Annotated in this window: 52 protein-coding genes (1 of these 52 running past the window's edge); 21 read left to right on the top strand and 31 right to left on the bottom strand. The window is 44.4% G+C overall.

The window, feature by feature from the left end; genetic code table 11:
* Window positions 1-80 carry the beginning of a GNAT family N-acetyltransferase gene (locus ACYVGZ_RS07910; protein WP_460753636.1) on the bottom strand. Its footprint begins 403 nt before the window's first position, so only the first 80 of its 483 coding nucleotides appear in the window; it begins with the start codon at window positions 78-80; its stop codon lies beyond the left edge, outside the window.
* A gap of 90 nt (window positions 81-170) precedes the next feature.
* Here ACYVGZ_RS07910 and ACYVGZ_RS07905 point away from each other — a divergent pair, with 90 nt between their 5' ends.
* Window positions 171-698, top strand: a complete 528-nt coding sequence (locus ACYVGZ_RS07905) for a DUF6882 domain-containing protein (protein ID WP_460753633.1) — start codon at window positions 171-173, stop codon at window positions 696-698.
* Window positions 699-748: 50 nt separating this feature from the next.
* Here ACYVGZ_RS07905 and ACYVGZ_RS07900 read toward each other — a convergent pair whose 3' ends face one another.
* Window positions 749-2,074, bottom strand: a complete 1,326-nt coding sequence (locus ACYVGZ_RS07900) for a DUF3422 family protein (RefSeq protein WP_460753629.1) — start codon at window positions 2,072-2,074, stop codon at window positions 749-751.
* A 155-nt stretch (window positions 2,075-2,229) separates the two neighbouring features.
* Here ACYVGZ_RS07900 and ACYVGZ_RS07895 point away from each other — a divergent pair, with 155 nt between their 5' ends.
* Entirely contained in the window at window positions 2,230-2,790 is a 561-nt protein-coding gene (locus ACYVGZ_RS07895; protein ID WP_460753626.1) for a hypothetical protein, read from the top strand.
* 13 nt (window positions 2,791-2,803) lie between these two features.
* Here the strand turns inward: ACYVGZ_RS07895 and ACYVGZ_RS07890 are convergent, their stop codons facing one another.
* Window positions 2,804-3,337, bottom strand: a complete 534-nt coding sequence (locus ACYVGZ_RS07890) for a lipocalin family protein (RefSeq protein WP_460753623.1) — start codon at window positions 3,335-3,337, stop codon at window positions 2,804-2,806.
* Window positions 3,338-3,466: 129 nt separating this feature from the next.
* Here ACYVGZ_RS07890 and ACYVGZ_RS07885 point away from each other — a divergent pair, with 129 nt between their 5' ends.
* On the top strand, window positions 3,467-4,942 hold the full coding sequence (locus ACYVGZ_RS07885) for a glycosyl hydrolase family 79 N-terminal domain-containing protein (RefSeq protein WP_460753621.1): 1,476 nt from the start codon (window positions 3,467-3,469) through the stop codon (window positions 4,940-4,942).
* Between the two features lie 2 nt (window positions 4,943-4,944).
* Here ACYVGZ_RS07885 and ACYVGZ_RS07880 read toward each other — a convergent pair whose 3' ends face one another.
* The 4 genes from ACYVGZ_RS07880 to katG all read right to left on the bottom strand — a co-directional run bounded on the left by ACYVGZ_RS07880 (window position 4,945) and on the right by katG (window position 9,090).
* Window positions 4,945-5,877 (bottom strand): DMT family transporter, encoded by a 933-nt coding sequence (locus ACYVGZ_RS07880; RefSeq protein WP_460753618.1) that lies wholly within the window; start codon window positions 5,875-5,877, stop codon window positions 4,945-4,947.
* 50 nt (window positions 5,878-5,927) lie between these two features.
* Entirely contained in the window at window positions 5,928-6,311 is a 384-nt protein-coding gene (locus tag ACYVGZ_RS07875) for an MAPEG family protein (RefSeq protein WP_460753615.1), read from the bottom strand.
* Window positions 6,312-6,379: 68 nt separating this feature from the next.
* Complete coding sequence (locus ACYVGZ_RS07870; protein ID WP_460753613.1) at window positions 6,380-6,715, bottom strand: cupin domain-containing protein; 336 nt, start codon at window positions 6,713-6,715, stop codon at window positions 6,380-6,382.
* A gap of 164 nt (window positions 6,716-6,879) precedes the next feature.
* On the bottom strand, window positions 6,880-9,090 hold the full coding sequence (katG, locus tag ACYVGZ_RS07865) for a catalase/peroxidase HPI (protein WP_460753610.1): 2,211 nt from the start codon (window positions 9,088-9,090) through the stop codon (window positions 6,880-6,882).
* Between the two features lie 372 nt (window positions 9,091-9,462).
* Between katG and codB the strand changes: the two genes are divergently transcribed.
* The 3 genes from codB to codA are packed head-to-tail and all read left to right on the top strand — an operon-like array spanning window position 9,463 to window position 13,218.
* Window positions 9,463-10,716 (top strand): cytosine permease, encoded by a 1,254-nt coding sequence (gene codB, locus ACYVGZ_RS07860; protein WP_460753608.1) that lies wholly within the window; start codon window positions 9,463-9,465, stop codon window positions 10,714-10,716.
* Entirely contained in the window at window positions 10,716-11,957 is a 1,242-nt protein-coding gene (locus tag ACYVGZ_RS07855; protein ID WP_460753605.1) for a PucR family transcriptional regulator, read from the top strand. The genes codB and ACYVGZ_RS07855 overlap by 1 nt, the downstream gene beginning before the upstream one ends.
* A 7-nt stretch (window positions 11,958-11,964) precedes the next feature.
* Window positions 11,965-13,218 (top strand): cytosine deaminase, encoded by a 1,254-nt coding sequence (gene codA / locus ACYVGZ_RS07850; protein ID WP_460753602.1) that lies wholly within the window; start codon window positions 11,965-11,967, stop codon window positions 13,216-13,218.
* Between the two features lie 86 nt (window positions 13,219-13,304).
* Here codA and fadA read toward each other — a convergent pair whose 3' ends face one another.
* The 13 genes from fadA to ACYVGZ_RS07785 all read right to left on the bottom strand — a co-directional run bounded on the left by fadA (window position 13,305) and on the right by ACYVGZ_RS07785 (window position 28,274).
* Window positions 13,305-14,480: an acetyl-CoA C-acyltransferase FadA gene (fadA, locus tag ACYVGZ_RS07845; RefSeq protein ID WP_460753599.1), complete on the bottom strand. Its 1,176-nt coding sequence runs from the start codon at window positions 14,478-14,480 to the stop codon at window positions 13,305-13,307.
* Window positions 14,481-14,504: 24 nt separating this feature from the next.
* The gene (gene fadB / locus ACYVGZ_RS07840) at window positions 14,505-16,655 is read right to left on the bottom strand and encodes a fatty acid oxidation complex subunit alpha FadB (protein WP_460753596.1); all 2,151 of its coding nucleotides are present in this window, start codon (window positions 16,653-16,655) and stop codon (window positions 14,505-14,507) included.
* A gap of 77 nt (window positions 16,656-16,732) precedes the next feature.
* Window positions 16,733-17,662, bottom strand: a complete 930-nt coding sequence (locus ACYVGZ_RS07835; protein WP_460753594.1) for an electron transfer flavoprotein subunit alpha/FixB family protein — start codon at window positions 17,660-17,662, stop codon at window positions 16,733-16,735.
* On the bottom strand, window positions 17,659-18,411 hold the full coding sequence (locus ACYVGZ_RS07830) for an electron transfer flavoprotein subunit beta/FixA family protein (RefSeq protein WP_460753591.1): 753 nt from the start codon (window positions 18,409-18,411) through the stop codon (window positions 17,659-17,661). The genes ACYVGZ_RS07835 and ACYVGZ_RS07830 overlap by 4 nt, the downstream gene beginning before the upstream one ends.
* Window positions 18,412-18,593: 182 nt before the next feature.
* Complete coding sequence (locus ACYVGZ_RS07825) at window positions 18,594-19,352, bottom strand: enoyl-CoA hydratase-related protein (RefSeq protein WP_460753589.1); 759 nt, start codon at window positions 19,350-19,352, stop codon at window positions 18,594-18,596.
* Complete coding sequence (locus tag ACYVGZ_RS07820; protein WP_460753587.1) at window positions 19,349-19,900, bottom strand: DUF2889 domain-containing protein; 552 nt, start codon at window positions 19,898-19,900, stop codon at window positions 19,349-19,351. The genes ACYVGZ_RS07825 and ACYVGZ_RS07820 overlap by 4 nt, the downstream gene beginning before the upstream one ends.
* Before the next feature lie 34 nt (window positions 19,901-19,934).
* Window positions 19,935-21,632, bottom strand: coding sequence for an AMP-binding protein (locus ACYVGZ_RS07815; protein ID WP_460753584.1), 1,698 nt, complete (start codon window positions 21,630-21,632; stop codon window positions 19,935-19,937).
* 108 nt (window positions 21,633-21,740) lie between these two features.
* Window positions 21,741-22,055, bottom strand: a complete 315-nt coding sequence (locus ACYVGZ_RS07810; protein WP_460753582.1) for an SCP2 sterol-binding domain-containing protein — start codon at window positions 22,053-22,055, stop codon at window positions 21,741-21,743.
* Between the two features lie 48 nt (window positions 22,056-22,103).
* Window positions 22,104-23,909 carry an acyl-CoA dehydrogenase C-terminal domain-containing protein gene (locus ACYVGZ_RS07805; protein ID WP_460753579.1) on the bottom strand — a complete coding sequence of 602 codons (1,806 nt, stop codon included), beginning with the start codon at window positions 23,907-23,909 and terminating at the stop codon, window positions 22,104-22,106.
* 180 nt (window positions 23,910-24,089) lie between these two features.
* Window positions 24,090-25,163 carry a CobW family GTP-binding protein gene (locus ACYVGZ_RS07800; protein WP_460753576.1) on the bottom strand — a complete coding sequence of 358 codons (1,074 nt, stop codon included), beginning with the start codon at window positions 25,161-25,163 and terminating at the stop codon, window positions 24,090-24,092.
* A 36-nt stretch (window positions 25,164-25,199) separates the two neighbouring features.
* Window positions 25,200-25,949 (bottom strand): DUF481 domain-containing protein, encoded by a 750-nt coding sequence (locus ACYVGZ_RS07795; protein WP_460753574.1) that lies wholly within the window; start codon window positions 25,947-25,949, stop codon window positions 25,200-25,202.
* 223 nt (window positions 25,950-26,172) lie between these two features.
* Window positions 26,173-27,573 carry an envelope stress sensor histidine kinase CpxA gene (gene cpxA, locus ACYVGZ_RS07790; protein WP_460753571.1) on the bottom strand — a complete coding sequence of 467 codons (1,401 nt, stop codon included), beginning with the start codon at window positions 27,571-27,573 and terminating at the stop codon, window positions 26,173-26,175.
* Window positions 27,570-28,274 carry a response regulator gene (locus ACYVGZ_RS07785; RefSeq protein WP_460753568.1) on the bottom strand — a complete coding sequence of 235 codons (705 nt, stop codon included), beginning with the start codon at window positions 28,272-28,274 and terminating at the stop codon, window positions 27,570-27,572. Before ACYVGZ_RS07785 ends, cpxA begins: the two co-directional genes overlap by 4 nt.
* 180 nt (window positions 28,275-28,454) lie before the next feature.
* Between ACYVGZ_RS07785 and ACYVGZ_RS07780 the strand changes: the two genes are divergently transcribed.
* Both ACYVGZ_RS07780 and ACYVGZ_RS07775 read left to right on the top strand, forming a co-directional pair.
* Complete coding sequence (locus ACYVGZ_RS07780) at window positions 28,455-28,961, top strand: CpxP family protein (RefSeq protein ID WP_460753566.1); 507 nt, start codon at window positions 28,455-28,457, stop codon at window positions 28,959-28,961.
* A 148-nt stretch (window positions 28,962-29,109) separates the two neighbouring features.
* Window positions 29,110-29,448 carry a DUF6404 family protein gene (locus ACYVGZ_RS07775; RefSeq protein WP_460753563.1) on the top strand — a complete coding sequence of 113 codons (339 nt, stop codon included), beginning with the start codon at window positions 29,110-29,112 and terminating at the stop codon, window positions 29,446-29,448.
* 65 nt (window positions 29,449-29,513) lie between these two features.
* Here the strand turns inward: ACYVGZ_RS07775 and ACYVGZ_RS07770 are convergent, their stop codons facing one another.
* From ACYVGZ_RS07770 to apbC, 5 genes are all read right to left on the bottom strand, one after another.
* A complete protein-coding gene (locus ACYVGZ_RS07770; RefSeq protein WP_460753561.1) occupies window positions 29,514-30,512 on the bottom strand; it encodes a branched-chain amino acid aminotransferase in 999 nt (332 codons plus the stop codon).
* A 255-nt stretch (window positions 30,513-30,767) separates the two neighbouring features.
* The gene (locus tag ACYVGZ_RS07765) at window positions 30,768-31,646 is read right to left on the bottom strand and encodes a diguanylate cyclase domain-containing protein (protein ID WP_460753557.1); all 879 of its coding nucleotides are present in this window, start codon (window positions 31,644-31,646) and stop codon (window positions 30,768-30,770) included.
* Window positions 31,647-31,705: 59 nt separating this feature from the next.
* Window positions 31,706-32,008, bottom strand: coding sequence for a DUF1294 domain-containing protein (locus ACYVGZ_RS07760; protein WP_460753554.1), 303 nt, complete (start codon window positions 32,006-32,008; stop codon window positions 31,706-31,708).
* A 29-nt stretch (window positions 32,009-32,037) separates the two neighbouring features.
* The gene (dcd, locus tag ACYVGZ_RS07755) at window positions 32,038-32,619 is read right to left on the bottom strand and encodes a dCTP deaminase (RefSeq protein ID WP_460753551.1); all 582 of its coding nucleotides are present in this window, start codon (window positions 32,617-32,619) and stop codon (window positions 32,038-32,040) included.
* Between the two features lie 9 nt (window positions 32,620-32,628).
* Window positions 32,629-33,699, bottom strand: coding sequence for an iron-sulfur cluster carrier protein ApbC (gene apbC / locus ACYVGZ_RS07750; protein ID WP_460753548.1), 1,071 nt, complete (start codon window positions 33,697-33,699; stop codon window positions 32,629-32,631).
* A gap of 241 nt (window positions 33,700-33,940) precedes the next feature.
* Between apbC and metG the strand changes: the two genes are divergently transcribed.
* From metG to ACYVGZ_RS07705, 9 genes are all read left to right on the top strand, one after another.
* On the top strand, window positions 33,941-35,986 hold the full coding sequence (metG, locus tag ACYVGZ_RS07745; protein WP_460753545.1) for a methionine--tRNA ligase: 2,046 nt from the start codon (window positions 33,941-33,943) through the stop codon (window positions 35,984-35,986).
* Between the two features lie 224 nt (window positions 35,987-36,210).
* On the top strand, window positions 36,211-36,792 hold the full coding sequence (rsxA, locus tag ACYVGZ_RS07740) for an electron transport complex subunit RsxA (protein WP_460753542.1): 582 nt from the start codon (window positions 36,211-36,213) through the stop codon (window positions 36,790-36,792).
* 8 nt (window positions 36,793-36,800) lie between these two features.
* Complete coding sequence (gene rsxB, locus ACYVGZ_RS07735; RefSeq protein WP_460753540.1) at window positions 36,801-37,397, top strand: electron transport complex subunit RsxB; 597 nt, start codon at window positions 36,801-36,803, stop codon at window positions 37,395-37,397.
* On the top strand, window positions 37,397-40,498 hold the full coding sequence (gene rsxC / locus ACYVGZ_RS07730; RefSeq protein WP_460753537.1) for an electron transport complex subunit RsxC: 3,102 nt from the start codon (window positions 37,397-37,399) through the stop codon (window positions 40,496-40,498). Before rsxB ends, rsxC begins: the two co-directional genes overlap by 1 nt.
* A gap of 3 nt (window positions 40,499-40,501) precedes the next feature.
* The gene (gene rsxD, locus ACYVGZ_RS07725) at window positions 40,502-41,557 is read left to right on the top strand and encodes an electron transport complex subunit RsxD (RefSeq protein ID WP_460753535.1); all 1,056 of its coding nucleotides are present in this window, start codon (window positions 40,502-40,504) and stop codon (window positions 41,555-41,557) included.
* A complete protein-coding gene (gene rsxG / locus ACYVGZ_RS07720; RefSeq protein ID WP_460753532.1) occupies window positions 41,558-42,175 on the top strand; it encodes an electron transport complex subunit RsxG in 618 nt (205 codons plus the stop codon).
* Between the two features lie 9 nt (window positions 42,176-42,184).
* Window positions 42,185-42,937 carry an electron transport complex subunit E gene (locus ACYVGZ_RS07715; protein WP_460753530.1) on the top strand — a complete coding sequence of 251 codons (753 nt, stop codon included), beginning with the start codon at window positions 42,185-42,187 and terminating at the stop codon, window positions 42,935-42,937.
* A gap of 36 nt (window positions 42,938-42,973) precedes the next feature.
* Entirely contained in the window at window positions 42,974-43,609 is a 636-nt protein-coding gene (gene nth / locus ACYVGZ_RS07710; RefSeq protein WP_460753527.1) for an endonuclease III, read from the top strand.
* A gap of 26 nt (window positions 43,610-43,635) precedes the next feature.
* A complete protein-coding gene (locus tag ACYVGZ_RS07705) occupies window positions 43,636-43,962 on the top strand; it encodes a hypothetical protein (protein WP_460753524.1) in 327 nt (108 codons plus the stop codon).
* Window positions 43,963-44,008: 46 nt separating this feature from the next.
* Here the strand turns inward: ACYVGZ_RS07705 and ACYVGZ_RS07700 are convergent, their stop codons facing one another.
* The 4 genes from ACYVGZ_RS07700 to ACYVGZ_RS07685 all read right to left on the bottom strand — a co-directional run bounded on the left by ACYVGZ_RS07700 (window position 44,009) and on the right by ACYVGZ_RS07685 (window position 48,325).
* Window positions 44,009-44,950, bottom strand: coding sequence for a nucleoside hydrolase (locus ACYVGZ_RS07700; protein ID WP_460753521.1), 942 nt, complete (start codon window positions 44,948-44,950; stop codon window positions 44,009-44,011).
* Window positions 44,951-44,968: 18 nt separating this feature from the next.
* Window positions 44,969-45,859, bottom strand: coding sequence for a ribokinase (locus tag ACYVGZ_RS07695; RefSeq protein WP_460753519.1), 891 nt, complete (start codon window positions 45,857-45,859; stop codon window positions 44,969-44,971).
* Window positions 45,860-46,047: 188 nt separating this feature from the next.
* The gene (locus ACYVGZ_RS07690; RefSeq protein WP_460753516.1) at window positions 46,048-47,280 is read right to left on the bottom strand and encodes an argininosuccinate synthase; all 1,233 of its coding nucleotides are present in this window, start codon (window positions 47,278-47,280) and stop codon (window positions 46,048-46,050) included.
* A 172-nt stretch (window positions 47,281-47,452) separates the two neighbouring features.
* The gene (locus ACYVGZ_RS07685; RefSeq protein ID WP_460753513.1) at window positions 47,453-48,325 is read right to left on the bottom strand and encodes a flagellar protein MotY; all 873 of its coding nucleotides are present in this window, start codon (window positions 48,323-48,325) and stop codon (window positions 47,453-47,455) included.
* 94 nt (window positions 48,326-48,419) lie between these two features.
* On the opposite strand from ACYVGZ_RS07685, the gene rnt reads away from it, so the two are divergent.
* From rnt to ACYVGZ_RS07665, 4 genes are all read left to right on the top strand, one after another.
* Window positions 48,420-49,091, top strand: a complete 672-nt coding sequence (gene rnt / locus ACYVGZ_RS07680) for a ribonuclease T (protein ID WP_460753511.1) — start codon at window positions 48,420-48,422, stop codon at window positions 49,089-49,091.
* 91 nt (window positions 49,092-49,182) lie between these two features.
* Window positions 49,183-49,575 carry a YbaN family protein gene (locus ACYVGZ_RS07675; RefSeq protein ID WP_460753508.1) on the top strand — a complete coding sequence of 131 codons (393 nt, stop codon included), beginning with the start codon at window positions 49,183-49,185 and terminating at the stop codon, window positions 49,573-49,575.
* A 39-nt stretch (window positions 49,576-49,614) separates the two neighbouring features.
* A complete protein-coding gene (locus tag ACYVGZ_RS07670) occupies window positions 49,615-53,073 on the top strand; it encodes a DUF748 domain-containing protein (protein WP_460753505.1) in 3,459 nt (1,152 codons plus the stop codon).
* 133 nt (window positions 53,074-53,206) lie between these two features.
* On the top strand, window positions 53,207-55,333 hold the full coding sequence (locus tag ACYVGZ_RS07665; protein WP_460753502.1) for a TonB-dependent siderophore receptor: 2,127 nt from the start codon (window positions 53,207-53,209) through the stop codon (window positions 55,331-55,333).
* Between the two features lie 53 nt (window positions 55,334-55,386).
* On the opposite strand, the gene ACYVGZ_RS07660 is transcribed toward ACYVGZ_RS07665, so the two are convergent.
* A complete protein-coding gene (locus ACYVGZ_RS07660) occupies window positions 55,387-55,890 on the bottom strand; it encodes a dihydrofolate reductase (RefSeq protein ID WP_460753500.1) in 504 nt (167 codons plus the stop codon).
* Between the two features lie 350 nt (window positions 55,891-56,240).
* Complete coding sequence (locus tag ACYVGZ_RS07655; RefSeq protein WP_460753498.1) at window positions 56,241-57,122, bottom strand: NAD(P)-dependent oxidoreductase; 882 nt, start codon at window positions 57,120-57,122, stop codon at window positions 56,241-56,243.
* Between the last annotated feature and the right edge of the window lie 549 nt (window positions 57,123-57,671).

The following is a 57,671-nucleotide window of genomic DNA, read 5'->3' as shown; positions in this document are numbered from 1 at the left end:
TGCTCTAACTCTAATAAGCAAGTTATGTCTGAAGTATCCGCTACCCTATACTTTATGTTCTGCAATTGTTTTATTTCCATTCGTAAGTAGTCACCTCATGGTTGGTAAACTTTGAAGCCGCCAGCACTCGACTAAACTTGTATCCTAAGAACCTTGCCGATAGAATTTGTATGACTAAAACAAAACTGGCTGACTCCATGAACAACTTATACTCTCTTCTCAAAAAAGCTTTCGGTTCTTCTAAAAACGCTCAGTGGAAGCAGTTTGTCGTACACTCACATGATTACCTTTCAAATAGACAGGATAAACTGATTAAAGAGTTTAACATTGGAGAATACCAACGTTATGACTGGGATCAAGAAAACGCTACTTTAACCTTCTCGGACGAACAAGAAACCAAAGTCATTGCGAAGGTGCAATTTGTGGGGGCACTATCAAGCCAGACCAAAACTTGGTTGTGGTCGTGGGCTAACGACACCATTCTGCAAAAAGCGAAAAGTAAAATGCATAAGGTCAAACTGTATGGTGAAGAGCACAACTTCAAGCCCTTAATAAAAAGCAAATGGTTCGGTAGCGAGCCCGATGGCTGGGATATGACCTCAGTGAGCGCTTTTATTTTGAAAGCAAAAGGGGCCTATAGAATACCCGCCGAGAACGGATTCACCTACCTAGTCATCACAGACATCAAATGGGCATAAAACCTGCTGCAAGCTCGCACTTTTAGCCATTAATGCTTATAGCGAACGAGTTAGTGGTCTTGCTTCTTTGCAAGTAACAAGAAGCGCTTATGAATCCGCCTTGTGGCAAACCATACACCAAACACTACAATTGGCACTGATACGCCAACAGCCAAGCTTTTATCGAACTCAAGGCCTTTGTCGTAAGCAGCTTCAATTAAAAACTTCAATAAGCCAACGCTGTAATAACTGATGGCCGCAACTGACAAGCCTTCTACTGTATGTTGCATTGCCAGTTGAATTTTTGAACGCCTATCCATTGATGCCAAAAGGTGCTGATTTTGTGACTGAATCCGCATTTCAATGCGAGTTCGCATCATATCGGACACTCTGTCTATTCTTCTAGATAGGTTCTCTAAATGCGCTTCAGTTGCATGACAGGTACTAATAGCAGGATCGAGTCGCCTTGTCATGAACTCGGTAATGGTTAAGTGCCCAGAGACTTCGTCTTCTTTTAACTCAATTAATCGCTTTAACACAAGTTCATGATAAGCTCTTGAGGCACTGAAACGATAAGTTGTCTTCGCTCTCGCTGCTTCAACCCAAGCAGCCATATTAATGAGTTCCTCAAGTAAGTCTGAGTCGTTATAGTCGTGGTCGTTATCCGCTAAACTATGGGTCGTATCCGCAAGCCTTTGATCCATTTCGAGCAGTTTACTACTGTATTTTCGTGCTAAAGGCAGAGCGAGCAAACTCATCAGTCGATACGTTTCTATCTCAATAATACGCAACACCATTCGCCCAAGCTGACTGTCACTCATGCGTTTGTTGTAAATAAGAAATCGACCGCAACCATCGCTATGTAATTGGAAACTGGTCCACACTTGTGCGCCACCATTTTGCGGGCGACTGCCCACCAAACGCATTTCTTCAAATTGGGCTTTTGCATGATTTAAATCGGGGTCGGGGGTATTTCTAGCATCTTCAACGGCCAAATGAAACGATGCGATAACTTGACCTGGCATTTTCTCAAGCCAATGAGAAGGAAGTCGAGATAAAGGTGTATTCTCAAATGGCGCAGCCTCCCCTATCTCACCAGAGAAAGTGACCATATAGGTGGTAAACTCAGAGTGTTTGTCACGACGCACTTTAACACCACCAAGTTCGGCTTCAATGCAAATAGCGTCTGCTTGTGGTACAGGCTCATCATAGTGTCGAAACAGCTCGCAGAAGTTATCAAAATCTTGGCGTTTTTGTTTTGGGTCCATCAAAACTGCAAGGTAACTAATTCGCGCGGGACTCGGAATAACCTGAAACGGACGAGAGTGAAGCTCTGCGTATAAATTATCCCTTTGTTGATGAACTTCTAACCCATAAGGCCTTTCTTTACAACTCACTGCCATTTTTCCTTGAATCGTGTATCTCGTTAAGGAGTAACGTTTGCTAGCGATTAATGCACTCTTTCCCTAACGTTTCTTTAGAAGGTAAACTTTGATGCTATTAAATTAACACAAATATGAAGCATTACCTACGCTCAGGAGAGAACATCGCCATGCTCATTATCACCAAAACACATCGCTTCATTTGGATAATTAGCTTTTGTGGTCTCTCTTTTTCCACTTACTTACAAGCCGATTTAATTCACTTTGGACATCAGTGCCTTGCAGATGAACGACAACTTACAAAGCAGCTTCAACAACTGGAAGAAAAAGAAGCGGTGCAAAGGCAAAAAGACCTTCAATTAGTAAACCAACAGCAAGATCTAAACACCATTAACACTGAAATTGAGGCTTTAGAAATAGATCTAGAAGATTGCCAGCAACAGGGTAATAACGCCCACTGTTACCAGATTAGAGCATCCATTAGCCGCCTCACAGCCCTATCACAAGAGTTAGAACGTGACATTCAGGCTGAGCAAAGCCTAGCCTACGACAGTACAGGAACACCCTTGGATGAATTAACCCGAGAAAAGTTTAACCGCACCATGCAACAGTTCGTGAGTCGGTGCAGAGAGTCAGACCAACACTACGCCTTACTAAATAGCCCCGAGGCGTATTTAGCAGTCTGTATTAATCAAAATGCTAAACAGACCATCACCTGTACCTTTCAATAGCCCAACACGGGCGTTAAGGGTTGGGCCCTAATTGGCTCACCTCTATTAATCGGTCCATTTCAAAGCCAAGCTCAAAAGCCTCATCTAAAATCCTTTTTTGCGCTTTAGTGGGCATGCTAGCGCTACGTGACAATAACCAAAAGAGCTCTTTGTGAGGTCCTGCCATGGTAGCGAATTGTTGATTTTTTTGATCAAGCTCGAACACTAAATAACTGCCGTAAAAAGGCCCCTCAAATTGAATTTTCAAATAACTCTGCCCGTATGACTGAAAAATAAAAGCTCGGCCAAACGCTTCACGCCACACCTGTTCTGCCAACGAATAACCTCTTTTCAGAACCTTAATCATGCCTTTGTCTGTAAGAGCGATTTCAGTAGTGACAGAAACCAGCCCTTCTTCAAACGCTTGATTCTGACGAACTATTTCGTACCAAGTCCCCACAAAAGGCTGCAGGTTAAACTCTATCTTTGGGTCAATTGAGCGGCTACCACAAGCAGATAAAAAAACACTAATAGAGACTATTAGGCATTTCACCACTGATGAATACATTCCTCACCTCTCCTAATGCCGGAAACATCATCCTAATACAAATTTAGGCTAATTGCTTTTTCTCTTTGTTGTTATCTGTCTGTCATATTCTTTTTGCATGCTATGACATATTTGACTGGAAGTTCTTTTGTGTATTTAAACTCATTGAGAAGCCGACTCTATCCAAACAATAGGCTAGTTAACCATAATAAAAAGGTTACCGTACAGCTACGCCATGTGAGCCCAGTTCAGCAAATAGACCGTCATTATTTATCCTTCTCAATCGATATTTCTGTGCTAGCAGGAGGTTATTGGTGGGAAGGCGGAAAAAGTAGTCAACGGGGATTAGGAACTGAACGAGTTGCCCCATTAGACGTCACACAACAAGCACTCAGAAATTATGCTCAAGCACTTTCCCCAGCATATTTACGAGTTGGGGGCTCAGAGGCCGACAAGATCCACTACTTTTTCGATGACGAACCTTCCTGTCATGATGGTACTCTGACCTTAACCCAAAACATGTGGGATGAATTACAACGCTTCTGCCATGACAATCAGCTCAAACTGATTTTTACGTTCAAATACGGTTTATTTCAACGCAGTCAGCAGGGTAAATGGCAAGCCGACCAAGTTCGTCACTTACTCGAATATTGCCTTCAACATAAACAACAAATCCATGTGTGTGAACTTGGCAACGAACTCAATGCATACTGGGCCTTTCATGGCCTAACCGCCCAGCCTTCCGCGCAAAAACTTGCCACTGATTTTGACACATTCATTCGTACGATTAGAGAGCACAGCCCCAACAGCTTAATTGCAGGTCCTGGCAGCGCTTTTTGGCCTAGAATTGGTGAAACCATAAAACCCATTAGTAATTTGTCGGCGCCTTTTCTTGCTAAGCTGAATGAAAAACTTGACCTTGTTACATGGCATTACTATCCATTTCAGAGTAGCCGCTCGCCCATTAGAACACGGTCAGCTAGTATGAAAAATCTATTAACCCCAGCCTCCTTTAAAGATTTTTCTAAATACTCACGTTATTTGGTTAAGCTTAAAGATCAATATCAACCCAAGGCTCAAGTTTGGACGGGAGAAACAGGCTCGGCTCAATGCGGCGGGCAAGAAAAACTCTCAGACCGTTTTGTCTCTTCTTTTTGGTGGGCTGACCAACTAGGACGAGGCGCCTTAACAGGACAAAAAGTCATGGTTAGGCAAAGCCTAGTAGGAGGAGATTATGGGCTAGTCAACCACGCCAGCATGAAACCTAACCCTGACTTTTGGGTCAGTTGGCTTTGGAAAAAGCTCATGGGAGAGCAAGTATACGATGTGAGCAGTAATGACCCTGGAGTACTGGTATATTGCCATAGCGCTAACAAAGAAGGCCGACAAACCCTCTTAATCATCAATATGACACCACAACCTAAACTCATGAACTGCTCACAGTTTGGCGCAAAAAAGCGCCGCTTTGAAATTACGGCAGATCAGCTCACTGCAAAGAAAGTACGTATCAACGGCATTCGGCCCAAGTTCAAAAAGGGCAAAGTAAAGCTCAAAGATTTTCCTAAACTGTCAAAACTAAACTTAGTCAGTCCTTATAGTATTAATTTTTGGTGCTTTAGCATGTGAACCTAAACCGCTTTTATTTTGATTCTAGTCACTAAATAGATGCCTAAGCAGACGAACAAGAGCGCTAATAGATTTTTCCACTCAAGGAAGGACTCACCTAAGAAAATACCAGACAAGACGCTACCGAAAACGGGGATCAGGAAACTAAAAATCGTCACCATGCCCACTGGGTTATGCTTCAAAAGCAAGCTCCAAAGCGTGAAAGCAATAGACGATAAAAGCGCTAGGTATATCAATAAAGGCACTGACGTGACCGTTAATTCGCCCATTTGACCACCTTGTATCGCCCCGTAAAGCCAAAGAATAATACCGCCAATCGTCAACTGCCAGGCGGTCATACACATGGGATCTAAGGTTTGTGACACCGCTTTGCCGTAGATAGAACCTACAGCCAGAATTAATGCGGCAAGGACAATGGCCCCTTCTCCTTTAATGGAAAAGTCTATGGCTAACAAGGAGTGGCTGAAATTCACCATTAAAACTCCAGTAAAACCAAGCAAGCAGCCCACTAATTTTCTTTGAGTCAATTTTTCAGTCTGGTAAAGAAAGTGGGCAATGAACACACTAAAAAAAGTACTTGTCGCACTCATAATAGAGGCTTTCACCCCAGTGGTATTGGCCACTCCAATATAAAAGAATAAATACTGAAGACTGGTCTGCGTTGCACCTAATAGGGTTAACTGCTTAAGATTGTTAACACTCATGGGGATACTTGGCCGTTTAGTCAGGTACACAAAGGCCAATAGAAACACACCTGCCAAGAAAAACCTGACACCTGCAAACACCATGAGTGAGGGAGTATCTTGACTGTCTAGGGATAAAGCCTCATATCCGGCTTTAATTGCAGGAAATGAACTTCCCCACAAGAAAGTGCATAAAATGGCGAGCAATACTAAAACGTATTTACGAGCAAAGAATTCCTGTTGCAATGACAATGAAAACATCCTTATTCAAAATAAAAATAAAAACTGGCTGCTTAACTTTCCTAGAAACTGATTAACAAATACGCCCAAATATTTGCAATAGCAGCCACCACTATCGCCAGCAAGGTCAACTGCATACCTGTTTTTCGAAATCTCAAACCTTCTGTTAAAATACCATGGGCATGGAGTATGCGCCCAACTAATAGCAAACATCCAAGAAGGTGAACCAACCAAATAGCCCCATCATTCCATTCTAGTGAAAACAGCAGTATCAAGCTGATTGGAATGGTTTCCACAGCATTCGAATGAGCACTCCGAGCAGCCAGCAGGTCTTTATGACCGCCATCTCCCAATAGCACTTGATTCTTTAAACGTGCCTTTACGACAACAATAACTAAATAACATAGCCACAAAGCTAATAACGAGGCATAAAGCGCTGAAACCATACCATCACCTTTTTTTTGTTTTAGATCCCTACAATTAAGCGTTCACCATTCTTTTAGAATAGCCTTAGTTAACATTTACCATGAGCTCCCTCACCTCCCTCTGGGCCATAAAAAATGACCCAAGTTGAAAAGTCCTCTGAAAAGTCCACAAACCTATGCACTTGCCCTGCAGGAACAAACAACACTTCTCCCTGTTCAACAGGGTGACACTCTTCCCCATTGACAAAGTGCCCTGTCCCCGAGGCTATTACATAGACTTCATCTCGGCTATGGGGTTTTTGAAGATCTTCTCCAATAGGTTTATACATCTCAATATTAAGTGAGCCATGGCTGAAAACTTCAACAAAAGGAACGGTATTTTCACCCAACTGATCAAGGGCATTCTTTATCGTTAATCTGGACATTTACCTTTCTCCCAGCCTACCTGCACACTAGCGCACCAATTTAATGCACGGCATTCTAAACAAACTTACGACATATAAACAGCCTAATAACAAAGTATCTTCTTACCAACAAAAAAAGGTGCCACCTCGCTACAGGCCGCACCTTTTATCAGAAAAATGGCTTTCTAGTTTAAATCAAAACGATCTAGATTCATGACCTTTGTCCACGCTTTCACAAAGTCTTCAACAAAGCGTTGCTGAGCGTCAGAGCTTGCATAAACCTCAGCAATCGCCCTCAGTTGTGAATTGGAGCCGAAAATCAGATCCGCACGTGTCGCCGTCCATTTCACATCGCCTGTCTTACGGTCTACTCCTTCAAACGCCATTTCCCTTGCGTCGATAGCGCGCCACTGAGTACTCATATCCAGAAGGTTCACAAAAAAGTCATTACTGAGAGTTTGAACCTGACCGGTAAAGACTCCCTGCTGTGAGTTTTCAGTGTTCACACCCAGCACTCTTAAACCACCTAATAAAGCTGTCATTTCTGGCGCTGTTAAAGTGAGTAGCTGAGCCTTATCAATCAATAACTCTTCCGTTGTTGTTGAAAACAAGCCTTTCTGGTAGTTACGAAAGCCATCTGCAATGGGTTCAAGTAGGTCAAAAGACTCAATATCTGTTTGTTCTTGAGTCGCATCACCACGGCCAGGAGTGAAAGGCACTTCGATATTAATCCCAGCAGCTTGAGCAGCTTTTTCAACACCTACCCCACCAGCTAAGACAATCAGATCAGCCATAGAAACCTGAGTTTCCCCCTGACTATTAAAACTGCTTTGAATCGCTTCAAGCGAATTTAACACACTGGCAAGTTGCTCTGGCTGGTTTACCTCCCAATCTTTTTGTGGTGCTAAACGAATGCGAGCACCATTGGCACCGCCACGCATATCCGAACCACGATACGTTGACGCTGATGCCCAAGCGGTTGAAACCAACTGGCTAACGGACAAACCTGAAGCTGCTAATGCCGCTTTAAGATCAGCAATATCAGCTTCTTGTAGTGATGGTCCTTGAGGACTAGGAATCGGGTCTTGCCATACTAATGTTTCTTGAGGCACTAACGGCCCTAAATAGCGAGACAATGGCCCCATGTCACGGTGCGTTAATTTGAACCAAGCACGAGCAAATGCATCAGCGAAGGCTTCTGGATTCTCATAAAACTGCTTCGAAATTGGCCCATAAATTGGATCATCGCGAAGAGCAAGGTCTGAGGTAAACATAATAGGAGCATGACGAATATTCTCATCGTGAGCATCTGGTACACTGTTACTACCTGCGGTTCCTTTCGGAGACCATTGCCAAGCCCCTGCAGGGCTCTTAGTTAATTCCCACTCATAGTCAAATAAGTTGTTAAAAAAGCCATTATCCCAAGCAATTGGGTTCTTAGTCCAAGCGCCTTCTAAGCCACTACTAATGGTATCTTTTCCATTGCCACTCCCTTGAGAGTTGCTCCACCCAAAACCTTGCTCAGTAATTCCAGCCGCTTCTGGGTCTGCTCCCACTTGACTGGCATCGCCCGCACCGTGTGCTTTACCAAAGGTGTGACCACCTGCAATCAAAGCAACGGTTTCTTCGTCGTTCATCCCCATGCGACCAAAGGTATCGCGGATATCACGGGCTGAAGCTAACGTGTCAGGTTTACCATCTGGACCTTCTGGGTTTACGTAGATCAACCCCATTTGTACGGCAGCTAGTGGATCTTCTAAGTCACGGTCGCCACTGTAACGGCTGTTTTCACCGCCACTTTCTTCTAGCCAAGTGCCTTCTTTACCCCAGTAAATATCGTTTTCTGGTTCCCAAACGTCCGCACGGCCACCAGCAAAACCAAACGTTTTAAAGCCCATAGATTCAAGAGCACAGTTGCCCGCAAGAATCATCAAATCCGCCCAAGAAATACTCTGACCGTATTTTTGTTTAATCGGCCATAATAAGCGGCGTGCTTTATCTAAATTCACATTATCAGGCCAGCTATTTAGCGGCGCAAAGCGTTGACTGCCAGACGTCGCCCCACCGCGGCCATCTGCAGAACGATAGGTTCCCGCACTGTGCCATGCCATTCGAATCATGAAGGGACCATAGTGTCCGTAATCGGCAGGCCACCATTCTTGTGAGTCAGTCATTAATTCCACTAAATCTTTTCTGACCGCCTCAAGGTCAAGACGATTAAAGGCTTCTTTATAGTCAAACGTCTTGCCAAGAGGATTTGATTTCTCTGAATGCTGGTGCAAAATGCTCAAATCTAACTGATTTGGCCACCAATCTTTGTTTGTTCTACCTCGGCCAGCTGACTGATTATTACCTGCACTGCCATGATTAAAAGGACACTTACTTTCGCTAGACATATCATTCTCCTGCTTATGTAACATTATTAAATTTGTATCCATAGTTATAACCTCTGAATATCAACACTTCTAATAAATTTATCCTAACAAGATGATAGTCAACTCGCCCCTCCACAGTGCAAAGCAAAACTATTACTCCTCCAGTTGCTCAGTTATCTCCTTATCATAGCCATTTCCAAAAACAAACATAGACGAGAGATTCACGGCTATTCACCTAGTGAAGCCATTACTTTGTATAGTTTGCATAAGGTTTTGCTGGAATGTTTGTACATCTGGCTACAAAGACTTTTGTTAGTCCACAAGACAAGGATTTGGTTCATTAGTTGCAAGAGGTTTAGGGTATCTTTTACCTAATCTGCGAAGGAAAAAATAATGAAGCCATCAGACTTTCCATTAAGTGAAGTTCCAAAAAGCGAGCGCCAAGGCTTACTGCCTATGGCGGTCATCCTATTAGGTTTTACCTTTTTTACCGCCACCATGTGGGCAGGTGGAACATTGGGCAAAGCCTTTTCGTTTAGCGAATTATTGATGGTGATCTTAGTCGGTAATTTACTATTAGGCGTCTACGCTGCAGCACTGGCCTACATTGCCTTTAAAAGTGGTTTAAACAGTGTTTTGATGGCGCGCTTTAGCTTTGGAGAGTTAGGCAGTAAGTTATCCGATTTTATTTTAGGCTTCACCCAAATTGGCTGGTATGCCTGGGGAACAGCCACTTTAGCCATTGTATTGGTTAAAGTCACTGGGATCAGTGAAGCTTGGCAGACGCCACTCATGATCTTATTTGGCTTCGCCTTTTGTATCAGTGCGGTAATTGGTGTGCGCGGTATCGATATTATTTCCCGAGTGGCCGTACCCAGTATGCTTATTTTCATTCTGATCAGCCTGTTTACAGGCTTGGTAGACATTGGCGGTATTGGAGAGCTACTTAATTTAGAGCCAAGTGAAAGCATGAGCTTTGCCAGTGCCATCACCATCATTATTGGTACTTTTGTTAGTGGCGCGACGCAAGCCACCAACTGGAGCCGTTTCGCCAGCAGTGGCAAGATTGCCGTATGGGCCACTATGGCGGCGTTTTTTATTGGTAACGGCTTAATGGTTCTCACTGGTGCCCTAGGCACTTTGATTTACCAACAAGCGGACATTGTTGATGTTATGCTCGCTCAAGGTTTTATGGTATTGGCGGTGTTAATGTTGTTCATGAACATCTGGACCACCCAAGACAACACCATTTACAACTTTTCAGCCGCAGGTTGTAACCTACTACGCACCGACAAACGCCGCTTGATTACACTTATCGGCGCGCTGATCGGTACCGTAATGGCCATCTTTGGCATGTATAATTTCTTGATCCCATTCTTAATCTTGCTGGGCACATTTATCCCGCCCATTGGTGGTGTGATCATGGCAGACTTTTGGGTCAAGCATAAAGGCCAATACCCAAGCTTGAGCACAGCACAAATTCCAGCCTTTAATTGGCTAGGACTAGCTTCCTACATATTAGCGTCAGGGGCGGCTTATTTCTCGCCTGTGATGCCGCCTATTGTCGGAGTCGTCGTCGCTTTTGCTTGCTACAGCCTGTTAACATCAAAATTCTCAACCAACACAAAAGCGGTGCTTAATAATTAATGACCATTTGTTGTGCAGATATACCTCGCCTACCCGGCTTGGAGAACATTACCTTTAGAGCCGGATTGCAAGGAGGTCAGCGTATTGTGCGCTGGCCTTACGTGGCAGAAAACGACACCATCCAACCTTGGGTGAGCGGTGGCGAGCTGGTGTTTGTCACCGGAATTAACCATAAAAGAAGTGAAGCAAACCTTTGCCAACTGGTCCGAGAAGCCATAGACAGCCATGTTGCTGGTCTGGTGATCCTTACCGGCCCTGAGTTCATTCGCAAGATTCCCAAACAAGTGATCACTCTGGCGAACCAACACAATTTGCCGATTTTAGAGCAACCTTATGATTTGAAAATGGTCTTGGTGACAGAGATCATCAGTAATGCCATTGTGCAAGATAACTTATTAGGTAAATCGGTACGCTTGTTCTTAACCAAGCTGATTAATGGCCAAGCCCAAGCGCCAGAGCTCATTCATTTACGGGCAGGAGAGCTTGGTATTCGTGACTCCCGCGCCTTTTCTACTTTAGCCATTCGTTTACGCGACACACCTACCGCAGACAGTGACCCGCAAGCTCTATTGAAGGCACGACAGGCCCTTGAGCAACAAATCAGTGAATTGCTGAAACGCCGAGGCATTGATTGGCCCGTATTGAATTATCAGCAAGATTTCCTTGCTATTTGGCCCGTTGAGGATGATCAAACCACGGACCTTTACCATGAAGTTGAACGCGTGCTGGGCCTTCTGCAAAAAAGTTTTAGCCATGTAGATGTTTGTATGGGCGTCAGTGATTTACAGCATGATTTAAACACCCTATCTGTTGCCACCGACCAAGCTCGGCAGGCTTTGCAATTTGCGGTAAAGCATCAACACAAAACCTTGTTTTTCTATGAGCAACTGGGTATTGCTAAACTCTTTGCCGCGGTGCCTCAAAGAAACCTACTCGCAGATTTTTGTAAGCAATACCTAGGAAAGTTATGTTTTGAAAAAGACCCAGCCACCTTGGAAATGAAAGCTACACTGAACCATTACTTTAACCATTTTGGTCATCAGCAGCAGACCGCCGATGCCATGGGCATTCACCGTAATACGTTAAGTTACCGCCTTAATAAAATTGAACAACGGCTTGGTTATTCTCTACAAGACCCTTTTTTACGTCTAAACCTACAGAACGCTCTATTAATAGAACAAGTCCTTTTCCATCACCATAGTATTGATGAGCAGAGCCTAGCGACCGATTATTCTAAGTGAGATTTTTATGCAAATTATTAACGCCCGTTTACGCCACTCCAATGATCTTCACACCCTAACCATTAAAGAGGGAAAGTTTCATAGTATTGAACCTCAAGCCGAAGCGCTGCCAGAACAAAACGACCAAATCAATGCTCACGGCAATTTAGCCTGCGCCCCTTTTGTGGAGCCCCATATTCACCTTGATGCTGCACTGACCGCTGGTGAGCCTGAGTGGAACCAGAGTGGCACCTTGTTTGAAGGTATAGAAAGATGGCGTCAACGTAAGCCTATGCTTAACGAAGCAGACATTCGTAAACGCGCCCTCTCCACCATAGAGCTGTTGGTACAAAACGGCGTACAAGCCATTCGAACTCATGCCGACACGACCGACCCGTCATTGATTGGCATTCGTACCTTATGTGCCCTACGAGACGAGCTTAAAGATAAGATCGATCTGCAAGTAGTGGCTTTCCCGCAAGATGGTATGCTCTCTTACCCAAATGGCTTGGCACTGATGGAAGAGTCCTTGCAAATAGGCGCCGATGTAGTCGGCGGTATCCCACACTTTGAATACACCCGCGAGCTGGGGGAAAAGTCGGTAAAAACCTTGTTAGAGCTGGCTAGAAAATACGATTGTTTGGTAGATGTGCATTGTGATGAGATCGATGATCCGAATTCGCGTTTTTTAGAGTTTCTCGCGTGTGAGGCGCTGTTTCACGATATGGGGCCAAGAGTCACCGCCAGCCATACCACCGCCATGCACTCTTACGACAATGCCTATTGTTCTAAACTGTTTCGCCTGTTGAAGAACTCTAAAATTAACTTTATTTCCTGCCCAACGGAAAGCATTCACTTGCAAGGCCGTTTTGATACATACCCGAAACGCCGCGGTGTTACCCGAGTAAAAGAGCTGCGCGAAGCCAACATTAATGTCTGTTTGGGGCAAGACTCTATTTTTGACCCTTGGTACTCCTTGGGCAATGGCAAGCTGTTGCGCACCTTAGATTACGCGATGCACATCTGCCAGATGATGGGTTACCAAGACTATGCTCGTGCTCTGGATATGATCACAGATAACAGCGCCAAAACCATGTGTTTAGAAGGCTATGGGATTGAGGTGGGTAACCCTGCCAACTTTATTATTTTAGAAGGCTTTGATGACTACAGTGTGTTACGAAAGCAAGGGGAAGTCTTGCTGTCGGTTCGCAAGGGGGAAATCATTGTTGAGCGCCTGCCAGCTAAAATTCTTAGCCAGCCTTGGGTGAGCAACAGCCTCTAAACATGATAAAGCTCATAAAAAACCCCATGTTCAACTTCTGTGAACATGGGGTTTTGTTGTTATACCAGCGGGTTATCACTTACTCATTAGATACGCTCAAACACGGTAGCGATACCTTGTCCCATACCAATACACATGGTAGCAAGACCCAAGGTTGCATCTTTCTCACGCATTACATTAAGCAAGGTGGTGGAAATACGCGTACCAGAACAGCCTAATGGATGACCAAGGGCAATGGCGCCACCGTTTAGGTTGACCTTTTGATCCACCACATCTAATAAGCCAAGGTCTTTCAGAACCGGAATGGATTGGGCGGCAAAGGCTTCGTTTAACTCGGCAATTTCAATATCGGCAATGGTCAAACCAGCACGTTTCAGTGCTTTTTTCGATGCTGGCACTGGGCCGTAACCCATAATCGCAGGGTCACAACCGGCCACGCCCATACTGCGCACTCGAGCGATTGGCGTTAAGCCAAGATCCTGCGCTTTTTGAGCCGACATCATCAACATGGCCGATGCACCGTCCGACAAAGCAGAAGAGGTGCCCGCGGTTACTGTACCTACTTTTGGCATAAACACTGGTTTAAGCCCAGCTAGAGACTCCATAGACGTTTCTGGTCGAATCACTTCGTCCACTTCCACTAAGACTTTGTTGCCCTCGGCATCATGGCCTTCTAGGGATACGATTTCATTAGCGAAACGGCCTTCTACTGTGGCTTCGTGAGCTAATCTGTGAGAACGTACGGCAAATTCATCTTGAGCTTCACGACTGATACCGTGCATCTTGCCAAGCATTTCAGCGGTGACTCCCATCATCATAGAAGCCTTTGCCATGTGTTTAGACAACGCTGGGTTCACGTCTACCCCGTGCATCATGCTCACATGGCCCATGTGCTCCACACCACCGACGACGAATACATCTCCTTGGCCGGTCATAATCGCCTGAGCCGCGGTATGCAAGGCCGACATAGAAGAACCACATAGGCGGTTAACCGTTTGTGCCGCACTGGTGATCGGTAAGCCACCTAATAACGCTACCGCACGAGCCATGTTAAAGCCCTGTTCAAGGGTTTGGTTGACACACCCCCAAATCAAGTCTTCTACATCATTTGGGTCAACATTTGGGTTACGCTTAAATAAAGCTTTGACCAGTTCAGCGGATAAATTTTCGGCCCGCACATTACGGAATACTCCGTTTTTAGTTTTCCCCATTGGGGAGCGTACTGCATCGATAATGACGACATCGTTTGGATTCAATTTCATGGGATTACTCCTCCTATGGGAAAGTTATACGCCGTAGTAAGTTTGGTTGTTCTCTGCCATTTCACGCATTTTTGCGGTTGGCTCATACAACTTACCAAGATGACTGTATTTATCTGCAAGATCACAAAAGGCTTGCAGTCCCATTTGATCTAGATAGTGCAAAGCACCGCCCAGGTATGGAGGGAAGCCGATACCATAGATGAGTCCCATGTCCGCTTCTGATGCCGATGCCACTATGTTCTCTTCTAAACAGCGAACCGTCTCGATGCACAGTGGAATCATCATACGAGCAATAATATCTTCTTCACTCAGCTCTGTTTGAGTTTTTACAACTGGCGCTAATAACTCATTGATTTCAGGATTAAAGATCTTCTTAGGTTTCCCTTTACGATCCGCCTCATAAGTATAGAAACCTTTGCTGTTTTTCTGGCCGTAACGCTCCAGTTCAAACAGTTTATCTACCGCATTAACACCTTCATGCTGCATACGATCAGGGAAACCTTCTGCCATCACTTGGTCCGCATGGTAGGCCGTATCAATCCCAACAACATCAAGCAGATAAGCAGGCCCCATAGGCCAGCCAAATTTCTCCATGGTTTTATCCACTTGTTGGAAATCGGCCCCTTCTTGCATTAATAGGGAGAAACCTGCGAAGTATGGGAATAACACTCGGTTTACCAAGAAGCCCGGACAGTCATTCACCACGACAGGTGTTTTACCCATAGCTTGAGCGTAAGCAACCGTTTTCGCAATGGCTGCATCGCTGGTTTTTTCACCACGAATCACTTCCACTAACGGCATACGATGCACAGGGTTAAAGAAGTGCATACCACAGAAGTTCTCTGGACGTTTAAGGTCTTTAGCAAGCTCAGTAATGGAGATAGTAGAAGTGTTTGACGTTAAAATAGCATCTTCACTAATTTGGCCTTCTACTTCTGCTAACACCGACTTTTTCACTTTTACGTTTTCTACAACGGCTTCAACCACTAGATCTACTGAACCAAACTCGCCATAAGTCAGTACTGGAGTAATGCCATTCATGGCTTTTAAGGCTTTTTCAGCCGTGCTTCGGCCTCGACTTATTTGTCCATTAAAGAGCTTATTGGCTTCACTTAAACCAAGATCAAGGGCTTCTTGGCGAATGTCTTTCATAATGATCGGCGTACCTTTCGATACTGACTGGTAAGCAACACCGCCTCCCATGATACCCGCACCCAGCACTGCTGCTTGTTTTACACTTGGTACACCTTTGGTGAGCTTACCCGCGGTTTTCTTAATCGCTTGATCACTCAGGAATAAGGTCACTAAGGATTTCGCTACTGGCCCTTTGGCTAGCTTTATAAAACCCTTAATTTCTGTTTGCGCGGCTTTTTCCATTGATTGGCCAATGCCTTTTTCAATGGTCTTGATGGCCGCCATTGGCGCTGGATAATGCTTACCCGCTTTCGCACCGACTACACCTCGAACAGATTCAAACACCATCATTTTTTCGATAGGAGAGAATTGCAACGGAGCGCGGTTCTCTTCGCGTCGAGCATGAAAATCTAATTTGCCATCCAACACTTGTTGAATAAGGTGACGGGCTGAATCATTGACTTTATCAACTGGGACAACTGCATCAACAGCCCCGTCTTTAAAGGCATCTGCACTGCGTTTTTGAGCGCCACCACAGATCCACTCACAAGCATTATCTGCACCAATCAGTCTTGGCAATCTGACCGTGCCCCCCCAACCTGGGTAAATACCCAATTGAGTTTCTGGCAGGCCTATCTTGGCGCTGTCAGCCATAACACGGTAATCACAAGCTAAACTCAGCTCCATACCACCACCAAGAGCAATGCCATTAATGGCTGCAACCGTTGGGTATGGAAGATTAGAAATGTCATCAAACAGTTTGTGCACAACGCCTAGCTTATCGGCTAGTTCTTGATCTTCTAACTTAAACCAAGAGATAAACTCAGTGATGTCTGCGCCAACGACAAAAACATCTTTTGCGCTTTGGAAAATCAACCCTTTTACATCATCAGTATGTTTTAACGCCTCAACGGCTTCCCCAAGTTCCGTAAGCGTTAAACTGTTGAATTTGTTTACCGACTCACCGACGAGATCAAGAGTAGCGGTTGCCACACCTACTTCATCAATTGTTACCTTAATGGCTTGCCCTTCAAAGATCATTCTGGCCTCCGCTTGTTTTTATTGTGATTGCGATGCCTAGCATCGCAAACCAGTTATCTGTTAATTTGCAATACTTGCTATAAAGAGTTTTCAAGTTCCGGCATGGCTTCAAAAAGATCCGCCACTAAACCGTAATCGGCTACCTGGAAGATAGGGGCTTCTTCATCTTTGTTGATGGCGACAATGACTTTCGAGCCTTTCATACCCGCTAAATGCTGGATCGCTCCAGAGATACCCACCGCAATATACAAATCAGGCGCGACCGTTTTACCCGTTTGCCCTACCTGTAAATCATTCGGCACATAACCCGCATCAACCGCAGCACGAGACGCACCAATCGCAGCGCCCAGCTTATCGGCTACGCCTTCAAGCACTTGGAAATTCTCCCCACTGCCCATTCCTCGACCACCAGAGACAATAACTTTTGCCGCCGTTAATTCAGGACGATCAGATTGCGCCAGCTGTTCGCTCACAAAGCGACTTTGCTCGGTCGTAATTACGTTTTCAAGGGCTTGTATTTCTGCGCTACCGCCGTCAGCAGGTGTGGCATCAAAACCAGTCGCTCGTACTGTTAACACTTTTACTTTGTCAGCACTTTGTACTTTAGCGATGGCATTACCAGCGTAAATAGGACGAACAAAGGTATCTTCTGACTCCACTTTAATAACATCTGACAGTTGGGCTACATCAAGAAGTGCCGCCACTCGTGGCAATAAGTTTTTACCGGTTGTCGTAGCGGATGCCAGTATATGGCCATAATCAGTAGCCAACTCGACGACCAACTTAGAAACGTTTTCTGCTAATTGAAATTCGTAGGCCCCGTTGTCTGCTACCAACACTTTATTCACGGCTGGTATCTTAGCGGCTTGCTCTGCAACACTTGCGCATGACGAGCCAACAATTAAAAGGTGAATATCTGCGCCGATCTGCTGCGCGGCAGTAACCGTATTAAGAGTTGCTGGCTTAAGTACCTGATTATCGTGTTCTGCTATGACTAAAATGCTCATGACACCACCTTCGCTTCATTTTTTAATTTTTCAACCAGTTCTGCGACAGAGCCAACCTTAATTCCACCGGCTCTTTCTTCAGGAGCAGAGACCGATAGAAGAGTAACATTTGAGCTCATCTCAACACCTAGATCAGCAGGCGTTTTCACATCTAAGGGCTTACGCTTGGCTTTCATAATGTTCGGCAAAGAAGCGAATCTTGGCTCATTCAAACGTAAATCTGTGGTCACTACCGCTGGTAATTTAACGGCAACCGTTTGCAAGCCACCATCAATTTCACGGGTCACCTGGGCTTCGCCGTTTTCAATGACCACTTCGGATGCAAAAGTAGCTTGCGGATAATCTAGTAACGCCGCCAACATTTGGCCCGTTTGATTATTGTCTGAATCGATGGATTGTTTACCGGTGATGATCAGATCAGCCGATTCTTCCTGAGCAACTTTAGCTAGTAACTTAGCAACAGCAAGAGAGTCTAGGTGATCCTCTGCTTCTACTTGAATGGCACGGTCTGCACCTAGAGCAAGGGCTGTGCGTAGCGTCTCTTGGCAGGCCTTAGAGCCAATGGAAACGGCAACGACTTCGGTAGCCACACCTTTTTCTTTTAATCGGATGGCTTCTTCAACAGCGATTTCACAGAATGGGTTCATAGACATTTTGACGTTAGTCAGGTCTACATTGGAATTATCAGCTTTAACACGCACTTTGACGTTGTAATCAATCACGCGCTTAACAGACACTAATATTTTCATATTATCCTCTTTCTTATTCTTAAATTAAGAAGGTTTCTATGTATCTAATACTAGGTCTTATGGATTTTTCATCAATAACAAAAAAACGCCAGTTAACTAACAAAAGCAATCAAGGAGAGGTGTCGATTTGGCATATATGATCGTTGCCTGCTTGCTTAAGCAGGCAACCTAGAAGGTAAGGCCTAACTATTTTTACTGCGAGATAGAAACGCCATAAAGGCTTCTCTTGCTTCTTGCGAACGCAAGCGGTCTTTGAAGATTCGAGCTTCCCGCATTAGCGCCATTTGCACATCATCTTGAGCCCTGTGTTTTAATAGGTCCTTGCTTAACATAACCGCTTCAGAGGGTAAGTTAGCAATTTTCTGAGCATAGACCAAAGCCATATCATAGGCTTCCCCAGCCTCACATAAATGATTAATTAACCCCATTTCATGGGCTTCATCAGCACTGACTTCTTGCCCAAGCGCCAAGATTTCAAAGGCTTTTTGGTAGCCAGTCAAATGGGGGAGCAAATAACTTGAAGCCGCTTCGGGCACTAAGCCTAGCTGTACAAAAGGAAATTGCAATCGGGCATGACGCGAGGAAAGCACCATATCACAATGCAGCAACATGGTTGCCCCGACTCCTACAGCACGCCCTTCCACCCCTGCGATAAGAGGTTTCTTATAACTGCTAATGGCTTGCAAAAAGGCCATGGTATGACACATTTTTTCCGGTGACTGAGCTATTTGAACAAATTCATTAATATCATTGCCTGACGAAAAATCCCCGCCAGCACCGTGTACCATGGTGACTTTTATCTGTTTATCTTGCTGCCCTCGTTGCAACGCATCTGCTAGCCCTTGATACATATCTAGGGTGATAGCATTTTTCTTCTCAGGACGATTCAAACACAGTATTTGAATACCAGATTCTATATTTTCTGTTATCAGCTCACTCATGATGCCCCCTTGACCGGCAATTGAATGACTTGCTCTTCAACAAGTTTGGTTACCATTGGGCCGGTGTGCGACCAACCTTGGCAAGAATTAACCAATTTATTCAAAGCAAACGGCACTTGCTTTGGGTACTTTTTTCCCAAAGGTTGCCACATAGTTTGAAACGCCGTTGTCGCAACAACTGGTAAAAGCTCCAAAATATGAGTACACCCCTGTATGCCAGCTAACTCTGCTTTGATCCATTTGTTCCAGCCACCGCCAATGCGAGTACCTACCAATTTAGTGTAGATGTCACTGGCTTTAAAACAATTCGGGAATGGAAAATCTTTCATAGAGACACTGACACCTTTAATTAAAAAGGTGTCATCAAGAGTCAATGTTAAAGACATGTTATGGAGCAGGCTGCCTGCGGGTCGAGTGGTGCCCTCGTATTCACGAGTTGTATCATGGGCTTTCAGGTCTGTCATACTCGCTTCAACTTCCCAAAGGCCATCTTCACGTAGATAGCCTTTGCTTTCGATGCGACGACTGTGCATTAGAGTACGCTTCATCTGCCACCTCTTTTCCATTTAATAGAAGCTCAATCTAGGAAGACTTTTCTTCTCGCAGAGCTCTTCGCAGCACTTTACCTACGTTAGTTTTAGGAAGCTCAGTGCGTACTTCTATCTGTTTAGGAATTTTATAGGCGGCCAGTTTCTCTTTGCAGTAATCACGTAGTTCACCCAAATCCAGACTGCCAGACGCGTCTTTAAGCACAATAAAGACTTTAACGGCTTCACCTGTCTTATCATCCTCGACACCAATGGCGGCAGATTCCAACACCGCAGGGTGTGAAGAAACACAGTCTTCGATTTCTGTAGGATAAACATTAAAACCTGAAACAATGATCATATCCTTAGCACGATCAACAATCTCAAGGTAACCATCAGGATGTTGCATGGCAATGTCACCCGTAATAAGGAAGCCGTCTTGAGTCATAACTTCTTGGGTTGCTGACTCACGTTGCCAGTACCCCTTCATCACCTGGGGACCTTTAACACATAACATACCCGCTTCACCTTGAGGTAAGCTTTCACCATCACGCCCTTGGATTTTGATATCTGTCATTGCAACTGGCACACCAATGGTGCCGATGCGCTCTTTACCAACAGGGTTAAAGGACACAACAGGGGACGTCTCAGTAAGGCCGTAACCTTCGATAACCGTACAACCTGTTACCTTTTGCCACTCTTCAGCAGCTGCATGGGTCAAGGGCATACCGCCTGAACAGGTAAGCTTCATACTTGAAAAGTCTAGCGCACGAAAGTCTTCACGATTACAAAGGCCGACAAACAAGGTATTTAACCCAACAAAGCCGGTAAATTTCCAGTTCTTTAGCTCTTTTACAAAACCAGGCAAGTCTCTCGGATTTGGGATGAGTACAGAGTGCGCGCCACGCTCTAGTAGGGTAAGCCCATGAATTAAGAATGCATATATATGATACAAGGGCAACGGAGCAATGTAGGTTTCTTTCCCTTCTTCTACAATTTCGGTCAGCCTTGATCCGAGCTGATACATATTTGAAATGATATTCGCATGGGTCAGCATAGCCCCCTTCGCCACCCCTGTGGTACCGCCTGTATATTGAAGAACAGCAATGTGCTCAGGTTTCGCTAATACTGGGCTAACTTTATGCTTCATTCCCATGGTAAGTGCCTGGTTCAAAGAAATTGCACCATTAATTTGAAATGGCGGCACCATTTTTTTCACATGCTTAACAACGGAGTTAATGAGCAGGCGCTTTAGAGGTGGGTGAAAGTCTGCAATTTGAGTGACTATCACTTGCTTAATGGACGTTTTCGCAAGAATTTTTTCGACATTGCTTGCCATATTAGCAAATACGACTAGAGCTTTTGCGCCTGAATCGTTGAATTGATGCTCTAGCTCTTTTGGCGTGTACAAAGGATTGGTGTTTACAACGATCAAACCCGCTTTCATGGCGCCAAATAAAACAACAGGGTATTGCACCACATTAGGTAACTGTACTGCGATACGATCACCTGGCATTAGGTCTGTATGATTTTGCAAGTACGCGGCAAACTGATCCGATTTTTCGTTAACTTCTCGATAATTTAACGTTCGGCCAACGCTAGTAAAAGCAGGTAGATCCGCAAATTTTTGCACTGCTCGTTCAAGAATTTGTGTGATCGATTGATATTGATAGGGGTTCAATGACTCAGGAATATAACTACCCGCTTCTTTCGCTTCATTACTGGCTTGGCTCAAAGAAGTGTCTGTGGTCATAGTAAGCTCCAATTGTTTTTGTTATTCGGAGAACAGCGCTAAGACAAAAGCCCAATAGTTTACACTATCGGGCACTTGCGCCTATTTTAAATGGACAAACATACTTTCCTACTGAGGGAAAAGCTGAGTCAATTTAGTCGCTAGCATGATGTCTCCATCTGCCGTAATCTTACCTTGCATAAAGGCCGCCATGCCATCTAATTCACCACTCATGACACTTTTTAACGTTTCTAAACTCATTTCCAATGTCACTGTAGGGTCATCATGCTCGCCATCACCAAGTTCACAAGCACCGTCTTCAATGGCTAGGTAATAACTTTCACCGTCTTCCACATCAAATTGAAATACGGCTTCCATATCATCCGCTTCATCTGCGTCAAAACGTCCTAACATTTCTTCAAAAACTGCTTTTGTTGCACTCATAATTTATACCTTTTATTCGATTAATCTCTAAACAGACTTAGTACGCGTTTAGGCGTTCAAAAATACAAAGTTGTCTTCATCCATTGCTAGAAGGTTGTCTGCGCCTGACAACATGGCCTCAACATGCCCTTTCGTTCTTGGCAATAGGCGTTCGTAGTAGAAAGTCGCCGTTTGAAGTTTGGCGGTATAGAAGCCAGTCTCGGAACTGCCTTGGTCAAGCTTCTGTTGGGCCGTAATCGCCATACGCGCCCAAAAATAAGCCAAAACGACGTAGCCTGAATACATTAGATAATCCACTGATGCTGCACCGACTTCTTCTTTGTTGCGCATGGCCTTCATACCAATTTTCAGGGTGATATCACCCCATTCACTGTTCAGTTTATCCAGTTTGCTAATATAAGCCTTGGCAGCTTTATTACCTTTGTGCTCTTTACAGAACTTATGGATAATTTTTGTAAAACGACGAAGGGTAGCACCTTGAGTCATCAATACTTTTCGACCCAACAGGTCTAAAGCCTGAATACCTGTGGTACCTTCGTACAACATGGAAATTCGACAATCACGAACATTCTGTTCCATACCCCATTCTGCAATGTAGCCATGCCCGCCAAAAACTTGTAAACCTTGGTTAGCCGCTTCATAGCCTGTTTCTGTTAGGAAAGCTTTAGCAATAGGAGTAAGAAGCGACATGAGCTCGTCAGCCTCAGCTTTTTCGTCAGCCGAACCTTTTTTGGTGGTATCTACCAAGGTAGAGCAATAGTGAATCAATGCGCGACCACCTTCGGCAAAGGCTTTTTGAGTCAACAGCATACGGCGCACATCGGGGTGAACAATAATAGCGTCAGCGGCTTTTTCAGGAGATTTAGCCCCAGATAAAGCACGCATTTGCAAACGGTCTTTGGCGTAAGCTACCGAGTTTTGTAACGCCCATTCAGAATGAGCGAGTCCCTGCATTGCTGTTCCTAATCGTGCCGTATTCATAAAGGTAAACATGCAGTTCAAACCACGGTTGGCTTCGCCAATTAAGAAGCCTTTAGCACCGTCAAAATTCATCACACAGGTTGCGTTCCCGTGAATGCCCATTTTATGTTCAATCGAGCCACACGACACTTGGTTGCGGTCTGCCACTTCCCCTGCATCACTGACATTAAATTTAGGAACGATGAATAGAGAAATACCTTTAGTTCCTGCAGGAGCATCAGGCAGTCGAGCCAATACGATATGAACAATATTATCTGCCATGTCATGCTCACCAGCAGAAATAAAGATTTTTGTACCACTGATGGCATAGCTACCGTCAGCTTGTGGTTCTGCTTTGGTTTTAAGCATTCCAAGATCAGTACCACAATGAGGTTCAGTCAGACACATGGTGCCGGTCCACTCGCCCGATACAAGTTTGGTCAGGTAAGTTTGTTTTTGCTCTGGGGTGCCATGCAACTCTAAAGTGTTCATTGCGCCATGACTTAAGCCTGGGTACATTCCCCAAGACCAGTTGGCAGTAGACACCATTTCAGTGACCATCATACCTAAGGATTCAGGCAAACCTTGGCCACCCATTTCTTCTGGATGAGAAAGTGACGGCCAGCCACCTTCCACATATTGTTGATAGGCTTCTTTAAAACCATCTGGCGTGGTAACGACACCGTCGTTAAAAGTACAACCTTGTTGATCACCAACACGGTTTAGAGGCGACAACACTTTCTCTGAGAATTTCGCCCCTTCTTCCAAAATAGCCGCCACCATGTCTGGGGTAGCCTCTTCAGCACCAGGAAGAGAAGTATAATGGCTATAAATATCCAGCACTTCCTCGGTGACAAATTTAATATCGCGCAGTGGCGCTTTATACTCAGGCATGACCTTTGACCTCTTTGTTGTTTTTATAGGAAACGACTTTCCAATAAGTCTGTTCTGTATCAACAAGATTCGGTCAAAAGCACATTTGTCTCAATAACAAAAGGCTCCAAGATTAATGACAAAATTCACCAAGTAAGTTAACACCTATTATTGAGCAAGGGATAATTTGGTCATTTTATGCTAGGTGCCCTCTCTATCGAGTCCTGTATACCAAGGGGCTTGTTCTGCTCCAATTACCTCTAAACGACTATTTTTCGACCATTGAGCCACATGGGCCCACTGATTGCTTGAGGAAAAATTCACAAAAAGGGCTTGTTTTTCATTTAACGCAAAAGCGCCTTTCACACGATAACAACCCGCTTGGTTTTGTAACGATTCCAGTCTTGTTTTCACACTTTCCTCGTCAAAATAATAGGAGTCTGGCCAGCTCCAACCTATTACTCGCATGCCGTCTTGACACTTCTGGTATTGGCTTAATAGTCTTTTAGGCTGGTCACTAACTGGATCATAGTACTTTATGACAGCTGTAGACTGATGGTCATGATGGTCATGATGGTCATGATGGTCATGATGGTCATGATGGTCATGATGGTCATGATGGTCATGATGGTCATGATGGTCATGATGGTCATGATGGTCATGATGCACAGCAAGCTGCTGGGTGTCGAACTGGTCAAGCTGCATTTCGCTCATGCTAGACACCAAACGCTTCTTGGACTCTTCAACTAAGGTTCGAATGACTTGCCAGTCTTGCGCTGTATACTTGTCCGTATGGCTTGCCACAATCACATCAGACACCTTAATTTGGTCCTGAAAAATCGGATGTTCTGTATAACGTATATCTCCTAGAGATCGAGCGTCCAACACGCAAATAGGGTCAGTAATGAACAATACCTGTTGATAATGCTTAGCCTGTAAGTTTTCTAAGATTTGCTTAGGGTGTCCTAACCCAGAAGGCTCAATGATGATTCGATCTGGGTTGTGCTGCCGTATCAGCTGATTCAAGCCCTGTTCAAAAGCCGCTGCAGTCACACAACAGACGCAACCACCAGCCACTTCTTTAATTAACACATCTTGCTGTGGCATGACTGCATTTAACAAAGCGCCATCCAAACCAATTTCACCAAACTCATTAACCAATACGGCCCACTTTTCATAAGCGGGCGCTTGGTTTAATAATTGACGAATTAACGTGGTTTTACCCGCCCCTAAAAAGCCGGTAACCATAGATAACTTAATACCCTGAAAGCGCATTCACCCCACCCAATTTCATAAAATCACATCAAATAACTAAAAAGTGTAGGCTAAAGTAACACTGGTTATAGCGTCCGTTTTTGCGTTGCCTTCACTCACCTTGGTGTTATGAGTCACACTGTAAGCAGCCTTCATACTCAAATCATCGCGAATATTAGCACTAATTGCCGTTTCAGACTTAAATTGGGTGTTTTTATCGCTCTCTAAAGCCGCTTCTGTACTAAAAAACTGACTGAATTTAGCTCGCCGACTTAAGTGATAAAGGTAATCTGTGGAAATATGTACAATGGCAGATTCATCTTTTTCACCCGTATCTGTTTTGCTAAAAGAATAACCGGGACCCACACTGTACTTGAGAAGGGATTTTTCGTCTTCATATGCCCTTGCCGAGTAACCCACAGACACGGTACTTTGATAGTCAAAGCCACTGAGCCTGTCGTCCGTATAGGACCCATAAACAAACAATGACGTATGTTCTTCACTTAATTTGTAGTCACTTTGGGCTGAGACAAACACTCTTTGGGCAGTATCCTCACTGACCCCGTTATACTCACTTTCTTTATATAGCGTATCGAGCTGATACTTATTACGCCAAGAGGCAAAGTCCTGATTGATGGTCGCCTTCGCCTTTAAAGCCGTACTGTCGGTATTGCCCGACGTGGCAATAATGCCAAGTTCAAGTTCAGTATGTAAGGGGTCTAGTTTTCCTGGCGGTCCTGCTGCGTGTAAGACAGGTACAGCACAAATTAGAATGCCGTAAGCCCATATTTTACCTAGTTTCATCATATCTCCCATTGAATTAATAGAAGACGATCTATGGTTATCCGCTAAGGCGGTGAATCGCCTTCCAGCCGTACATAAGCTGAAAGGTATTTTCACATTGATAAGAAAGGATCTCAGTCAACTTTCGGTTTGGGAACTGAAAACTATTTGACAGAAATAAGTAGACGCATGGTATGAAGAAAAAACAGGGCAGAACCAGGTTATGGCTCCACCCATAGTTTTTTATTTAATCAACCAGTACTGGTAAAGTTATTTTAACCAACAAGCCGCCCAACTGGCTCTTTTGCGCTTCAATTGTGCCGTTATGCTGCTTAATCGCACCCTCGGTGATAGACAAACCTAATCCTGTTCCACCCGAGTGCCGATCTCGAGCAGTAGAAACTCGGTAAAACGGTCGAAATATAGCTGACAATTCTTCTTGAGGAACACCTTCACCGTTATCCTCAACAATCACCTCAACCCTGTGTTTACTTTCATTGAAGCTGACCTTAATGCAATCTTTGCTGTAGCAAATAGCATTGCGGACAATATTTTCTAGCGCACTCATTAATAATTGTGGGTGACAGGCTATGCGCCGATTAGGGACAGACGAGTAAGTTAACGCCTTACCCATTTGTTCCGCCTCAAACTGGGAGTCATCTAATAGAGGTTCCCATAAGCTTACCAAAGGTTGTGTCTCAAACTGCTGATGGCTGTCCACCTGCATTCTAGAGAGCTCTAATAGCTTACCTATCATTTGCTCTAAGCGTTGGGCTTCAGTATCAATTCTAGTCAACTCTAGACTTTCACCTTGCTTTCTCGCAGCCAAGGACTGAGCCATACGCAGCCGTGTTAATGGTGAGCGCAGTTCATGTGAAATGTCTGATAATAACCTTTGCTGGCGAGAAATCATTTGATTAACGGCTTCCACCATCTGGTTAAAACTGGCACCCGCTTGACGAAATTCTGAGGAACCCTGTTCCAAGCTAGGGTCCATTTTAAACTCACCTCGGGAAACTCGCTGCGCAGCTTTTTCAAGGCGCCTTGCGGGTTGGCTTAGCGCCCATGCCAACCATAATAAAAGCGGCGTACTGATCAGCATCACCAGCAAAATCATTTGTATTGGCCTATCAAACAACTGACCAATTAAATAGAAAGTGCCACTATGCTTACGGCCTGCATAAAACAGCAACTCTTGCTCTGCTAGACGAATCGGAACAGGACCGGCCACTAAAAAACTACCGTATAAGCGCTGTTTAGGCTCTCGGTCTTGGTCAATCGTGGTGACGAAGTTCCTCATCACTTTATAGGCAAAGTCTTTATTTCGCTTAGCCAGTAGAATATCCCCGTCTAAATTCGTCAGAAAAAACTTGGGCTGCTCTTTTCTTCTCGGGTCGTCTTTTCGACGTTTAAAAGGCTCTTCGAACCATTGCAGGATGTGCGTAAAGTCTTGCTGATCTTCAAAACGGCGTTCTATATGATCACGAACACCTTCGATTTCACGCAGTTGCCCCTCAGAAATCGGTTTTGACTTTCTTGGATCTAAATGTGCTAGCAGCATAATTGCTAGCATTACCAATAGGATAGTCAGCCAAAAAATAGCAAAAATTCGACCGTACAAACTGGTAATTTTAGGTAACCCTATCATAGCCCTTCTACCATCATGTAGCCGCGCCCTCTCAAGGTTTTAATACGCGCTTTACCATCAGCCCAGTCAGGTAGTTTTTTCCGCAAATTGGAAACATGCATGTCTACTGCTCGATCAAATGCCGCCAAGCGTTTACCTAACACCTCTAAGCTCAAAGTTTCTTTCGTTATAACTTGGCCAACGTGACCAGTGAAGTGCAATAACATGGCAAATTCGGTACTGGTTAAGTCTAGTAGTTGACCGTTACAATAAGCTTCTAGCTTGCCCGGATACAAACGCAGGTCTAGGTATTCTACACAGTCGCCTTTTTCTTGTTCCCGTGTTGACGTCGCCTCTTGGGTAATCTGACTGCGGCGCAAGATTGCTCTGACTCTAGCCAGCAACTCTCTATCACTAAAAGGCTTAGGTAAATAATCATCCGCCCCCAGTTCAAGGCCAATCACTCGATCCACTTCTTCTCCTTTAGCCGTTAACATAAGCACAGGAGTCTGTCGGGTTTCTCGTAAGCGCTTCAAAGTATCAAAACCATTGAGTTTGGGCATCATGACATCAAGCAAAATCAAATCAATGTCATCAGTGACTAATGCCAAGCCTTCTTCACCATTTGCAGCCACTGAGACCTGATAGCCCTCGTACTCTAGGACTTCTTTCAATAACTCAGTTAACTCATTGTCATCGTCAACAATAAGAATCTTGGACATTCTATCTTCTCCGTTTTCATTATCTGTAGGTATTTTAACGGCAAATTACTTTGTTTGAGGTGACTTTACGTTACTTTACCCTGCCAAGACACCAGTTTACCTAACAAACGCTAAGATGTTTTCCATCGAGTGAGGCGTTCTCTCACTTAACTTAAAAAGTAAACCAAAGAGGAAAATCAAATGAACATTTCAAAGAAACTACTTTTAGCCGCTGTTGTATTACCTCTATCTTTAGGATCTGCCTCATCTTTCGCTTTTGGCGGAAAGGATCATGACAAAGGCCGTGACCGTGCTCCAATGCTGGTGGATATGCATTTACTTAAAAAACTGGATTTAACTGACGAACAAAAAGACGAATTAAAAGAGCTACGTGCTGAGAAGAAAGAGCAGCGTAAGGAAATGCGTCAAGAGCGTCGTCGCGGCAATCCAGAAGACATGAAACAACAACATCAAATGCTACAAGAACTTCTTTTTGCAGACAGCTTTGATGAAGCTAAAGCGCAAGAATTCGCCCTTAAAATGAGCCAAAAACATGCGGATCGTGAAGTTAAACGCCTGAAAGAGGCACACCGAATTCTTAGCATTTTAACACCTGAGCAAAAGCAGGAGCTGCAAGAGCTACAAAAAGAAAGAGCAGAAAAACGTGCTGAAAAAATGCGTGAGCGTATGGAAGAAAGAGACGCTTAAGCTCTTACTCTAGTTTAAGTTTGTTTAAAAGCACTGCCACTTAGGTAGTGCTTTTTTATTCCATTCAACTATAAAGCTCTATTTATCTTGAAAAGAATGACAAAGCCACGTATTAAATAAGACACATTTTTATCGATTGGTGATTCCATTGTCATTTCAAGCAAAACTACACGCAGCTCATCTTGAACTTGAGGCAAAAAACGTCTGGCGCTCTAACTATCAGCCTCCCATGTACAGTCTATTAAGACTCGTTGGTATTAAGGTCCCACCCCCTTATTACGTGGGCTTTCATATCAATGCTCTTGTCTCCTTTCTGTATCTCACAAGCATCATGCTAATCGTTTTTAGTTTAGGGCAAGATGCGAGCATCCAAGCTGCTTTTGATAAATCCCTAGTATGGGGATTTGCCTATGGCATCTTCATGGGTATTTTTTATAAAATTCGTAGCCACAAACTTCAGCTCACAGCTTGGGATAAACTAGCTTAAGCACTTATTTTAGTTATAAAAAAAGGCAAGATGACTTCATCTTGCCTTTTCTCTATTCGCCTGTTTTAGGCAATTTTAACCAACCAGTTGTGCTTATCTTCTGCACGTCCCCACTGGATATCATTTAACGCTTGACGAAGTTTGTCTGTAATAGGTCCTGGCTCACCATTACCTACTTGATACTCCTGCCCTTTATGAATAAAAGTACCTACAGAGGTTAATACCGCTGCCGTGCCTGACAGAGCCGCTTCCACGCCTGGTTTCGCTGCGCGCTCTAATAGTTCTTCAACAGTGATGTCACGCTCAGACACTGTCATGCCCAAATCTGCCGCCAAAGTCAAAATACTTGAACGAGTCACACCATGTAGGAAACTAGTATCAAGCCCTTTAGTAATGATTTCATTTCCGTCAATCAGCAAGAAGTTAGCAGCTCCCGTTTCTTGTACATCGCCGTTTGGACAAAATAACACTTGATCGGCTTGTACTTCGTTTCTCGCTTGACTAATTGGCCCTAGGGCACTGGCGTAATTACCACCACTTTTAATCATTCCCATGTGCGGTGCACAACGCATGCCTTCTTCATCAAGTAACAGGCGTAAGGCCTTTGCGCCACCTGTGAAGTAGTCACCAACAGGCGACAATAAAACGTACAAGAGTGAGTCCGTCGTTGGAGCTGCGGCTTTACCAATCGCCGCTTCTGTTCCAATGTGCGTAGGACGAATGTACATTGAGCCTGGTGGCGCTGGTACATCTGCTGCATATTCAAGCACTGCATCTTTGATCATTTGTGCAACTTGCTCTTCATTTACTTCTGGTAGCGACAACAAACGGCTGCTTTGAGCAAAGCGCTTAATATTTTGATCCATTCTGAAGACATGGACACTACCGTCTTCATGGCGAAAAGCTTTTAGCCCTTCAAAACAAGTACTAGAGTAATGCAACACGTGGGCACCTGGGTGCATCTGAATGCTATCAGAAGACACCATTTCAGCTTTGCTCCATTGGTTGTTTTCAAAACGTGTCAGTGCCATTTTAGGCATAAAAACGCTACCAAAAGCCGCCATTATTATTTCCTATTTTATTACTATGTTGATAAGCGGGAATCACTAAGCCTTCACTCCACAGTGGTGTGGCTGAATGTAAGGTACAGTTAAGTAGGCATTCAATGAATTCTCACCAGAAAATGGAAACTGCCTTTCTTAGTACTGTCTTGTTCTCCTTTATATGGGAGACAAATCAACAGTGCGGTTGAAGAAGCAATTTATTATTAAGATACTACCTGCAAGACAAGATACGCTCAATAACCAAACGTAAAAAACTCACCCCTCATGCAGTACAACTCTGTCTCCACCATTTCGTTTAGATAAGTACATGGCGTCATCGGCTAATTGAATCAACTGCTGGCAGTTATCACCGTGTAAAGGCGCTAGTGATATACCAATACTGACGCATACTTGTAACGTTAACCCTGCCACAAAAAACGGCTCAGACAACCCCTGACAAATTTTGTCTGCCACTAAAAGAGCATCATCCTCGTGGCTAAGTCGATTCAAAACGATCAGAAACTCATCTCCCCCTAACCGCCCTGCTGTGTCTGAACGCCTTACCAAAGCGATCAATCGTTCGCCTATAGCGCTAAGTAATTGATCCCCGATGGTGTGACCATGTAAATCATTAATGGTTTTAAAACCGTCCAGATCGATAAAGAGCACGCCACACAAGCTTCTTTCATGAACAGCATTGTGAACAGCGGTTTGCAATCGTTCCAGTAGCAAATTTCGATTGGGCAACCCGGTGAGAGTATCATGACCAGCCGCATGCAAAAGCGCCGCTTCCATTTGCTTTCTTTCAGTAATGTCATGGGCAACGGCAATGCGCATTTGATGTTTTTCTGACCATCTTACAGACCATAAAACATCAACTATTTTACCATCTTTACGCACCCAACGGTTTTCAAAACGTGGCACGGATTGCCCTGCCAATAACTTATCGACCACTTTTAACGTTTTTATTTCATCACTAGGGTAGATAAAACGTCGCATAGACGTGCCAATTACCTCATCCGCACGATAGCCAAACATATGTTCAAAAGCGGCGCTAACAAAAACAAATTTATCATGCTGGTCGACCACACACACAGCGTCTAACATGAGCTCTAATACGTCAGCAAGCTCGATATCTATACCCTTTTCGTTCATCCTTACGAAAACCCTAAAATGTATTTAAAATAAACGCTCGAAGCGGAACCGGCACGAGCCTACGAGTAAAAGAGTAAATAGGTTAACCAAGAGAGAAGTGCAGCGCTATGCAACAACAAAATGCGTCGCTGAGTTGTTTGAAATGTCGCTTTTCTCGTTTTATGTCGGAACCATCTTTGGGCTAGCATAGCGCCAAGCCATCCTCCGAGTAAAGACAAGAGATGCAATTTTGACTCTGGCAGTCGTTGCCAGCCACGTTGTGCTGCTACTTTATCGAAACCGTAACAACCAATACAAAATAGATTCAGGCACAGTAAGTAAATGAATACCAATCCTATACCTGTACCAAAGTAAAAAATCATGGTCACAACTAAATACGCACTAAAAAGGCTTAGTCACCAGAAATGCGGCTTCCCACTGCCGAGTTTTGGTCTTTATACTTTGCATTTTCACGTTTGTTATATGGGCGCTCGGCTGGCCCAGACAAGGTCTCAAAATTGATCGCCCCTATGGTCATCCCTGGGCTAAGCGCAATCGGCAACTTGCCGCCATTAAGGAATTCCAGAACGATGCCGCCACTCCAACCTGGGTCAATTCGATGAGCTGTTACATGCACCATCAAACCTAGTCTAGCCAATGAAGAGCGACCATCCAGCCAGCCTACCAAATCATCTGGCACAGTGACCGATTCTTTTGTCACCCCTAGTACTAACTCTCCAGGATGAATAAAAAAAGGATCCCCGTCTGGCACGAGTATTTCATCACTCATTACAGACTCAATGACCTTACTAAGATCATCTTTGGAGCTGCTTAAATCTAAGTAAGGAGCAGGGTGGCCTTGAAACACTCGAAATGAGTTTCCTAACCTTAAATCCACAGACACACCACTAATGACACTGTTATCTGGACGAGGCTCTATTTGGATTCGCCCTTCATTTAAAGCAGCAATGATGTCTCGGTCACACAAACGCATTTTTATTCCTTAATCGTCACTCATACCAATTGTTGGCATTACAAATTGCTTATCTTGCTGGTTGGCAAGAGTAGCACCAAGTTGACGAGCAATCGACTGATAAATGTTCGCCACATCACCACCCGCTTCACTGATCACAATGGGTAAACCTGCATCACTCTGTTCGCGAATTGCTAAACTAAGAGGCAACTTGCCAAGTACATTGACCTGGTACTCTTTGGCAAGGCTAGCGCCGCCAGCATCACCAAAAATAGCTTCTTGGTGACCGCAATTAGAACAAATGTGCGTTGACATATTTTCTACGACGCCTAACACAGGAATCTTTACCTTATTGAACATTTCAATGCCTCGGCGAGCGTCTAGTAAGGCGATATCTTGTGGCGTAGTAACAATCACAGCCCCCACTACCGGTACTTTTTGAGCAAGCGTGAGCTGAATATCTCCAGTTCCTGGCGGCATATCAATAAAGAGGTAATCCAAATCGTCCCAATCTGTTTGAGTGAGTATTTGCATCATAGCGCCTGTAACCATAGGTCCACGCCAAGCAACCGGAGTGTCCTTGGTTGTTAAGAAGGCCATGGACATCACCTGCACACCGTGAGCCATTGGCGGAATAAAGTGCTTTTCTTCACGCACTTGCGGTCGAGTGTCTTCCGCAAAGCCCATCATAATACCTTGGCTTGGCCCGTATATGTCTGCATCCAATATACCAACTTTAGCGCCTTCTTGAGCCATCGCTAGAGCCAGGTTTACGGTTGTGGTCGATTTACCGACACCACCTTTACCAGACGCCACCGCAATGATGTTCTTCACTCCTTTTAAGCCCGCAATACTGCCTTGGGTGGCGTATTGCACAACCGTGTGATGGATTTCCAACATTAATTCACGTGGATCGTTTAATAAGGTTGAAATTTGTTCAGCTAAGTTTGCTTTTTGCTGCTGCGCTGGGTAGCCAAGGTTCAACGTAATGTGTAACCGCGACGAATCACTTACTACTTGCCAAACCTCACCATAGTCATGCCCTGTGTTGACATCGACAAGCGTTTTTAATTGCGCCAAAATTTGGCTATCTGTTTGCATGGCTTTATCCTCGCTGGCAGACCTCTTACCCATAACATGAGGTTTGGTCGCACATATATTTTGAAATTACCTGCAAGTGTGGGGGCAAATTACGGAAAAGCAAGTCTAATGCTTGCACACAAATCAATGGCACTTATAATTACGCCTTTCATAATACTACTGGCCATCACCCTACTGACCTTAACACAAACATTAGGGATGGCTTTACATTCGATGATTAGATTTCCACAGGCTTTTTCTAATGGCAAATACGCAACGCAAAATACTCGTCACCAGCGCTCTTCCTTATGCTAATGGTTCAATCCATCTAGGACACATGCTGGAACATATCCAAACAGATATTTGGGTGCGTTTTCAAAAAATGCGTGGCCACCTATGTACTGCTGTGTGTGCCGATGATGCACATGGTACTGCCATTATGATTAAGGCCGCACAAAACGGCATTTCTCCTGAAGAACTCATCGAAGGTGTGCGCCAGGAGCACATGACGGATTTTAACGATTTTCTGATTGGCTACGACAATTACCATTCGACCCATTCAAAAGAAAACTTAGAAATTTCTAGCTCAATTTACAAAGCCATTAAAGCGAACGACAAAATCTCGGTCCGCTCCATCGTACAGGCTTATGATCCAGAGAAAGAAATGTTCTTGGCTGATCGCTTTGTAAAAGGCACCTGTCCAAAATGTAAGGCTGAAGACCAATACGGCGATAACTGTGAAGTCTGCTCAGCGACATACACACCAATGGAAATGATCAACCCACGCTCCGTGTATACTGGCGCCACTCCGATCGAAAAAGAGTCCGAGCACTATTTCTTCAAACTGCCTGAATTTCAAGACTTTTTGGCTAAATGGACACGTAGCGGTACGTTACAAGATCAAGTAGCTAACAAACTATCTGAATGGCTTGATTCTGGTTTGCAAGAATGGGACATCAGCCGGGACGCTCCTTACTTTGGCTTCGAAATCCCAGACGCACCTGGCAAGTATTTTTATGTGTGGCTAGATGCGCCTATTGGTTACATGGCAAGCTTTAAAAATCTATGCGACCGCACTGAAGGACTAAACTTCGACGACTACTGGGCCAAAGATTCAGATGCTGAGCTATATCACTTTATTGGTAAAGACATCATCAACTTCCACGCGTTATTCTGGCCTGCCATGCTGCATTGTGCAGGTTACCGTACACCGACAGGTGTTAACGCTCACGGCTATGTAACGGTGAATGGGGCAAAAATGTCCAAGTCGCGCGGCACCTTTATTAAAGCACGCACCTACCTAAACCACCTTGACCCACAGTACTTACGCTACTATTTTGCCGCTAAATTAAACGCAAGCGTGGATGATATTGATTTAAATCTTGAAGACTTTGTTCAACGAGTAAACTCCGACGTGGTCGGCAAAGTGGTCAATATTGCTAGCCGTACAGCCAGCTTCATCAATAAAAAGTTTGATGGTCAACTCGCTCCTGTTGCCTCTGAAGAAAACATGATTGAAAGTTTTATTCAGGCCGGTGAGCAAATTTCCGAATACTACGAAAATCGCGAGTACGGCAAAGCAATTCGTGAAATCATGCGTCTTGCGGATATTGCTAATACTTATATAGCTGACCAAGCTCCATGGGTGCTTGCCAAAGATGAAGCCACATTACCTAAAGTTCAAGAAGTATGCTCTGTAGCACTGAACCTATTCAGCATATTGGCAACCTATTTGAAACCGGTTATGCCAAATATGGTGGCAGACGCCGAGGCTTTCTTAAACAAAGAACTCACTTGGGATAACCGTACTCAGCTGCTGTTTGGCACACAAGTTAATAAGTTCAAAGCTTTAATGGGGCGAATTGAGCCTAAACAAATCGAAGCGATGGTAGAAGAAAGCAGGAGTGAGGCGGAAGCCGCTAGCCAACAAGCGGCTCAATTGTCAGAACCTGAAAGCGAGCTTGGCAAAGATCCGATTGCAGAAGAGATTCAATTTGATGATTTTGCCAAGGTTGACCTTCGTATCGCCCTAATTGTAAAAGCTGAACACGTAGAAAAAGCAAACAAACTACTCAAGCTGACCCTAGATTTGGGTGGGGAAACTCGTACGGTTTTCTCTGGTATAAAATCCGCTTATAAGCCGGAAGACCTAGAAGGAAAACTTACTGTGATGGTCGCTAACTTAGCGCCACGTAAAATGAAATTTGGCTTATCGGAAGGAATGGTGCTAGCAGCGGGCCCTGGCGGTGAGGATATTTACCTACTTGAGCCACACGCAGGTGCAAAACCAGGCCAAAGAGTCATGTAGTAAAAACCAATACCACTGGCCTTCATATAAGTAAGACCAGTGGTATCGACAAAGAACATTGAGTGAGGTTATATAATCTCTACTTATTACATATATTCTAAATTAAACTAAACAAGCGTACTGTTTACTCTTGTTAGTTATAAGCAACTTGCTATAGTTACGCTGCTTAACAAACCTATCTGAACTCTTAAACTAGACCGTGAATTTTCAACTTTGGACGTGGAATGACTGATTACCTTCTCATACTGGTTAGCACCATTTTGGTGAATAACTTTGTATTGGTACAATTTCTAGGGCTTTGTCCTTTTATGGGTGTTTCTGGCAAGCTAGAGACCTCTATTGGCATGGCTATGGCCACGACCTTTGTATTAACTTTGTCCAGTTTATGTAGTTACTTAACCTTTACTTATATCCTGCAACCGTTTGGATTAGAGTATCTGCAAACTATCTCCTTCATATTAGTGATTGCGGTTGTGGTGCAATTTACCGAAATGGTTGTGCGAAAAACCAGCCCTTTACTGTATCGGGTGCTGGGGATTTTCTTACCCCTTATTACCACCAACTGTGCTGTTTTAGGGGTAGCACTACAAAATATCAGTAAACAGAACGGCTTTGTTGAGTCCATTTTATACGGCTTTGGTGCCGCGGTTGGCTTCTCATTCGTGCTAATTTTATTTGCTGCCATGCGTGAACGCATTAATGTGGCAGACGTACCGACGGTCTTCCGCGGTTCAGCAATTGGCATGGTAACGGCTGGCCTAATGGCACTGGCTTTCATGGGCTTCACTGCTCTAGTACAAATTTAGGAGGCCCTATGATTACTGTACTTCTCGCCATAGGTGTTTTACTCCTGCTCGCTCTTATTTTTGGTGCCATTCTAGGCTATGCCAATGTCCGCTTTCACGTAGAAGGTGACCCTATCGTTGATCAGATCGACGCCTTACTACCGCAAACTCAGTGTGGTCAGTGTGGTCACCCAGGATGCCGCCCTTACGCGGAAGCCATCGCTAATGGCGAAGCGATTAACCACTGCCCTCCTGGAGGCCAGACAACCATCCAGGCACTGGCTGACCTGTTGGATGTGGAAGCCATTCCACTCGATGGCGACCACGGTGAAGAAACGGCTAAACGTGTTGCCGTGATTCGAGAAGACGAATGTATTGGTTGCACAAAATGCATTCAAGCCTGCCCCGTAGATGCCATTCTTGGCGCAGCAAAACAAATGCACACTGTTATTTCTGACGAATGCACAGGCTGTGACCTGTGTGTTGAGCCTTGTCCGGTAGATTGTATTGATATGGTAGAAGTTGGCGTTACCTCTAAAACTTGGTCTTGGGATAAGCCCCAAGGCATAGCTTCCCGTGCTGGCAACATTATCGCCACAGACCGCTCTGCGGAGGTAATTCACTAATGCAAAGCGCACAAGTTTTCTCTTTTCATGGTGGCATTCACCCACCAGAGAACAAAGCCCAATCTCTACAATTGCCATTAGGTCGACCTAGCCTACCCGCTGAGCTCGTACTTCCCCTTGGGCAACACATTGGTCAAAACTCTCGTGTGATCGTAGCGCCTGGTGAACAAGTGTTAAAAGGCCAAACGATTGCCATTAACAATGGCTTTCTGAGCAGCTTTTTACACGCGCCGACCTCTGGCACAATTCAAGCCATCGAAGAGCGCCCTATTGCACACCCATCTGGTCTTTCAGATCAATGCATCATCCTCGTTCCTGATGGCCAAGACGCTTGGCAAGAACGCTCTCCATTAACCGATTGGCAGCACCTGCCTCACATGGACGTTCTTACTTATCTGGGAGAAATGGGCATTGTCGGCATGGGTGGGGCTGGTTTTCCTACTCAAGTAAAGCTACAAGGCGCCCATAAACACACGATCAAGCATTTCATTATTAATGCCGCAGAGTGTGAACCTTACATAACTGCCGACGACATGCTGATCCGCGAAAAGACCGAACAATTGGTCTTAGGCATCGAAGTACTACAACACTTGGTTCAAGCGGAACGAGTCGTCATTGGCATAGAAGACAATAAACCCACTGCCATTGAAGCGTTAAAGAAAACACTTACCCTGCGCAATAGCAATATTCAACTTGCCGTTGTACCGACTAAGTACCCTTCAGGTGGTGAAAAGCAATTAATTCAATTGCTTACTGGGCTAGAAGTACCAAGCGGTCAGTATCCAGCCGATGTTGGCGTTTTATGTCAAAACGTTGGTACTTGTGTCGCTGTGCACGACGCCATTTTTTTGGGACAGCCATTAATTTCCCGCTTCACCACCCTAACGGGGGATGCATTACAAGCGCCGCAAAACGTAGAAGTCTTATTAGGCACCCCTATCCATCACTTACTTGATTACGCGAGTGCCGAACAAACCCGTATTCAGCGTTTGATTATGGGTGGCCCTATGATGGGCTTTACCCTAGACAATCAAGAGTCTCCCATTGTAAAAACCAGTAACTGCATTCTTGCCGCGAGTGCAGAGGAGTTACCTGAACCGGAACCAGAGCAAGCCTGCATCCGTTGCGGTATGTGTGAACAAGCCTGCCCTGCTAGCCTTCTTCCACAACAACTTTTGTGGTTTAGTAAGAGCCAAGAGCTTGAAAAAGCAGAGCACTACAATTTATTCGACTGCATTGAATGTGGTGCTTGCTCTTATGTTTGCCCAAGCAGCATCCCATTAGTGCAGTATTACCGCCACTCAAAAAGCGCCATTCGCGAAAACCGTGAAGCGACACTCAAATCTGACATAGCCAAACAACGCTTTGAAGCTCGAAAAGCACGCCAAGAAGCAGAAATTGCTGAAAAAGAAGCGAAGCGTATTGCTCGCCAGCAAGCCGCGAATAAGAGTGCAGAAAAACCAGCTGAGAAGAAAAAAGCCAAACCGGCTCCTAACCCAACGGCAACCCCCGTTAACGAAGACACTAAAAAGCTAAAAGTCGATATTGCCATTGCTAAGACCAAGCTTAAAAAGCTTGAGAAACAACTTCTTACAGCGCAAGAAAGTGAGCATGTCGAAGACATTAAGGCATTGGAATTACAGGTTAACGAATCGAAGAAACAACTGGCCCAGTTGGAAGAAGAACTAGCCAAACTAACACCTAGCGCTGAGAAGCCCACCAGTGCGGCTCAAACCTCTTCTAAACCCGCTGTGAACGAGGCTTTCAAAAAGGCCAAAGTGGATGTTGCGCTACTGGGCGTGAAGCTCAAAAAACTCAGCAAACAAGCGGAACAGGCACCAGAAGATGCTAGCTTGCAGAAACAGGTAAATGAATTACAAACAGAACTGGATAAAGCCCAACAACGTTTGCAAGAACTAACACCTCAAGAAAGTCAGGCGCAAACAGCGCCTACTGGTGGCAACAATCAGGATGCCCTAAAGAAATTAAAAATTGATGCAGCAATAGCAAAAGCAGCCGTTAAAAAAGTAGAAAAAGCCGTTAAGAAGGCCGAAGAAATCCAGTCTCCAGAGCTTGCGACGCTACGCCAGCAGCTAAAAGAGGCCCAACAAAGAGCGGCAGACTTAGACAAAGCATTAACTCAACCGAACCTTGAGCAAGCTGAGAGCGCTCAGAGTCAAACCAAGCCAACTGAGGACCCAGAGGCAGTTAAAAAACGCAAAGTTGATCTCGCTATTGCTAAAGCAGGCATAAAAAAAGCCGAGAAAAATATCGCCTTGCTTAAAGAACAGGGTCAAAACGACGAACAAATTGCGACATCCGAATGGCCCGCCAAATTAGCGCAAGCACAGTCTAAACTGGCCGAACTAGAAGCAGGCAGCCAAACGGTACCAGCCCCAACTAAAGCTGAGCCTGCAGAGGTAAAACCAGCTGGCAAAGACGCTGGGAAGAAGCTAAAAATTGACCTTGCAGTCGCTAAAGCGAGCATTAAAAAAGCCGAGAAAAATATCGCTTTGCTTAAAGAACAGGGTCAAAACGACGAACAAATTGCAACGTCCGAATGGCCCGCCAAACTAGCACAAGCACAGTCCAAACTGGCTGAACTAGAAGCTGGCAACCAAACGGCGCCTGCCCCAACTAAAGCTGAGCCTGCAGAGGCAACACTAGCCGACAAAGACGCCCAGAAGAAGCTAAAAATTGACCTTGCAGTTGCTAAAGCAGGCATTAAAAAAGCCGAGAAAAATATCGCTTTGCTTAAAGAACAGGGTCAAAACGAGGAACAAATTGCGGCGTCCGAATGGCCCGCAAAATTAGCGCAAGCACAGTCTAAACTGGCTGAGCTGGAAGCTGGCACCCAAACGGCACCAGCTCCAACTAAAGCTGAGCCAGCAGAGACAAAACCAGCCGACAAAGACGCCGAGAAGAAACTAAAAATTGATCTTGCGATCGCCAAAGCCAGCATAAAAAAAGCTGAAAAGAATATCGCGCTATTGAAAGAGCAAGGTCATGACGAAGCACACATTGAGGCATCTCAATGGCCTGAAAAACTTGCCGAGGCGCAAGCTAAGCTTGCCCAGTTGACACAGTCTAAAGAGAATTAAAAGATGGCATTATTACGCATTACCTCACCTCATACCCAGCGCCCAGGACAGCGCACCGCTTGGGTTATGCAGATGGTTATTTTAGCCACCTTACCTGGCATTTTAATGCAGACTTGGCTGTATGGATGGGGAACCGCCATTAATCTTATGATTGCTTGCCTCACAGCCCTGGTAAGTGAAGCCGCCATACTAGCCATTCGTAAACGTAATGTGCGCTTCTTTATTAAAGACTACAGCGCTCTGCTAACGGCAGTACTGCTGGGTATCGCCCTACCACCAAGTGTGCCTTGGTGGGTTACTGTTACAGCAGTGGCCTTTGCTATTATCTTTGCTAAGCAACTATACGGTGGCTTAGGGAACAACCCCTTTAACCCAGCCATGGTTGGCTATGCTATTGTGCTTGTCTCTTTCCCTGTTCCCATGAGCCAATGGGTGGGTGTTAGTGACATTGTCAGCGCTGCGGATAGCTTATCTTTTGGACAAAGCCTACAAGCAATTTTTGGTCAGCTCCCTGTTATTGACAGCTACACCATGGCCACCCCATTAGACGGTTTTAAGAACAAGGACTTACTGGACAGTCAAAGCGCTTTTTCTACCCTTGAGGCTCTTCAGCCCAGTAGCCTTAACGCTTGGCTTATGGTCAATACTGCTTATCTTATTGGTGGCTTAGGTTTATTGTATTTTCGCATTATTACTTGGCACACTCCGGTAGCCCTATTATCGGCTCTGGCGGTCATGGCGGGTATCTTTTACGCCATTTCACCTGATCAAGCTGCTAGCCCACTATTTCATTTAACGACTGGAGCGGCCATGTTTGGGGCATTTTTTATTGCCACAGACCCGGTTTCTTCATGCACCAGTAACAAAGGAAAACTGTTTTATGGCGCGGGTATCGGCATTTTGATTTACATCATTCGCGCTTGGGGCGGCTACCCTGATGGCGTCGCCTTTGCCGTTTTACTAATGAACTTTGCCGCTCCATTCATTGACTACTACACCCAACCTAGAACTTATGGCCACAAAAAAGCCAAAAAAGGTATTAAGAGTGAGGGCAACTAAATGGAACTAATCTCTTCAATACGTCGTAACAGTATTGGCCTTGGGATATTTGCCATCCTAACGGCTGGATTAATTGCTTTAACACAGGTGTTAACTGCAAAGACCATTAAGGACAATATCATACAAGCACAAATTGCGGCTTTTAACGAAATCCTCCCTGCCGATCGATATGACAATGATCTAACTCAAGACTCAGCTTGGCTAGAGCCAGATCCGCTATTAGGCAGCACTGAAGCCATAAAAATCCATTTAGCGCGCCAACAGGGAGCTGTGGAAGCGGTAATATTTGAGACAGTTGCCCCCAGTGGCTATAACGGTAATTTATACTTACTGGTTGCAATTGATAAAAACGGAACAGTGACAGGCAGCCGAGTCATTAGCCATAAAGAAACACCTGGGCTAGGTGACAAAGTTGACCTTAAAAAATCTGACTGGATTTTAAGTTTTGCTAATACCTCGTTGGATAACCCCACCCTTGCGGGCTGGGGCGTAAAAAAAGATGGCGGCGAATTTGATCAATTTACCGGTGCAACCATTACCCCCAGGGCGGTTGTTCGGGCGGTGAAAAACACCCTAATTTACTTCGAAGAACACAAAGAAGCGCTACTTGCGCGCTAGGACAAGACAATGAGCACAGACGAAAGCCCAATTGCTGAAGAAGCGCCTGTAGCAGCACCCAGCACCAACTATGCCGAAATTATTTACAATGGCATCTGGAAGAACAACCCTGCACTGGTTCAGTTGCTCGGACTCTGCCCCATGTTGGCTGTAACGAGTACTGTTGTAAACGCTATTGGTCTTGGCTTAGCAACACTGGTCGTACTGATTGGCTCAAACATTGCGGTTTCCCTAATACGCAACTATGTTGCTGATGCGGTACGCTTGCCAGCCTTTGTGATGATCATTGCCTCCTTTACTACGTGCATAGAGCTCATTATGCAAGCCTATACCTATGAGCTGTACCAAATTTTGGGCATTTTCATTCCTTTGATCGTGACCAACTGTGCTATTTTAGGACGTGCAGACGCCTTTGCTAGTCGCAACCCTGTTATCCCCTCTGCCATCGATGGTTTTATGATGGGAATTGGTTTTATGATCATACTCGTTTTGCTAGGCGGTATGCGCGAACTAATTGGCCAAGGTACACTCTTCTCCGATATGCAGTTACTTTTCGGCGATATGGCAATCAACTGGAAATGGGTAGTCTTCGACAACTACCAAAGTGTATTATTTGCTGTATTACCACCAGGTGCATTTATTGGCTTAGGATTATTAATTGCTGGTAAAAATTATTTTGACGAGCGTGAGAAGCAACGTCTGGCCGCGGAAAAAGCCAAAGCAGGCCCGGTAGCCTCTAAACGTGTTCGTGTAACAAGCTAGGCACCAGCATAAACCATCGATACCGCTGAGGTTAGTTTGAACAAACAAAAACGCCATGACATTTTTACTCGTCTTAGAGCTGAAAACCCCAACCCAGTAACAGAGCTTGAGTATTCGAGCTCATTCGAACTGTTAATTGCCGTGCTTTTTTCTGCACAGGCAACGGACGTGAGCGTTAACAAAGCTACCCGTAAGCTGTTTCCCGTGGCAAACACACCTGAAACCATGTTAGCACTGGGTGTAGAGGGTTTAAAAAACTACATTAAAACCATAGGGCTTTTTAACGCCAAGGCGGAAAACGCCATCAAAACCTGCCAGATTTTGATCGAAAAGCATAATAGCCAAGTTCCTGAAACACGGGAAGAACTTGAGGCTTTGCCAGGGGTGGGACGGAAAACCGCCAATGTGGTGCTAAACACAGCTTTTCGCCAAATTGCCATGGCTGTAGACACTCATATTTTTCGCTTCTCCAACCGCACTAAGGTCGCTCCAGGTAAGAATGTTCTGGAAGTAGAGCAAAAACTTTTAAAATTTGTGCCTAAAGAGTTTTTACTTGATGCACATCATTGGATGATTTTACACGGGCGTTATATTTGTGTGGCACGCAAACCTAAATGTGGTGCCTGCATCATTGAAGATTTATGCGAGTTTAAAGATAAAGTATACGAATAAGCGCTTTTAATTTTTCGGAACACCCTATGAGCATATCCAAGAACCCTTATGTACGTTGTTTTTGGCCCGGTGCATTGCATTTAATTGATGGCACCATCATGCCAGTACGATGCACCCATATCTCAAAAACCATGACTGAGATAGAAGCACCTTCTGGCTTGCACGCATCAAAACTGGTGTTTTTAGAACTTAATGCCAGTCATCGAGGAGCAAACTCTTTACTGAAGATTTTATGCGACCCCCTTGATGATATAATTAATGAACATGATCAACATTATATTCGTTTAAGTTTTCATACCATTTCGGATCAAGACGCCCTCTTCATCGAACATTTTATTCATGACCATAACTAAAAAAGCGTGCTAAAGAGCACGCTTTTTTGTTCATATTGGCGTTGTTTTAAGACAAGGTTGTCTCGAATAGGTTAAGCAATTTTTCACTGTCGACTTCCATGCAAACCTGTGTCATTGGCACATCGTTCCAATGAGGCTCAGGGAACTCCATCCCTTGAGGTGCAAATATGGTTTGGCCAATACCAATTCCTTCACACGCGACTCTGACAGCCCCCAGTTCAACGCCAAAAATACTTGGGTCCATGACATAAGCTATCGTAGAGGCATCGTGGAAGTAACAACCGTCCATATCAAAACGACTGCTATAGAAGTTAATGTAGTGCTGGGCACAGTCGTATAAGAAACCACCTTCTTCTGGGTTAGCCTGTTTAATTCGCCCAAGTACCTTGTTGTCCAACAAGACTTGGTGAGTCACATCTAGCCCTATCATGGTTACTTGCCAAGGCGCGGTAAAAACGGCATCAGCTGCATGAGGGTCATTCATAATGTTCGCCTCAGCAACCGGCGAGACGTTACCATATTCAATGGCCGTACCACCCATTAATACGACTTCGTCTACTAAACCTGCTACATCAGGGTCGATCTCAAGGGCTTTTGCTAAGTTACCTAATGGCCCCAATGCAATAATAGTGACTTCACCAGGGTATTCACGAACCGTATCTACAATGAACTGAGCGGCGCTTTTATCAATCGCTTTGCCTTTAGGTGCTGGCCAATCAATATTACCAAAGCCATCTGCCCCATGAACAAAATCAGGGTGAGGACGAGGCGCTATCTCAAAAGGCACTGCCACACCTTCGGCCACAGGCACATCTACTTTCGCAATTTCAGTTAAGGTAATGGCGTTTTGAGTTGATAGTTCAACTGGAACATTACCAAAGGTCGTTGTTAGTCCAAGCACCTCTAGCTCTTTTGCTTGAAAAGCGAAAAAGATTGCCATTGCATCATCTATGCCTGGATCGGTATCAATAATTATTTTTCTAGCCATCGTTGCTACCTTAGCCTATTAATTAGTTTGTAAAAATTCTGTTACTTCTATGTTGGTGGGTATCGCAGCCATAGCGCCTAAACGAGTCACGCAAATAGCAGACGCTGCACAACCTACTCGTAAAGCAGCGTTTATCTCTTTACCCGCTAACAGTGCAGACAAGGTGTAGCCAATAAAGGTATCCCCTGCTGCTGTTGTGTCTTTCGCAGCTACTTTGAACGCGTCTACCGCAAGGCTTTGCTCTCGATCAAAATAGCGCACCCCCTCACTTCCTAGAGTCATAAGTACAGCAAGATCTGGGTAGCGACTTGGCAAACGTTGTGCAGCCTCGTCAACACTGTCAGCAGACACTAAATCCATTGCCTCTACTTCGTTCACGATTAGTAGATCAACGTAGTCTAGGACTGACTGTGTCAATTCGACATCCATAGGGGCAGGATTAAACGCGACTTTTAGCCCCTTACTATGAGCGACTTGTAAAATATATGACACCAGGTTGGTTTCATTTTGCAATAACACCCAATCCCCTTGCTGAGCTTGCGACAGCACTTGATCAATTTTTTCTTTAGTAAAACTGTGGTTTGCACCTGGGTAAAGAATAATGGCATTCTCTGCGGACTGAGTTAACTGAATAATAGCGTGCCCTGTGGGTACATCTAACGTGTCAATTAAACTGACATCAACTCCTGCATCCTCTAATTGGGTTAGGATCATTCTATCGACCGTATGCACAGCCCCTACATGTTTTACTTGAGCTCCCGCCCTAGCCAAGGCAACCGATTGATTAGCCCCTTTACCACCAAGCAGACATTGATAGTTCTCAGAGGCCATGGTTTCTCCTGGACGCACAAAATGATCCAGCTGATAAATATGATCCAAGTTAATGGAACCAAAGTTGTATATTGTCATAGTTACTTACCATTATATATTTGAGCTTTGCGCTTGCACTGTCCCTTAAGCTTTCATGCTTTAAATTAAGCCACTCCCATATGAACATACCTAACTAAAAGCAGAAAAACCATAATTTCTAACCGATCGGACAAAATAAAAAACGCCCCATTCTGACAGAATGGGGCGTTTTTAGAAACACAAAAAAATTATTTGTCGCTGTCTAAAAAGCTACGGCCTTTTTGCGCTGCAATACGCATGCGCAAAGCATTAAGCTTAATAAAGCCTGCAGCATCTTTTTGATCGTACGCACCGGCATCGTCTTCAAAAGTGGCTACAGAGCTATCAAACAAGCTGTTTTCAGATTGACGACCTACAACACTCACATTACCTTTGTACAGTTTTAAACGTACCGTACCGTTAACGTGTTCTTGTGATGCGTCAATCAAGGCTTGCATCATACGACGCTCTTCAGACCACCAGAAGCCATTGTAGATAATTTTGGCATAACGTGGCATCAGCTCATCTTTAAGGTGGGCCGCTTCACGGTCAAGTGTGATGGACTCAATCGCACGGTGTGCTTTCATCATGATGGTGCCGCCAGGAGTTTCGTAACAACCACGAGCTTTCATACCCACAAAACGGTTTTCAACGATGTCTACACGGCCAATACCGTTCGCGCCACCAATTTTGTTCAAGGTTTCTAACATAGTAGCAGGCGTTAACGCTTCGCCGTTTAAACTAACTGGGTCACCTTTTTCATAACCAATTTCAATGTAGGTAGCTTCATCAGGTGCTTCCTCTGGAGCAACAGACCAACGCCACATATCAGATTCAGCTTCTGTCCATGGGTCTTCAAGTTGATCACCTTCATAAGAAATATGAAGAAGGTTGGCATCCATAGAGTAAGGTGACTTTTTCTTTTTAGAAGAAAAGTCTACTGGGATTTGGTGTTTTTCACAGTATGCCATTAGGGTCTCACGAGACGTCAGATCCCACTCACGCCAAGGGGCGATTACTTTAACGCCAGGTTTCAGTGCGTACGCGCCGAGCTCAAAACGCACTTGGTCATTACCTTTACCAGTCGCGCCATGAGAAATGGCATCCGCACCGGTTTGATTAGCAATTTCTACCAAACGTTTCGCAATTAGCGGACGAGCAATTGAAGTGCCCAGTAGGTATTCACCTTCATAAATCGTATTAGCACGGAACATAGGGAAAACGAAATCTCGGACGAACTCTTCACGCAGGTCTTCGATAAAAATTTCTTTAATACCCAACGCCTGAGCTTTTGCACGAGCTGGTTCAACCTCTTCTCCCTGGCCTAGGTCAGCAGTAAAAGTTACAACTTCACAATTGTATTCTTCTTGTAGCCACTTCACGATTACGGAAGTATCTAGGCCACCTGAATAGGCGAGTACCACCTTCTTCACGTCAGACATTCTATCTATTCTCCTCAATGAGACCGAGCGAATGAGTACTATAAAAGCACTCATATTGATAATAAAAAAGCAGGCGGTTAGTGTAAATTTTCGATTCCCGCTTAGCAAGTAAAAAGCCCCGAATTTACGCGATTTAAAGCATAAATTCGGGGCCGTATGAAGGAATAAGACGTTATTTCTCTAAACGTATCGTTACCCGCCGGTTCCTTTCTCTACCCGCTGAAGATGAATTGTTGGTAACAGGGTAGCGCTCGCCATGATAACGAGAAATAATTTTCGTCGCTGGTACTCCCTTGCCTAGTAAGTACTCTGTGACAACCTCAGCGCGAGTTTTAGAAAGCTGACGGTTATCACGACGTGGCCCAATGTTATCTGTATGACCATCAATGTAGATGTATTCCACACTCGGATCAGATGAGACGTACAACGCTACCAAGTCTAAACGCGCTTTCACATTTGCTGTGAGTTCCACACCATTCGTTGGAAACAGGGCTGCTGTTTTAGCAATTTGATCGTAGTTTACCGGTAGTAGAGTTGCCAAACAGCGCCTAAACTCATTATAAGCGGGAGCAAAATTAATATTTGAAAGCCCTACTTCTACTGTTTCTCTTTGGTTTTCCCAAGCTTTCCCTGCTACAACAGGGTGACGCCCTCTATCTAGGCTAGTTAACATTCGCTCAGCGACTTGACCGCCCACTTCTACGGTTAAACCATAACCAGGATAAGGTAGAATTTCTAATGTCTCGGGTTTTAAGCCCGGCGACCAAGTCGGCGCTTGGGAAATAATATATACCTGTCCTGGGCCCATTTTTTCATTCTTTGGCTGCAGCACAAACTTCATAGGTTCGCCTGCTTCTTTAATGAAATGCCCTTCACCATAATTTTCAACTGGATGGGTTAGACTGCAAGAAAAAATATCGCCACTCAATAACCACTGAGAAGTGGTGATCGTCGATTGGTAATAAATCAGAGCACTAACAGGGTGAGCAAACAAAGCCATTCCCGCCAATACCGTGTAAATAAGTTGATGTAAACTAATTCTCATCAAGACATCTCGTTCAAGCTTTAACAAGTATGTTATCATTGGGCCCAATTAATATCTTCAATCTCTAGCCAACGGCTGAGTTAAGGACCTTCTTTTGTCTAACCATGAAATCAAAGATCGTTTTCGCGGCTTCCTTCCCATTGTTATCGACGTCGAAACAGCAGGCTTTAATCAAAAAACCGATGCTTTATTAGAAATGGCTGCCAGCATTCTTAGAATGGACGATAATGGTGACTTATACACCCATGAAACACTAGAGTTTATCATCGAACCATTTGAAGGGGCCAACTTAGAAAAATCTGCTTTAGATTTTACTGGCATTGACCCTTTTGACCCAGAAAGACACGCTATTAGTGAAAATGAAGCGTTAACTCAAATGTTCTCTAAGGTCCGCAAAGAACTTAAGTCAGTGGGCTGTAAACGCGCTATCTTAGTTGGCCACAATGCCGCTTTTGATCATGGTTTTCTTAATGCAGCCATTGAACGAGCTGACATTAAACGCAATCCTTTCCATCCTTTTTCCAGCTTTGATACAGCCACAATGGCGGGCCTTGTTTATGGACAAACCGTTTTGGCTAAAGCCTGTGAAGTAGCTTCCATTCCTTTTAGTAACTCTCAGGCGCATTCAGCCAAATACGACACAGAAAAAACAGCGGAGCTTTTTTGTGACATGGTAAATCGTTGGAAACAAATGGGGGGCTGGCCTTTAGCCTCGCAAAGCGAGGATGATAACGAGGACTCCATGGAAGCCTTATTCAACCAATAATAATGTAAAGTCACTGGTTTTCAGTGCCGCTGGTACTTTACTCTAATGGGCACACTTACGCCATACGCTAGTTGAAGAGAGTTTGAATGATATGCAGGGAAAACGGCTATTACTGTTAATGCTTGGATGGCTCTCTTTGATCACTGGATTCATCGGGATCTTCCTGCCCCTATTGCCTACTACTCCGTTAGTTTTGTTAGCAGCATGGTGTTTCTCTAAATCTTCTGAACGTTTCCATAAGTGGCTGATGGAACATAAGTTTTTTGGTCCGATTGTCCGAGATTGGCAGTCTTCCGACGGCATCCCCAGAAAATCTCGCAACCGCGCTATTATTTTCATGTGGTGCGGTATGCTGATTTCGATTTTGGTCGTAAGTCGGTTTTGGGCAACCATAGGTTTGATTTGTATTGGCCTATGCGTCACCATACACTTAATGCGAATGCCCCTTAGAACAGAAAATGAAGAGACCAATATAAACAACTAATTGTCTAAATAAAGTTACTGAGAAAGCAGGTCAATTCTTATGATGAGTCTTCGACAATTTAGACATTACCTTTTCTATCCATCTATTGGTGTTGCTGCCCTTGTTTCTGGGTTATGGCTAGCCAGCCCTATGCTGGCCAAGCATTACTTAAACGATTACTTTCAAAAACAAGGTGAGACGGTTCAGCTAGAGTCCCTTCGGATTGATTTCTTCCCTCCTCGAGTGGTGGTTAACCAGTTAGTGGTTAGTCAAGATCAACTAGAAACACTAAAGCTCACCAAAGCCGATTTTGAAGTGGAATGGCTGCCACTTTTTCAAAAAACAGTACGGATCTCTAAGGCACAAATCGATGGTCTTGAGTTGTCTGTTTCCCAACAAGACGACAGCTTAACCATAGCGGGCATTAACCTTCAACAATACACTCAAACTGCCACAGAGAGTGAAACATCCGCTGAGCCAAAAGCAAGCCCTGAAGAGCAAGAGCAAGCCTCACCTTGGGGGATTAATTTGCCTTTGTTCAGCTTTACCAACAGCCAGATAAACCTTAGCCGCCAAGCCGCTGCCGAAAGCCCCCCGCAATTGGACACTATCGCCATTAACAAACTTCTTGTTGAATCATTAATAGGACAAGGCACAGAGTGGCAAGGGCAGATCTCCATTAACGCGGGCTTGAATGACGCTCAGCTAGACATTAATAGTCAGTTTGATTACGCCTCACAGCAAAGCGCTGCAGACCTTACGATTACTCAATTTGATCTTCCGTTGCCGTCTTTACGTAACTTCCTGCCCGCTCCATATAACCTAGCACAAGGCACTATACAGATTAGCGGCGCAACTCAGGCAAGGCTTGAGATGCAAGGGGAGCGAGCCAACTATCAGCTTAACAAGTTAAACCTAGACACCCGCATCAATGGGCTAGATTTAGCCTTGGACGCTAATACAAATATTCGCAGTGACCTTAGTAAACTTGTTATCAAGGATGCGACGCTTGGCTTTATGAGTAGCGAGGAGGCAAACGCTCAAGGGCAGATTGACGTGCTTTTGGAGGCGAGCCATTACCAAGATGCTCAACAGCAGCTTGATTTGAACAGACTACAATGGATAACCCAAGTTGATGCTGAACAAAGCCAAGGAGAACTCAAGGTTAGCACTAAGGGCAACACTTTTGATCTGGCCATGCTTGAAGGACAAACTCAAGCCCTGCAACAGATTCAGCTAGAAGGCTTACAACTCAACTGGCCTTTTACTTTAGCATTTAGTGAACAAGCGACTCAGTTATCTGCCCCAGAGACGCAGTTAGCCCTTCAAGGACTGGCACTTTCGCAGACTCAACAAGGATCGGACCGCTCAGAAACACAAGCCAATCCTTCACAGGAAGAGTCAACCACGCCGCTTAGCCAAAGCTTAAACCTTGGCAATCTAGAACTTTCTCTGCCGATAGAAGTTCAACAAAATGCCGAGCTACTTAAAATTGACAGCCCTTTAACCAAACTGACGGCTGAGCAACTTGCTCTTACTCAAGCACCGGTGAATGACGCCCAAGCTGATCCATCAAATCAGCAAGTAGAGGTGGCTAAACTGTCTTTAAATACCCCCTTGGCCTTCAAACAGGACGCGGAGCATTTGTCATTCGCTACTAGTGAGCTAACGCTTCAAACTGAAGCTTTAAACCTTTTTAGCAACGCACTTAGTGTAACCAATGACGCGACTGAGATAACCCTAACGGACCTTAATGCAAAGCAAAGCCCAGACACGTTGAATGTTAACTTAGTTAGCCAAATTAATAGCCGTAACCTTGTTGCCCTACAAGATGACTTGCAAGCAAATTACCAAGACCTAACCATTCAAAACACCTTATCTTTGCAACAACACGCGCAAGGCCTAACGCTGACGAACAAGGCTTTATCTGCCCAACTTAATGGCCTTGCCGCCGCACAAGGAGAGCGTGAACAGCTAGACCTTCAGCAGCTTATGTTTAATGCGGCACAACTTGAGGTAGCACAAGCTGAGCAGCAGCCTCTTGCTATTAAAGGCGAAACTTTGAGCCTTACCAGCCAAGGCTTAGATGCTAGATTATCAGCCAATAAACGCGCTCTTGCATGGCAACAAGGGGGCTTTGAAGACCTTAACTTGCAATACCAAGACGAAGACTTTAACGCTTCACTAGAGAACCTTGAAATTCTTGATATTCGTGCTTCAGAAGACCTTACAGCTAACACAGCGCTGCCCGCTTTAGCTAACATTGCCTCATTGAAAATCACAGACGTTAAGGCCGATCATGAAGGGGCAAACATCAAACAAATTGAGGTGAATACCCTCATTGCAAACTTAGTTTTAAATAAAGATAAACAGTTGGAAAATCTTGTCTTTGTTGAAGAAACGTCATCCACAGCGCCAGAAACAGCAATACCCGAGGCAACCGAAAACCCAGTCGATACAATTCAGCCAGTTGAAGAAGCAGAATTCAGGCCGCCCTATTATTTGGTTTTAGACAATTTTGATGTGCTGGGCGATTCAAAAGTGCGTTTACAAGACGTTAGCCAGTCCCCTCCTTTGGATCGTGACTTGGACATTAACAACTTATCTGTACGCAACGTAAATACTCAGGATAAAGAGCAAGCAACCCAACTTGTCCTACGAGCCAAACACGGCAAATATGCCACCCTAGAAGCGGATGTAAATCTTTGGCCTTTAGCAGATGAACTTACGATGCAAAGTAAACTCAAGGTGCGCGAAGCAGAGCTGCCACCTTATTCCGCTTATATCGCCGACACCCTTGGTTATCAAATCGATTCTGGCCAACTGGATCTGGACCTAGACTTAGACTCTCTAAATGGCGAGTTGGATGGTGAATCCCACATCACACTGCGCCAATTTAACCTAGGTGGACGCCATGAAAGTAGCTCTGTCGTCAAAGCTGGCGCCGTCCCTCTTAATATTGCCGTCGGGGCATTAAAAGACAGCCAAGACAATATTGAGTTGGATTTTCCTTTAACAGGTAATGTCGACAACCCTGAGTTCGGTCTACGTAGCCTACTTATGTTGCCATTGCGTAAAGCATTATTTTCCGCTTCAAGTAGCTATCTAATGCAAACCTTTGTGCCCTATGCCAATGTCATCAGTATTGCCCAGCTGGCCAGTGAGCAGATTCTGAGGATACGCGTAAAGCCTCTTAACTTCGCCCCAGGTCAACAAGGTTTGGTAGAAGAACAGCACACTTTCCTCGAAGAGTTATACAACTTGATGGTGAGCAAAGAAGACAGCCAGTTAAAAGCTTGCGGAGTAGCCACCTATCAAGATCTAATGCTGGACACACAATCTGAAGCAGCGATCACCGACGAGCAAACTAGCCAGCTTAAACAGCTTGCAGAGCTAAGAGCGGAAGCCTTAAAAGAGTACCTGGTAAACGCCGGAATTAAGTCTTCTAGGGTTTTATTATGCTCTCCAAAACTTGATCTAAACCATGATGGCAAGCCAAGGGTTGAGCTAAACTTTTAATTCAATCGCTCGAAAACAGTTCCACACCCTTTTGCCCTGTAAATGCACGTAAATCTTTTGAAAAGTTATTGATATTGATTCTCAATATCAATAAAATATGCACTTAATTCTCAGTTCGGTGTAAATTGTAATCATGAATGTAAAGTTTTCCCTCATATTAGCGCCTACTTGTGGTGCAGTATTGTTTGCTGGATCAGCCCTGGCTAACGACAACACGTCAGTTAGTGTCACGCAAGATGACAGCAATGTTCAACTTGAAGCCATTCAAGTTGAAGGTAGAGCTCTTAGTCTTTACAAAGAAGATGAAGCAAGCTTTGCAACACGCACATCCACTGCGATTGATGAAACCCCTCAGTCGGTACAAGTCATTACTAGCGATTTAATTGATGACCAAGCCGCGAATGAGGTAACAGACCTATTCCGCTCCATGTCTGGGGTGTCCTATTTAAACTATGGGATCGTCAAAATGCGTGGTTTTGAGCAAGAAAGCCAAGTGCTTTACGATGGCGTTAAAGGGGATCCATTTCGTACTTTCACCATACCTCAACTGTTTAATATTGAGCAAGTTCAAACTTTAAAAGGCCCTTCTGGCGCAGCCTATGGTGCAGGTGAGGCTGGCGGCGTGATCAACTATGTCACTAAAAAACCAACCTACGATAAAGAAAATACATTAGAACTCACTACAGGAAATAAAGACTTTTTAAGTGCTAGTGTAGAATCTTCAGGCCCCGCCAATACAGAAGAATCACAGCGCTATCGAGCTGGCATTTATTCAAGCAGTGAAGGCTCGTACCGTAATAATGTTGAAGAAGATAACCTTATTCTTGACCTAGGTTACGCTTGGGACCTGAGTCAGGACAGCACACTGACCGTACAATATACCCACTTTGATCAACTAGGCGAGCGCCTTCGTGGCGTGCCAATTGATGAAGATGGCAACTTCTTAACAGACATTTCTTGGAACAGCAACGAACCTTCTGACTACCAAGAGTTTGAAGCCGATATTTTTCAAGCTAACTTAGAACATTCCATTAATAATTGGCTAGACAGTAACTTTACAGCTAGATACTACGAAACGGAAGAAGTCATTAAATTCCATCAAGCAAGAGCTTTAGTAGATACAGACAGTGATGGAGATTATGACGAGGTAACTCGTCGCTATCAAGATCAAACTCGCCTATACAAAGGGCTTGATGTAGCAGCTTACTTTGTCGCTGAACTGAACAACCACACATTAGTGACTGGTGCCGACTATCACTTTGCTAGTGAAGATGAGCTTTTTTACTACAAAAATGTCGACAATTTAAGCTTAACGAATCCAACATATGATGCTGACGTTAGCGCTTATGACATTAGAAATAGTGCGAATCTGAACCGTGACCGTGTCACAGAAATGAATCAAGTCGGTGCTTACCTTCAGGATCAATGGCAAGCAACAGATAAACTGAGTGTGTTAGCAGGGGCACGTGTTGATTATTTCTCTGAGGATTTAGTAGATAACGACGACAGCAGTAACAATGCCTCATACAACGATTTGGGCTACTCTGCTCGAGTAGGCGCCACATACGAAGTAAACTCGTCTTACAAGCCTTATACTTCTTTCTCTACCGGCATCACTCCTCAGAGTGCTTCTGACCAAGCTGACTCTGCAGATGGCAGTTTATTTGATCCCGAAGAAGCTCAACAGTTCGAGCTTGGTCTACGCAGCTACCTTCTTAATAACCGTCTAAACGTTAATACAGCCGTTTACCACATTGTGCGTAAGAATACGATTACCACTGACGAAGACGATAACACCGCCGCAATTGGTCGTGTTCGTAGCCAAGGCTTCGAAGTCGATGTACTTGTAGACATCACTCCACGTTGGGTTGCCAACATGAGCTACAGCTATAACGATGTAAAAGCGGATGACATTGCCGAAGACAATACGGTTTATCGTATTTTAGCGAATAACCCTTACCATCAATTAGGTTTGTGGACTCGCTATGAGTTTCCGAGTATTGACTCTTCTATAGCGTTTGGGGCTGAGTATGTTAGTGAAAGAACTGACCGCACAACCAGCTACGATGAGCCTTTTACCATTAAACCTTACACCATATACGATTTGTCTTGGCAAACAAGATGGCAAGACTGGAAGTTCCAGGCGAACATTAAAAATCTCTTTGACAAAGAATATGCTATAGCAGGTTTTAATGAAGTTTCGGGGGCGATTGTTGGCGAACGACGTCGTGTTTACCTCAGCGCTGCTTACGATTTTTAAAGTAAACTATTCGTTACCCCAGTGGCTAACAAGCCATTGGGGTAATGTAAGCGTTACTTCTGGCGTTTCAGAAAAGTCGTTTTTCCACCATCCCAAGGTAAAGATGTAGTTACAGAAAAATCACCGTTATCCCATTCTGTAAACACTAAATCCCCAGCAACAGGCTCGTCAATTTCTAATACTTCAAGTCGATCGGCATAAGGAAGTATTTGCTTAAATACAGACAAACCACCAATCACTAACAGCTCTTCTTCGCTGTTTTGATATTGCTCAATAAGTGGCTTTAGATCGAGCACTGGCTGAACACTTGGCAACCCATTTGGTACTTTGAAATTGGCTTTTTGCGTAAATACAAATTTATCGACCTCAGCAAAACCTGACGCGTGTAACCCCATTATACTGGTTTCATCTGACAGCACCGCCCCTTGAGTGTTATAAAGCTTACACATCTCTCCCATTAATGAAATGGGGAGCTGGTCGCAACGTTTGTTGCTTGCTGCTGAGTCTGACGCACCAATCACTCGGTCAGGGTCAGACATAAATACTAATTTGATCATAATCGTTTCCTAAAGCTTAATTTTGTTAGTCACTTTCTAAAAGTGCGGATTCCCTCTCCTCTATCATTCAAGCTCGGATATAACGTCTTGCTAATCAGGGATTCCGTTTATCAATTTATACTGCAGATGATAAGGGGGATTACTTCTCTCGGCTAGCGTAAAACGTGCAAGTAAAAGGGCAATATGCAGACAGTTAAATGTCAAATTCACAAAAAAAACATATAAGCAAGCAGATTAAGGACAGAGGCAACAAAACAACAACAAAGTGCAAAAAAGCATTAGATAAGGTCAAATCATAAAGGAGGTTAATATACGCAACCTCCTTTAACTTACTAACGATTATTTTATCGTTAGTTTTCTAGCTTAAGAAAGTAATCAAAGATCTCTGGAACGTTGCCGTTACCCATATCCGCTGCAACTGCAGCTTGTAGGTTTGCAGAAGTACCTTCAGCAATTTTAGACTCTGTACCTAGATCGTTAACCATTTCTAGAAAGTAGCCAAGGTCTTTATTCGCGTTTGCAATAGAGAAACCTAGGTCACTTACGCCATCTACAGCGTAGTTTTTACAAAAGCCCATGAATGGAGAGTTAGAAGGGCCAGTAGACATGATGTCAAACAATTGCTGACGATCTACGCCTGCTTTATCCGCAACAGCAAAGGCTTGAGACATAGCAGTAACGGTTGTCATACCCATGAAGTTGTTGATCAATTTAGTTGTGTGACCAGCACCTAGAGCGCCTAGGTGGAAAACATTTTCGCCTTGCTCATCCAACACTGGCTTAACTTTGTTGAAAGTTTCAAGATCCCCAGCAGCCATGATGTTTAATAGACCATCTTTAGCATGAGCAGGTGTACGGCCCAATGGAGCATCGATCATGCCCGCGCCTTTCTTAGCAAGATCAGCACCAATTTTACGTGTAGAAGCCGGGATAGAAGTACCAAAATCGATTAGAACAGAACCTTCTTTAATACCAGCTAGGATGCCGTCTTCTGCGTAAACAACTTTTTCAACAACCGCAGATGTTGTAAGAGCCAACATCACGATGTCGCTGTTTTCAGCAAGTTCTTTCGCAGATGACGCTTCTGTTGCGTTACCACGAGCAATAACAGCTGCAACAGCGTCTTTGTTAAGGTCCATAACATTTACTTGAAAACCGCGCTTTTGCAGGTTTTCAACCATGTTACCGCCCATAAGGCCAAGGCCAATAAAACCAATAACTGGTTTAGACATATTTAACTCCTAAAAGGTATAATTGTATTATTATATTATTAGCAAGACATAAAGAATATACATCTGTTTAACTTATGGCAATCATTGAGTGACAAAAATCACAATTTGCCCTCAGCCTTATTAAGCAAGACAGGCATGATTCAACTAAGACAGGCATCGTAATTAACTTTAAAAGACCGACTGCTTTGCTCAATTTTCTTTTTTCCTGAACTTCAGCTAAGTATTAAAGGGAATTTTGTATTTCTCACCAACTATTTTAATCGCTCTAAAGGTCTAAACAAGAAAGCTAGACAAGGGGGGTGCTTAGCCAGTGGCTAATTAATACTATGAGGGAAATGTATCCGCTTTCAAATGCTAAGCTAGCTTATGGAAAGTTTTTTTGTCTGGTTTTCTTCTTCTAGAATGGCATTCACAATAATACTGAATGGAACTCTCTTGCCCGACGATCCCACTTGTTCTTTCTTCAAACTCTGTCGATATACACAGCCAGTTCTCTGAAGATATGTTGAGCCTTTGTAAAATGGGAGCTAATGAAGCATTTATTGCGCC

This window comes from Marinomonas epiphytica, from assembly GCF_054780655.1.
This window is presented reverse-complemented; position numbering and strand designations above follow the sequence as displayed.

Excerpts from the sequence above, each read along its gene's own strand:
- ACYVGZ_RS07905 (WP_460753633.1), top strand. The coding sequence starts at position 171 with ATGACTAAAACAAAACTGGCTGACTCCATGAACAACTTATACTCTCTT.
- ACYVGZ_RS07705 (WP_460753524.1), top strand. The coding sequence starts at position 43,636 with ATGAGCATATCCAAGAACCCTTATGTACGTTGTTTTTGGCCCGGTGCA.
- ACYVGZ_RS07670 (WP_460753505.1), top strand. The coding sequence starts at position 49,615 with ATGATGAGTCTTCGACAATTTAGACATTACCTTTTCTATCCATCTATT.
- ACYVGZ_RS07875 (WP_460753615.1), bottom strand. The coding sequence starts at position 6,311 with ATGGTTTCAGCGCTTTATGCCTCGTTATTAGCTTTGTGGCTATGTTAT.
- rsxD (WP_460753535.1), top strand. The coding sequence starts at position 40,502 with ATGGCATTATTACGCATTACCTCACCTCATACCCAGCGCCCAGGACAG.
- fadB (WP_460753596.1), bottom strand. The coding sequence starts at position 16,655 with ATGATCTTTGAAGGGCAAGCCATTAAGGTAACAATTGATGAAGTAGGT.
- ACYVGZ_RS07810 (WP_460753582.1), bottom strand. The coding sequence starts at position 22,055 with ATGAGTGCAACAAAAGCAGTTTTTGAAGAAATGTTAGGACGTTTTGAC.
- ACYVGZ_RS07870 (WP_460753613.1), bottom strand. The coding sequence starts at position 6,715 with ATGTCCAGATTAACGATAAAGAATGCCCTTGATCAGTTGGGTGAAAAT.
- cpxA (WP_460753571.1), bottom strand. The coding sequence starts at position 27,573 with ATGATAGGGTTACCTAAAATTACCAGTTTGTACGGTCGAATTTTTGCT.
- rsxA (WP_460753542.1), top strand. The coding sequence starts at position 36,211 with ATGACTGATTACCTTCTCATACTGGTTAGCACCATTTTGGTGAATAAC.
- apbC (WP_460753548.1), bottom strand. The coding sequence starts at position 33,699 with ATGCAAACAGATAGCCAAATTTTGGCGCAATTAAAAACGCTTGTCGAT.
- fadA (WP_460753599.1), bottom strand. The coding sequence starts at position 14,480 with ATGAAATTGAATCCAAACGATGTCGTCATTATCGATGCAGTACGCTCC.
- ACYVGZ_RS07890 (WP_460753623.1), bottom strand. The coding sequence starts at position 3,337 with ATGTATTCATCAGTGGTGAAATGCCTAATAGTCTCTATTAGTGTTTTT.
- ACYVGZ_RS07660 (WP_460753500.1), bottom strand. The coding sequence starts at position 55,890 with ATGATCAAATTAGTATTTATGTCTGACCCTGACCGAGTGATTGGTGCG.
- codA (WP_460753602.1), top strand. The coding sequence starts at position 11,965 with ATGCAAATTATTAACGCCCGTTTACGCCACTCCAATGATCTTCACACC.
- ACYVGZ_RS07690 (WP_460753516.1), bottom strand. The coding sequence starts at position 47,280 with ATGTCTGACGTGAAGAAGGTGGTACTCGCCTATTCAGGTGGCCTAGAT.
- ACYVGZ_RS07815 (WP_460753584.1), bottom strand. The coding sequence starts at position 21,632 with ATGACCACAGACACTTCTTTGAGCCAAGCCAGTAATGAAGCGAAAGAA.
- katG (WP_460753610.1), bottom strand. The coding sequence starts at position 9,090 with ATGTCTAGCGAAAGTAAGTGTCCTTTTAATCATGGCAGTGCAGGTAAT.
- ACYVGZ_RS07830 (WP_460753591.1), bottom strand. The coding sequence starts at position 18,411 with ATGAAAATATTAGTGTCTGTTAAGCGCGTGATTGATTACAACGTCAAA.
- ACYVGZ_RS07770 (WP_460753561.1), bottom strand. The coding sequence starts at position 30,512 with ATGGCGGCTTTTGGTAGCGTTTTTATGCCTAAAATGGCACTGACACGT.
- rsxG (WP_460753532.1), top strand. The coding sequence starts at position 41,558 with ATGGAACTAATCTCTTCAATACGTCGTAACAGTATTGGCCTTGGGATA.
- ACYVGZ_RS07700 (WP_460753521.1), bottom strand. The coding sequence starts at position 44,950 with ATGGCTAGAAAAATAATTATTGATACCGATCCAGGCATAGATGATGCA.
- ACYVGZ_RS07895 (WP_460753626.1), top strand. The coding sequence starts at position 2,230 with ATGCTCATTATCACCAAAACACATCGCTTCATTTGGATAATTAGCTTT.
- ACYVGZ_RS07795 (WP_460753574.1), bottom strand. The coding sequence starts at position 25,949 with ATGATGAAACTAGGTAAAATATGGGCTTACGGCATTCTAATTTGTGCT.
- ACYVGZ_RS07715 (WP_460753530.1), top strand. The coding sequence starts at position 42,185 with ATGAGCACAGACGAAAGCCCAATTGCTGAAGAAGCGCCTGTAGCAGCA.
- ACYVGZ_RS07655 (WP_460753498.1), bottom strand. The coding sequence starts at position 57,122 with ATGTCTAAACCAGTTATTGGTTTTATTGGCCTTGGCCTTATGGGCGGT.
- ACYVGZ_RS07695 (WP_460753519.1), bottom strand. The coding sequence starts at position 45,859 with ATGACAATATACAACTTTGGTTCCATTAACTTGGATCATATTTATCAG.
- rsxB (WP_460753540.1), top strand. The coding sequence starts at position 36,801 with ATGATTACTGTACTTCTCGCCATAGGTGTTTTACTCCTGCTCGCTCTT.
- codB (WP_460753608.1), top strand. The coding sequence starts at position 9,463 with ATGAAGCCATCAGACTTTCCATTAAGTGAAGTTCCAAAAAGCGAGCGC.
- ACYVGZ_RS07780 (WP_460753566.1), top strand. The coding sequence starts at position 28,455 with ATGAACATTTCAAAGAAACTACTTTTAGCCGCTGTTGTATTACCTCTA.
- ACYVGZ_RS07825 (WP_460753589.1), bottom strand. The coding sequence starts at position 19,352 with ATGAGTGAGCTGATAACAGAAAATATAGAATCTGGTATTCAAATACTG.
- metG (WP_460753545.1), top strand. The coding sequence starts at position 33,941 with ATGGCAAATACGCAACGCAAAATACTCGTCACCAGCGCTCTTCCTTAT.
- ACYVGZ_RS07665 (WP_460753502.1), top strand. The coding sequence starts at position 53,207 with ATGAATGTAAAGTTTTCCCTCATATTAGCGCCTACTTGTGGTGCAGTA.
- ACYVGZ_RS07760 (WP_460753554.1), bottom strand. The coding sequence starts at position 32,008 with ATGATTTTTTACTTTGGTACAGGTATAGGATTGGTATTCATTTACTTA.
- ACYVGZ_RS07765 (WP_460753557.1), bottom strand. The coding sequence starts at position 31,646 with ATGAACGAAAAGGGTATAGATATCGAGCTTGCTGACGTATTAGAGCTC.
- ACYVGZ_RS07675 (WP_460753508.1), top strand. The coding sequence starts at position 49,183 with ATGCAGGGAAAACGGCTATTACTGTTAATGCTTGGATGGCTCTCTTTG.
- ACYVGZ_RS07785 (WP_460753568.1), bottom strand. The coding sequence starts at position 28,274 with ATGTCCAAGATTCTTATTGTTGACGATGACAATGAGTTAACTGAGTTA.
- rsxC (WP_460753537.1), top strand. The coding sequence starts at position 37,397 with ATGCAAAGCGCACAAGTTTTCTCTTTTCATGGTGGCATTCACCCACCA.
- dcd (WP_460753551.1), bottom strand. The coding sequence starts at position 32,619 with ATGCGTTTGTGTGACCGAGACATCATTGCTGCTTTAAATGAAGGGCGA.
- ACYVGZ_RS07805 (WP_460753579.1), bottom strand. The coding sequence starts at position 23,909 with ATGCCTGAGTATAAAGCGCCACTGCGCGATATTAAATTTGTCACCGAG.
- ACYVGZ_RS07835 (WP_460753594.1), bottom strand. The coding sequence starts at position 17,662 with ATGAGCATTTTAGTCATAGCAGAACACGATAATCAGGTACTTAAGCCA.
- ACYVGZ_RS07685 (WP_460753513.1), bottom strand. The coding sequence starts at position 48,325 with ATGAGAATTAGTTTACATCAACTTATTTACACGGTATTGGCGGGAATG.
- ACYVGZ_RS07820 (WP_460753587.1), bottom strand. The coding sequence starts at position 19,900 with ATGAAGCGTACTCTAATGCACAGTCGTCGCATCGAAAGCAAAGGCTAT.
- ACYVGZ_RS07800 (WP_460753576.1), bottom strand. The coding sequence starts at position 25,163 with ATGCGCTTTCAGGGTATTAAGTTATCTATGGTTACCGGCTTTTTAGGG.
- ACYVGZ_RS07855 (WP_460753605.1), top strand. The coding sequence starts at position 10,716 with ATGACCATTTGTTGTGCAGATATACCTCGCCTACCCGGCTTGGAGAAC.